Genomic DNA, 49,280 nt, shown 5'->3' with positions numbered 1-49,280 from the left:
CCCCACGAAGCTCTACCCGTGAAGCTCCACCCTTTCCCCTCACACCACCCTTTTCCGATCCCAAAGACAGCCGTGGCTCCCGTAGGCTGGTGGTGAGCGCAGCGAACCCCAGCTTCACGCCGCTCCCCGTCGCACCCGCTCCTTCAGCACCTTCTTGTCGATCTTGTTCACGCTCGTCTTCGGCAACGCCTCGACCGCCTCGATCCGCGCCGGCACCTTGTAGCGCGCCAGCCCTTCGGCGCAGAAGGCCTTGAGCGCCTCCTCGTCGAACGCCCGCCCCGCCCGCATCACCACGAAGGCCCGCAGCACCTCGCCGCGGTACGCATCCGGCTGCCCCACCACCGCCGCCTCCAGCACGTCCGGGTGCGTGTACAGCACCTCCTCCACCTCGCGCGGATAGACGTTGTAGCCGCCGGTGATCACCAGGTCCTTCTTGCGGTCGCGGATGTAGAGATAGCCGTCGGCGTCGAACTCGCCGATGTCGCCCGTGTAGAGCCAGCCATCGCGCAGCGCCTCCGCCGTCTCGCGCGGCAGGTTCAGGTAGCCGCGCATGACCTGCGGCCCGCGGGCGCGGATCTCGCCGCGCTCGCCGGCGGGCAGCACCTGCGTGCCGTCCACGAGGTCCACCACCTGCACCTCGGTGTCCGCGACCGGGATGCCGACCGACCCGATCTTCACCGGCCCCGCCTGCGGGTTGAAGGTGAGCACCGGGCCGGCCTCGGTCTGCCCGTAGCCCTCGAAGATCGGTGCGTGCGTGGCCGCCTGCCAGCGCTCCATGGTCTCGCGCGAGAGCGCGGCGGAGCCCGAGTAGCAGGTGTGCACGCGCGACCAGTCGGTGCGAGCGAAGGCTTCGTGCTGCATCAGGCCGGTGAAGATGGTCGGGCTGCCGGGGAAGATGGTGATGCGCTCGGCGGAGATCGCGTTGAGCACGCTTTCCGGGTGGTACCCGGGCAGCACCACCAGCGTCGCGCCCGCGTAGCCGCACAGGAACAGGCCCATGGCCATCGCGTAGGAATGGAACAGCGGCATCACGCACAGCACGCGCTCGCCGTCGCGGCTGACGGGCAGCAGGCCGTCACGCTGCGTGATGTTCGTGGCGATGGCGCGGTGCGTGAGGTTCACGCCCTTGGGCAAGCCGGAGGAGCCGCCGGTGTACTGGAGGATGGCGAGGTCCTCGGGCGCGGGATGCAGGTTGGAGAGCGATGCGCCTTCCTCCGCCCGCCAGGTCTCGAAGGACGTCGCGAGCTCGGATGCCAGCAACAAGCGGCACCCCGGCTGCGCTGCGAGCAGCGGCCGCACGCGCTCGGCCAGCGCATCGTCGGCGACGAGCAGCCGCGGCGCCGCGTCCTTGAGCATGTACTGCAGTTCGCGCGCCGTGTAGAGCGGGTTCAGCGGGACGTGCTGCGCGCCGGCCGCCGCGATCGCATAGGGGGCCGCGCAGGCGGCGAGCGAATTGGGCAGCAGCGTGGCCACGCGCGCGCCGGCCACATCCTCGTCGCGCAGGCGCTGCGCCAGGCCGGCGACGATGCGGCGCAGGTCGGCGTAGGTCCAGCGGGTGGGGCCGAAGACGACGGCTTCGCGGGCGGGGAAGGCGATGCTGGTGGCGTCCAGCATCGCGAGGATGGAGGGGTACGTCGTCATGGATCGGTCGTGCCCGGGAGTGCCCCCACCCCAGCCCTCCCCCAGAGGGGGAGGGAGTGGGAGAAGGTCAGAAGGCGGCGATGCCCGTCTGGGCGCGGCCCAGGATCAGGGCGTGGATGTCGTGCGTGCCTTCGTAGGTGTTCACGACTTCCAGGTTCACCAGGTGGCGGGCCACACCGAATTCGTCGCTGATGCCGTTGCCGCCCATCATGTCGCGGGCCAGGCGCGCGATGTCCAGCGCCTTGCCGCAGGAGTTGCGCTTCATGATGGAGGTGATCTCCACCGAGGCCGTGCCCTCGTCCTTCATGCGGCCCAGGCGCAGGCAGCCCTGCAGGCCCAGCGTGATCTCGGTCTGCATGTCGGCCAGCTTCTTCTGGACCAGCTGGTTGGCCGCGAGCGGCTTGCCGAACTGCTTGCGGTCGAGCACGTACTGGCGGGCGCGGTGCCAGCAGTCCTCGGCCGCGCCGAGTGCGCCCCAGGCGATGCCGTAGCGCGCCGAGTTCAGGCAGGTGAAGGGGCCCTTCAGGCCCCGCACCTCGGGGAAGGCGTTCTCCTCGGGGCAGAACACCTCGTCCATCACGACCTCGCCGGTGATGGAGGCGCGCAGGCCCACCTTGCCGTGCACGGCGGGCGCGCTCAGGCCCTTCCAGCCCTTTTCCAGCACGAAGCCGCGGATCGCGCCGCTGTCGTCCTTGGCCCAGACCACGAACACGTCGGCGATGGGCGAATTCGTGATCCACATCTTGCTGCCGGTCAGCTTGTAGCCGCCATCGACCTTGCGGGCGCGCGTGATCATGCTGGCGGGGTCGGAGCCGTGGTTCGGCTCGGTCAGGCCGAAGCAGCCGATCCACTCGCCCGTGGCGAGTTTCGGCAGGTACTTCTGCTTGGTCTGCTCGTTGCCGAACTCGTTGATCGGCACCATCACCAGCGAGGACTGCACGCTCATCATCGAGCGATAGCCCGAGTCCACGCGCTCGACCTCGCGCGCGACCAGGCCGTAGCAGACGTAGTTCAGGCCGGCGCCGCCGTACTGCTCGGGGATGGTCGGGCCGAGCAGGCCCAGGGAGCCCATCTCGCGGAAGATAGCCGGGTCGCTCTTCTCGTGGCGGAAGGCTTCCAGCACGCGCGGGGCCAGCTTCTCCTGGCAGTACGCGCGGGCCGCGTCGCGCACGGCGCGCTCGTCTTCGGTGATCTGCTGGTCCAGCAGGAGGGGGTCGTCCCAGTGGAACGAGGCTTTGGCAGCGGCCATGGCAACTCCGGGTTCAGTGTTTCAGTCGGGCAGGACTGCGGTGCATTCGATCTCGACCCTGGCGCGGTCCTCGATCAAGGCTTTCACTTCCACCGCTGTCATGGCGATGTCGTAGTTGCCGATGATCTCGCGGAAGGCCTGGCCGACCTCGCGGCCGGCAGCCAGGTATTCGCGCTTGTCGACCACATACCAGGTCATCCGGACGATATTCTCGCCGCTGCCGCCGGCCGCCTTCAGCACGTCGGCGACATTCTGCAGCGCCTGCCGCGCCTGGGCGCCGAACTCGTCGCTGTGGAAGACGCAGTCGCCGTCCCAGCCGATCATGCCGGCGATGAACAGCATGCGGCCCTGCGCCACCACGCCGTTCGCGTAACCCTTGGGGCGGGGCCAGCCCGCGGGAAGCACGGCTTCCGGTTTCATGCCTTCATCTCCTTGAGCAGTTCGCGCGCGATGATCAGTTGCTGCACTTCCGTCGCGCCTTCGTAGATCCTGAGGGACCGGATTTCCCGGTACAGCTGTTCGACCGGCTGGCCGCTGGTGACGCCCAGGCCGCCGAACATTTGCACGGCGGCGTCGATCACCTGCTGCGCGCCTTCGGTGGCGGTCATCTTGGCCATGGCCGCTTCCTTGGTGACGGGCCGGCCCTGGTCGCGCTGCCAGGCGGCGCGGTAGACCAGCAGCGCGGCGCTGTCGATGGTGGTCGCCATCTGCGCCAGCTTCGCCTGGGTGAGCTGGAAATCGGCCAGCGTGCCGTTGAACATCCTGCGCGTGGTGGAGCGGTGCAGCGCCTCGTCGAGGGCACGGCGGGCGAAGCCCAGCGCCGCCGCGGCGACGGAAGTGCGGAACACGTCCAGCGTACGCATCGCCACCTTGAAGCCTTCGCCGGCGGCGCCGATGCGGTTGGCCAGCGGCACGCGGCAGTTCGTGAACTTCAGGCGCGCCAGCGGATGCGGCGCGATCACCTCGATGCGCTCGGCGATCTTGAAGCCGGGCGTGCCGGCCTCGACGATGAAGGCCGAGATGCCGCGGGCGCCCGGCGCCTCGCCGGTGCGGCAGAACACGACGTAGAAGTCGGCGATGCCGCCGTTGGAGATCCAGGTCTTCTCGCCATCGAGCACGGCGTGCTCGCCCTCGACGCGGGCGGCGCACTGCATGCTGGCGACGTCGGAGCCGGCGTCGGGTTCCGACAGCGCGAAGGCCGAGATCGCCTCGCCCCGCGCCACGCGCGGCAGCCAGCGTTCCTTCTGCGCCGGCGTGCCCTGCAGGCTGATCGCGCCGGAGCCCAGGCCCTGCATGGCGAAGGCGAAGTCGGCCAGGCCGTTGTGGCGGGCCAGCGTCTCGCGCAGCAGGCAGATCGCGCGCGTGTCGATGCGGTCGCCCACGGCATGCTGCAGCCAGCCACCCTCGCCCAGCTTGCGCACGAGGGTGCGGCAGGCGGCATCGACGTCGTGGCCGTGCAGGCCGGCGACATTGGCGGCGGCCCAGGGGTCGAGTTCCGCCGCCAGCTTGCGGTGGCGGTCTTCGAAGAAGGGCCAGTCGAGGTACGTGCGGTCGGCCACCTCAGTTCCCCTCGAAGCGCGGCTTCTGCTTGGCGACGAAGGCCTCGTACGCGCGCGTGAAGTCCTGCGTCAGCATGCACAAGGCCTGCGCCTGGGCCTCGGACTCGACCGCCTGCTCGATCGTCATGGCCCATTCCTGGTGCAGCATGGTCTTGGTGATGCCGTTGGCGAAGGTCGGGCCCTCGGTCAGCTGCCGCGCCAGCGCCTGCGCTTCCGTGACCAGGCTCTCCGGCGCGACCAGGCGGTTGAAGAAGCCCCAGCGCTCGCCCTCCTCGCCTCCGAGCGCGCGGCCCGTGTAGAGCAGCTCGCTCGCGCGGCCCTGGCCGATGATGCGCGGGAGCATGGCGCAGGCCCCCATGTCGCAGCCGGCCAGCCCGACGCGGTTGAACAGGAAGGCGGTCTTGCTGCGCGCCGTGCCCAGGCGCAGGTCGGAAGCCATCGCGACGATCGCGCCGGCGCCGGCGCAGACGCCGTCCACCGCGGCCACGATGGGCTGCGGGCAGGCGCGCATGGTCTTCACCAGGTCGCCGGTCATGCGCGTGAACATCAGCAGCTCGGGGGCCTTCAGGCGCACCAGCGGGCCGATGATCTCGTGCACGTCGCCGCCGGAGCAGAAGTTGTCGCCGGCGCCCGCGATCACAACGGCGTGCACATCGGTCGCGTACTTCAGCTGGCCGAACAGGTCGCGCAGCTCCGCGTAGGACGCGAAGGTGAGCGGGTTCTTGCGCTCGGGCCGGTTCAGCGTGATCGTCGCCACGGCGCCGTCCACCTGCCAGCGGAAGTGCTCGGCCCGGTAGCCGGCGAGCTGCTTGCGGTTGCCCGCGGCCAGCGCCGGATCGACGCGCTCAGTTGAATCGCTCATTCCTGGTCTCCATGGCGGCTTGCGCCTTTTCGCGTTCGAGGTTGCGTTCCAGCTGGGTCTTGCCGGACAGGTACTGCCTGGGCCACGCCACGTCGTGGTAGCCGATCTTCGCCGCTTCCAGCAGGGCCCACGCCGGGTTGGCCAGGTGCGGGCGAGCGACGGCGCACAGGTCGGCACGGCCCGCGGCGATGATGCTGTTGACGTGGTCGGCTTCCGAGATCGCGCCCACCGCCATGGTGGCGATGCCGGCCTCGTTGCGGATGCGGTCGGCGAAGGGCGTCTGGTACATGCGCCCGTACACCGGCTGCTGCTTCTTGCTCACCTGGCCCGAGGAGACGTCGACCAGGTCGCAGCCTTCGGCCTGCAGGATGCGCGCGATCGCCACGGCGTCGTCGGGCGTGATGCCGCCTTCGACCCAGTCGTGCGCCGAGATCCGCACGGACATCGGCTTGTCCTGCGGCCACGCCGCGCGCATGGCCCGGAACACCTCCAGCGGATAGCGCATGCGGTTCTCCAGCGAGCCGCCGTATTCGTCGGTGCGCTGGTTGGTCAGGGGCGAGATGAAGCTGGAGAGCAGGTAGCCGTGGGCGCAGTGCAGCTCCAGCCAGTCGAAGCCGGCCTCGGCGGCGTAGCGCGTGCTGCGCACGAAGTCGTCGCGCACGCGGTCCATGTCGGCGCGCGTCATGGCGCGCGACCAGTCGCTCACGCCGTCCAGGTATTGCTGGGGCGACGCCGAGATCAGCGGCCAGTTGCCCGATTCCAGCGGCAGGTCCTCACCGCCTTCCCAGGGCACGCGGGTGGAGCCCTTGGGGCCGGCGTGGCCCAGCTGCATGGCGATCTTCGCGTCGCTGTTCGCGTGCACGAAATCGACGATGCGCTTCCAGCCGTCGCGCTGCGCCTCGTTCCACAGGCCGGGGCAGCCGGGGGTGATGCGGGCGTCGGGACTGGTGCAGGTCATCTCGGCGACCACCATGCCGGCGCCGCCCATGGCGCGGGCGCCCAGGTGGACCAGGTGGTAGTCGGCGGGCTGGCCGTCCACGCAGGAGTACTGCGCCATCGGCGACACCACCACGCGGTTCTTCAGCGTCACGCCGCGCAGCGTGAAGGGCGTGAACATCGGCGGGATGGGCTGCTGCTGCGGCTTGCGGTGGGCGCCGGCGCGCTCGGCGATCCAGTCCTCGTACAGCTCCACGTAGCCCTTGTCGCGCAGGCGCAGGTTCTCGTGGCTGATGCGCTGGCTGCGCGTGAGCAGCGAATAGGCGAACTGCTCCGGCGGCAGCTTGACGTAGCGCGCCACGTTCTCGAACCACTCGGTGGAGTTGCGCGCGGCGTTCTGGATCTTGAGCACTTCCACGCTGCGCACGGCCTCGTACTCGCGCAGCGCCTGCGTCAGGTCCTGCGGCGAGCGGGCAATGCAGCGGGCGAGCTCGATGGAATCCTCCAGCGCCAGCTTCGTGCCGGAGCCGACCGAGAAGTGCGCCGTGTGCGCGGCGTCGCCCATCAGCACCACCGGCGCGCGGCCGTTGTGGTGCACCCAGGTGTCGCAGACCACGCGCGGGAACTTGATCCACTGCGCCGAGCCGCGCAGGTGCGAGGCGTTGGACATCAGCTTGTGGCCGTCCAGGTACTTCGCGAACAGGCGCTCGCACCAGGCGATGGACTCCTCCTTCTCCATCTTGTCGATGCCGGCCTTCAGCCAGACGTCTTCCGGCGCCTCGACGATGAAGGTGGAAGTGTCGCCGTCGAACTGGTAGGCGTGCGCCTGGAACCAGCCGTGGGGCGTCTCCTCGAAGGCGAAGGTGAAGGCCTCGAACTTCTTGTGCGTGCCCAGCCAGACGAAGCGGCACTTCCGCACGTCGATGTCGGGCTGGTAGGTGGCGGCGTACTTGGTGCGGATGCGGCTGTTGAGGCCGTCGCTGGCGATGACGAGGTCGGCATCGGGATAGTCCTGGTCGCCCTGCACCTCGGTCTCGAACACCAGCTCCACGCCCAGTTCCTCGCAGCGGCGCTGCAGGATGTTGAGCAGGCGCTTGCGGCCGATGCCGCAGAAGCCGTGGCCGCCGGAGGTGATCTTGTGGCCGCGGATGTTGACCTCGATGTCGTCCCAGTGGTTGAAGGCGCCCAGGATCTCGCTGGCGGTCTGCGGGTCGGCCGCCTGCAGGTTGCCCAGCGTCTGGTCGGAGAACACCACGCCCCAGCCGAAGGTGTCGTAGGGCTTGTTGCGCTCCACCACCCGGATCCGGTGCGACGGGTCCTGCTTCTTCATGAGCAACGCGAAGTACAGACCCGCGGGACCGCCACCGATGCAGACGATGTTCATGATTGCTCCAAGCCTAGATATTTTAAGTTTAAAGCATTTCGGCGCCCTGACGCAACCCGGTATTCGTAGGGTGGCGGTGAGCCGCAGGCGAACCCCACCGCCGCGCCGTCAGCCCGCGTGCGCCAGCCGCATCACCTCCCGCGGCGGCTCCCCCTTCAGCCTGTGATCGCTCCACACCTGCCGCCACCTCCTCGCCCCCGGCAACCCGTTGTACAGCCCCATCATGTGCCGCGCGATCGAATGCCACGGCGTCCCGCGCTCCGCATGCTCGCGCTCCATGTACGCGACCATCGCCTCCTCCACCTGCTCCCGCTGCAGCCCGTTCGCCGGCTCACCGTAGAACAGCTCGTCCCAGCGCGCCAGCCACCAGGGGTGGTGGTAGGCCTCGCGGCCGATCATCACGCCATCCAGTTCGCGCAGCTGCTCGGCCACCACGTCGTCGCTGGTGATCCCGCCGTTGATGCCGATCACCAGCTGCGGGAACTCGCGCTTGAGCTGGTGCACCAGCTCGTAGCGCAGCGGCGGCACCTCCCGGTTTTCCTTGGGCGACAAGCCTTTCAGCCACGCATTCCGGGCGTGCACCACGAACACCCGGCAGCCCGCCTCCCCGACCGTGCCGACGAAGTCCCGCACGAACTCGTAGCTCTCAACCTTGTCGATGCCGATGCGGTGCTTCACCGTCACCGGCACGTCCACCGCATCGACCATCGCCTTCACGCAATCGGCCACCAGCCGCGGCTCGGCCATCAGGCAGGCGCCGAAGGCCCCGCGCTGCACCCGCTCGCTGGGGCAGCCGCAGTTGAGGTTGATCTCGTCGTACCCCCACCGCACCCCCAGCTTCGCGCAGGCCGCCAGGTCGGCCGGCTCGCTGCCGCCCAGTTGCAGGGCCAGCGGGTGCTCCGAGGCGTCGTAGTCCAGGTGGCGGGGCACGTCGCCGTGCAGCAGCGCGCCGGTGGTCACCATCTCCGTGTAGAGGCGCGCCCGCTTGCTCAGCAGGCGGTGGAAGAACCGGCAGTGCCGGTCGGTCCAGTCCATCATCGGTGCCACGCTGAGGCGCCAGTCTCGTTCTCTTTCCATCACTCCCGCGACTGTACGCGCAGCCCTACCCCCGCCTCCCGCACCCGACTACACCCTTGCCCGGCCGTGCACGCTCGAATGGCGGGAAGACCAGGAAAGGAGTGCCCATGAGGCCTTTTCATCTCGATTCCGACATGAAGACCATGCGCGGCGTGTTCTATCCCACCGGCTGGATGGTGCTGATGCTCCCCGGCGAGCAGCAGGCCCGGGAGGCGGCGCGGCTGCTGGCGAGCCAGGGCATCGCCGAGGACGCGATGATGCTGATGACGCCGCAGGACATCCGCCGCGAGCTGGGCGGCGCGGCCGGCGACGACGCCATCCTGCCGTCCCCCGGGAGCGAGGGCGACACGGCACGGCGGTTCGCCGATCTGGCGGCCCAGGGTCACCACGGGCTGATGGTGCACGCGCCGAAGACGGAGGACTCCGAGCGCGTGATGGCGCTGCTGAAGGATTGCCCGGTGTCGTACGGGCAGAAATACCGGGCGCTGGTCATCGAAGACATGGTGACCTGAGGGCAGTGCCCTCCGGCACGCCCTCACCCCAGCCCTCTCCCGCAGGCGGGAGAGGGAGCGCTCAGTGCATGTGCAGGCCGCCGTTGACGGAGAAATCGGCGCCGGTGGAGTAGCCGCCTTCCTCGCTCGCCAGCCAGGCGATGATCGACGCGATCTCGCCCGGTTCGCCCAGGCGGCGCACCGGGATGGTGCCCACGATCTTGTCGAGCACGTCCGGGCGGATCGCCTTGACCATGTCGGTGCCGATGTAGCCGGGGCTCACGGTGTTGACCGTCACGCCCTTGGCCGCGAGCTCCTGCGCCAGCGCCATGGTGAAGCCGTGCATGCCCGCCTTCGCCGCCGAATAGTTGGTCTGGCCGGCCTGGCCCTTCTCGCCGTTGACCGAGGAGATGTTGATGATGCGGCCCCAGCCCTTCTCCACCATGTCGCCCACCACCTGCTTGGTGACGTTGAACATGGAGTTCAGGTTGGTGCCGATCACCGCGTCCCAGTCCTCGCGCGTCATCTTCAGGAACATGCGGTCTCGCGTGATCCCGGCGTTGTTCACCAGCACGTCGATGGCGCCGTGCTCGGCCTTCGCCTGGCTGAAGGCCGCGACGGTCGAATCCCAGTCGCCGACATTGCCGACCGAGGCGTGGAAGGTGTAGCCCTGCGCCGCCTGCTCGGCCAGCCACTTGCCGTGGTCGCGCGTCGGGCCGCAGCCGGCGATCACCTTGAAGCCTTCCTTGTGCAGGCGCTGGCAGATCGCGGTGCCGATCCCGCCCATGCCGCCGGTCACGTATGCCACTTTCTGGGCCATGTTCCTCTCCTTGCCGTTACGCTCTCGCGGGGACGATCGATTCTGCGCGCTCAGGGGCGTTCCACCGCAAGGGAAACTCCCATTCCGCCGCCGATGCACAGGGCCGCCAGGCCCTTGCGCGCCTCGCGCCGCTGCATCTCGTGCAGCAGCGTCACCAGGATGCGGCAGCCGGAAGCGCCGATGGGGTGGCCGATGGCGATCGCGCCGCCGTTGACGTTCACCTTGGCCGGGTCGATGCCCAGCTCCTTGTTGACGGCGCAAGCCTGCGCGGCGAAGGCCTCGTTCAGCTCGAACAGGTTCACATCCTCGATCTTCCAGCCGGCGCGCTGCAGCGCCTTGCGCGAGGCCGGCACCGGGCCCATGCCCATCGTGGCGGGGTCCAGGCCCGAGGTGCCGAAGGCCGCGATGCGCGCCAGCGGCTTCAGGCCCAGGGCCGCCGCCTTCTTCGCGCTCATCACCACCACGGCCGCGGCGCCGTCGTTGATGCCCGAGGCATTGCCCGCCGTGACCGTGCCCGACTTGTCGAAAGCCGGCCGCAGCCCGGCCAGCGCCTCGGCGCTGGTCTTGCGGTTGATGAATTCGTCGGTGTCGAACAGCACCGGGTCGCCCTTCTTCTGCGGGATGGGCACCGGCACGATCTCGTCGCGGAAGCGGCCGGCGTCCTGCGCGGCGGCGGCCTTCTGCTGGCTCGCGAGCGCCAGCGCGTCCTGCGCGGCGCGGTCGATCTCGAACTGCTTCGCCACGTTCTCCGCCGTCACGCCCATGTGGTACTGGTTGTAGACGTCCCAGAGGCCGTCGACGATCATCGAGTCGACCATCTTCCAGTCGCCCATGCGCTGGCCCTCGCGCGAATTCATCAGCACGTGCGGCGCCGCGCTCATGTTCTCCTGGCCGCCGGCCACCACGATCTCGCTGTCGCCCCAGGCGATCGCCTGTGCCGCCAGCATCACGGCCTTGAGGCCCGAGCCGCACACGGCGTTGATCGTGAGCGCCGGCACCTCCTTCGGCACGCCGGCCTTCAGCGCCGCCTGCCGCGCCGGGTTCTGCCCCGAGCCGGCCGCGAGCACCTGGCCCATGATCACTTCGCCGACCTGCGAAGGATCGACCTTCGCGCGCGCGAGCGCCTCCTTGATCACGATGGCGCCCAGCTCCTGCGCCGGCACCTTGGCGAGCGAGCCGCCGAACTTGCCGACCGGCGTGCGGACGGCGGAAACGATGACGATGTCTTCCATGGTTCTCTCCTTCAGGCCTTCGCCTTCACATACCTTCCCGGCGCCGGCTCGATCGCCTTGTACTTCGCGCCCTTGCCGCAGGCCTTGGGCGCGGCGATGCGCTTGCCGCCGTGCGGCGCCAGCCAGGCCGACCAGTCGGGCCACCAGCTGCCGGGATGTTCCTTCGCGCCGGCCAGCCACTGCGCGTGCGTGGCCGGCAGCTTCTCGTTGGTCCAGAAGGACCGCTTGTTCTTCGCCGGCGGGTTGATCACGCCGGCGATGTGGCCCGATGCGCCCATCACGAAGCGCTTCTTCCCGGGCAGGTGCTTGACCGAGGCATAGGCGCCGGTGACCGGCACGATGTGGTCCTCGCGCGAGCCGTAGATGTAGACGGGCAGGTCCACCTTGCCGAAGTCGATGCGCTCGCCGCACACCTTCACCTTGCCCGGCTTCACCAGGTTGTTCTCCAGGTAGGTGTTGCGCAGGTACCAGGTGTACATCGGGCCCGGCAGGTTGGTGGAGTCGCTGTTCCAGTACAGCAGGTCGAAGGGCGGCGGCGTCTCGCCCTTGAGGTAGTTGCCCACCACGTAGTTCCACACCAGGTCGTTCGGCCGCAGGAAGCTGAAGGTGGACGCGAGGTCCTGGCCCTTCATCAGGCCCTTCCGGCCCATCTGCAGCTCGCGGAAGCGCACGGCGTCCTCGTCGACGAAGAGGTCCAGCACGCCGGTGTCGGCGAAGTCCAGGAAGGTGGTCAGCAGCGTCGCCGACGCGACCGGCTTCTCGCCGCGCGCCGCCAGCACCGCGAGCGCCGTCCCGAGCAGCGTGCCGCCCACGCAGAAGCCCAGCGCGTTGACCTGCTTCGCGCCCGCGATCTCGCGCACGACCGAGATCGCTTCCAGCGGGCCGTCGGCGATGTAGTCGTCCCAGGTCTTGTCGTCCAGCGAGGCGTCGGGATTGCGCCAGCTCATGACGAAGGTGCGGTGGCCCTGCTCCACGAGGTAGCGGATCAGCGAGTTCTCCGGCTGCAGGTCGAGGATGTAGAACTTGTTGATGCAGGGCGGCACCACGAGGAAGGGCCGCTCGTAGACCTGCTTCGTGAGCGGCTTGTATTCGATCAGCTGGAACAGCTCGTTCTCGAACACCACCGCGCCCTCGGTGGTCGCCACGTTGCGCCCGACCTCGAAGGCCTTCTCGTCGGTCATCGAGAGGTGGCCTTGCCGCAGGTCGGCCAGCAGGTTCTGCACGCCGCGCGCGATGCTCCCGCCCTGCGTCTCCAGCGCCTTCTGCTGCGCCTCGGGGTTCAGCGCCAGGAAGTTGCTCGGCGCCGAGGCGGCCATCCACTGCTCCACGGCGAAGCGCAGGCGTGCCTTGGTCTTGGCGTCGGTCTCGGCCGCTTCGGCCAGGCCCAGCAGCGTGCGGGCATTCAGCAGGTACACGGCGGCGGAGAAGGCGGCGACCGGGTTCCGCGACCACGCGTCGGCGGCGAAGCGCTTGTCGGCCGGCGCCGCCCGCGGCGCGAGTCCCTGGTTCCACAGCGCGCCGGCCTCGCGCAGGTAGGCCTGCTGCAGTGCCTGCAGCTTCTCGGGGGCGAAGGAGATCGCCGGCCGGTCCGCGTCAGAATGCATGCGATGTCTCCTGCTGCCTTGTTCGAGGGGGATTGCAGTATCCCATCATCCATGTTGCGGTGCAACATACAACCGGGGGTGGACGCGTGCTGATCGCCGCCACCGCCTGGCTCTACGTCGCGGTGATGATGGCCGTGGCCGAAGCCACCCATCCGGGCGGCACCGTCCTCGGCGCCATATTCACGTTTCTACTCTATGGCGTCGCGCCCGTGGCGCTGCTGGTCTACCTCATGGGCGGACGCGCGCGGCGGGCCCGCCGCGCCCGGCGCGAGGCGGGCGCCTCAGGCGAGCCAGGCGCCGGCGGCGAAGCGGCCGCTGACGCGATCCCGCCGGTGCGAAAAGAACCTTGAGGGGTTGGAGACGGTGCACCAGGCCGGGCTGCCGTCGTTGCCGTGCAGGTCCGTGATGCCGAGCGCCTGCAATCGGCGGCGCGCGAGGCCTGGCAGGTCCGCCAGGAACTTGCCCCCGCCGTGCGGACGGAACAGCGCGGCCGCACCGGCATCGCGGGCCAGGAACGCCTCGCGGACCTCGGGGCCCACCTCGAAGGCGTCCGGGCCGATGCAGGGGCCCAGCCAGGCGAGCATGCCGCTCGGCGCGCCGGCCCGCGGCGCCATCTGCGACCACAGCGCCTCCAGCACGCCCGAGCCGTCCGGCCCGGCCAGTCCGCGCCAGCCGCAGTGCGCCGCGGCGACGACGCGGCCCGCGCGGTCGGCCAGCAGCACGGGCAGGCAGTCGGCCACCATCATGGTGCAGGCGATGCCGCGCGCCGTGGTCCAGCAGGCATCCGCTTCGGTGCCGTGGGGCGTGGCCTCGCGAAGGCGCACGACGCCGCGGCCGTGCACCTGCTTCAGGAACACGGGTTTCGCCTGCAGCTCCGCGGCGAGGCGGCGGCGATTCTCGGCCACCGCCCGCGGGTCGTCGCCGACGTGCTCGCCCAGGTTCAGCGAGTCCCAGGGCGGCGCCGAGACGCCGCCGGCGCGCTCGCTGCAGAAGGCGCGCACGCCGGCCGGGGCGGGCCACTGCGGCGTCATGCGCTCAGGCCTCGTTGTCGGGGCAGGCGGAGGGCTGCGCCTGCTGGAAGGCGGGCAGCTTCATGCAGGCGTCGAAGGCGGCCATGGTGCGCGTGAGCCCGCCGAAATCGACGTCGAAGCGCTTGCCGTTGAAGATCTGCGGCACCAGGCAGCAGTCGGCCAGCGTGGGCGTGTCGCCGAAGCAGTAGGTGCCGGCGGGCAGGCGCCGGAGCTCGGCCTCGAAGGCTTCCAGGCCGCTGCGCACCCAGTGGCGGTACCAGGTGTTCTTGGCCTCCTCGTCGACCTTCAGCTCGCGCACCAGGTACTTCAGCACCCGCAGGTTGTTGAGCGGGTGGATCTCGCAGGCGACCAGCTGGGCCAGCGCGCGGACCTGCGCCCGGCCCAGCGCGTCGCGCGGCAGCAGTGGCGGCGCGGGGTGGGTCTCGTCCAGGTACTCGATGATGGCCATCGACTGTCCCAGCAGCTGGCCGTCGTCCGTCTCCAGCGTGGGCACCAGGCCGGAAGGCGAGACGGCGGCGTAGCTGTCCTGCCTGTGCTCGCCCTTGACCAGGTGCACGGGCAGGTACTCGTAGGGCAGGCCCTTGAGCGCGAGCGCGATGCGCACGCGGAAGGACGCGGAAGAGCGGAAGTAGTTGTACAGCTTCATCGGGGCAAGCATAAACCGGCGCGGGCCGCCCTGCTCCTACAGCGCCCGCCTGGCGCCCGGCGGATCATGTCCGCAGCAACCGGAGACCGCCATGCAGCTTGCTTCCAGGATCGCCCTCGTGACCGGAGCTTCCTCCGGCCTGGGCCGCGCCATCGCGCTGGCCTACGCCCGGGCCGGCGCCAAGGTCGTGCTGTCGGACCTCGACGCCGCCAAGGGCGCGGAGACCCAGGCCATGATCGCCGCGGCGGGCGGCGAGGCGCACTTCATCCGCACCGACGTCGCCGATGCCGAGGCCTGCCGCCGGCTGGTCGAGCAGGCCGTCGCGCACTACGGCCGGCTGGACATCGCCTGCAACAACGCGGGCATCGGCGGCGACAGCGCGCCCACCGGCGAATACCCGGTCGCGGGCTGGGACAAGGTGATCGCCGTGAACCTCTCCAGTGTCTTCTACTGCATGCGCCACGAGATCCCCGCCATGCTGGCGGCAGGCGGCGGCGTGATCGTCAACATGGCCTCCATCCTCGGGGCCGTGGCCATGGCCGGCGCCCCCGCCTACTGCGCCGCCAAGCACGGCGTGGTGGGCCTCACCCAGTCAGCGGCGCTCGAATACGCGCAGCAGGGACTGCGGATCAACGCCGTCGGGCCCGCGTTCATCCACACGCCGCTGATCACGAAGCTGGAAGAAGACGAGGCGACGCACCGCCAGCTGGTCGCGCAGCACCCCATGGGGCGCCTGGGCCAGCCGGAGGAAGTCGCGGAGCTGGTGCTCTGGCTCAGCTCGCCGGCCGCTTCCTTCGTGACCGGCAGCTACTACCCCGTCGACGGCGGCTACCTCGCGCGCTGAAGCGCGCCGCCGCGCGCCGCGGCAGCCTGCGCCGCTCTCCCCTACACTGCGGCCCAACGCAGGAGACGAGCATGCTGCATCCCCAGGCCGAGGCGCTGCTGCGCCTGATGGAAGAGCGGGGCGTGCCCCCGACGCACACGCTGGCGCCCGCCGAGGCGCGCGAAATGTACCGGCAGCGCCGCGCCTACACGCAGCCGGACGCGCCCGACGTCGGATCCGTGCGCGACCTCGAGGCGCGCGGCCCGGCCGGCCCGATTCCCCTGCGTTCCTACCGTCCCGCGGGCGCCCGCGGGGACGCCGTGCTCCCCGTGCTCGTGTACTACCACGGCGGCGGCTGGGTGATCGGCGACCTCGACACGCACGACGTGCTGTGCCGCCAGCTGTGCAACCAGTCGGGCTGCGCGGTGGTCGCGGTGGACTACCGCCTCGCGCCCGAGCACCGCTTCCCGGCCGCGGTGGACGACGCGCTCGCCGCCGCGCGCTGGGTCCATGCCCAGGCCGCGACCCTGCGGGTCGACCCGAAGCGCATCGCCGTCGGCGGCGACAGCGCCGGCGGCAACCTCGCCGCCGTCGTGGCGCTGGCCGCGCGCGATGCGGGCGACCTGCCGATCGCCTTCCAGCTGCTCATCTACCCGGCCACCGACCAGCGCCGCGGCTGGCCCTCGCATACGGCCAACGGCCAAGGCTACCTGCTCACGAAGGACAGCATGGACTACTACCATGACCACTACCTCGTGGATGGCTCGCACGACCTGGACTGGCGCGCCTCGCCGCTGCTGCACGCGAACCATGCGAAGCTGCCGCCGGCCTTCGTGCTGACGGCGGGCTACGATCCGCTGCGCGACGAGGGCCTGCAGTACGCGCAGGCGCTGTCGGCGGCGGGCAACCGTGCCGCGCTGGTGAACTTCGAACGGCAGATCCACGGTTTCATCCCCATGGGCCGCGTCATCGACGAGGCCGGCGTCGCCGTGCAACTGTGCGCGGCGCAACTGAGAAACGAGCTCTCCGCATGAAAGCAGAACAGAACGAACTCCTCACCCGCATCGGCCCCGGCACGCCCTGCGGCGACCTGATGCGCAGCTACTGGCAGCCGGTGGCCCTGGTCGACGAATTCGAACCGCGGCTCGATCCGCGCATGGCGCAGCGGCCGCTGAAGGCGCTGCGCATCCTGGGGCAGGACCTCGTGCTGTTCCGCGACGCGTCGGGGCGCTGGGGCCTGCTCGATCGCGACTGCCCGCACCGCGGCGCCGACCTCTCGTTCGGGCGGCACGAGGGCGACGGCCTGCGCTGCCCTTTCCACGGCTGGAAGTTCGACGCGACCGGCCGCTGCCTGGAAACGCCGGCCGAACCCGCGGGCAGCAAGCTGTGCGAACGCGTGCAGCAGCGCAGCTACCCGGTCGTGGAAAGGAGCGGCGTGCTGTTCGCCTGGTTCGGCGAGGAAGGCCGCGAGCCGCCGCCCTTCCCCGCCTTCGACTGCTTCGCCGCGCCGGCCACGCACACCTTCGCCTTCAAGGGCCTGTGGCACTGCAACTGGCTGCAGGCCTTCGAGGTCGGCATCGACCCGGCGCACCCGTCCTTCCAGCACCGCTTCCTCAACGACGCGGCGCTGGACAGCGTGGGCGAGAACGCGGCCGGCCGGCAGTTCCGCAGTGCCAGCGCCGGCGCCTTCGGCGGCGAGAAGTGGCCGATGACGCGGATCATGCGCGAGTTCCACCAGCCGGAGATCTCGTACGAGAACAAGCCCTGGGGCCTGCAGCTGACGGCGCTGCGCCCGATGACGGAGGAGCTGACGCACGTGCGCGTGACCAACGCGATCTTCCCGCACACCTTCGTGATCCCGCTGTCGGAGACGCTCACCATCACGCAGATGCACGTGCCGGTGGACGACACGCGCACCTACTGGTACTCGATCTTCACCAGCTTCGCCGGCCCGGTGGACAAGGAGGCGATGCGCCAGCAGCGGCTCCAGTTCATCGAACTGCCCGACTACATCCCGAAGTCCGGGCGCCACGACAACTGGGGCTTCGACGCCGAGGAGCAGCGCTCGCGCACCTTCCTGGGCATGGGCGAGGAAGACATCAACGTGCACGACCAGTGGGCCGTGGAAAGCATGGGCGCGATCCAGGACCGCACGCGCGAGCACCTGGGCACCAGCGACAAGGTGATCATGGCCAACCGGCGCATGCTGCTGAAGGCGATCGAGACGGTGCAGGCCGGCGGCACGCCGCCCGGCGTGGCCGATCCGGCGCTGGCCGCGCAGATGCGCGGGCCCGACACGGTGGACGGCATCGCGCCGGCAGGCACCTGGGGCACCTGGTGGCAGGAACGCGTGCAGGCCAAGCGCGCGGGCGCGCCCTGGCTGCAGGGTGCCAAGGCCCGCGAAGAGGCCGCGGCCTCGTGAGCGGGTTCGCGCAGGACTGCGGCATCCACGACGCCGCGCGAGAGCAGGCGGTGGCGCGCCTGGGCCGCCGCATCGCCGATGGCGGCCTGGAGCTGGTGCGCTTCGGCTGGTGCGACCTGCACGGCGTCCTGCGCGGCAAGACGCTGGTCGCATCGGCCGTCGAACGCGCGCTGCGCGAGGGCGTGGGCATGGTCAGCACGCTGATGCTGAAGGACACGTCGGACCGTACCGCCTTCAAGGTGTTCGAACCCGGCGGCACGGACTCGCTGCCCGGCTTCGGCCCGGCCAACAACCTGCTGCTGCTGGCCGACCCGGAGAGCTTCCGCGAGCTGCCGTGGACGCCGGGCACGGGCTGGGTGCGGGCGCAGCCCTGGTTCCAGGACGGGCAGCCGGTGGAGCTGGACACGCGCCGCGTGCTGCAGCGGGCGCTGGCGCGCCTCGCCGACGCGGGCTTCACGCTCAAGTGCGGGCTGGAAGTCGAGTTCCACATCTACAAGCTGCAGGACACGCAGGCGCAGCTCGACCCGATGCAGGCCGCGTGGCCGGGCCCGCCGCCGGCGGTGAGCCTGGTCCATCCCGGCTACAACCTGCTCGCCGAAGCCTGGTTCGACCAGACCGAGGAGCCGCTGCGCATCGTGCAGCACACGGCGCAGGCGCTGGGCCTGCCGCTGCTGTCGCTGGAGATCGAGCTGGGCCCCAGCCAGGTGGAGGCCGTGTTAGACGCGACCGACGCGCTCACGGCCGCCGACAACATGGTGCTGTTCCGCAATGCCGTGAAGATGGCGCTGCGCCGCGCCGGCTACCACGCCACCTTCATGTGCCGGCCGCCTTTCCCCAACATCATGTCCAGCGGCTGGCACCTGCACCAGTCGCTGTGCGATGCGCGCACGGGCCGCAACGTGTTCCGGCGCGAGGCGCCGGAGCCGGGCAGCGATGCCTCGCAGGCGGCGCACACGCTGTCCGCGACCGGCGAGCACTACCTCGCCGGGCTGCTGGCGCATGCGCGCGGCATGGCGGTGTTCTGCACGCCCACGGCCAACGGCTTCGGCCGCTTCCGCCCGAACGCCCTCGCCCCGCAGGCCGTGCTGTGGGGACGCGACAACCGCGGCGCCATGCTGCGCGTGGTCGGCGGCTGCGGCGACGAGGCGACGCGCATCGAGAACCGCATCGGCGAACCGGCGGCCAACCCGTATCTCTACTTCGCCTCGCAGGTGCACGCGGGCCTGGACGGCATCGCGCGCGAACTGAAGGCGCCGCCGGCCACCGACGCGCCCTATGCCGGCGGCGGCGAGATGCTGCCGTCCAGCCTGGGCGAGGCGCTCGACGCGCTGCAGGCCGACGCGCTGCTGTGCGAATCCTTCGGGCCCGCCTTCGTCGACTACTTCCACCGCATCAAGCGGTCCGAGCAGCAGCGCTTCGACGCCGCCGAGGACCGCGACGAATTCCAGCGCCGCGAATACTTCGGCCGCATCTGATGATCCGCATCCACCTCGTGGCCGCCGACGGCGGCCAGACCACGCTCGAAGTGAAACCCAAGGGCAGCCTCATGGAGGCCGCCGTGAAGAACGACGTGGAAGGCATCGAAGCCGACTGCGGCGGGCTGATGACCTGCGCGACCTGCCACGTGTACGTGCGCGAGCCGTTCGCGGCGCGGCTGCCCGCGCCGAGCGCGGATGAAGTCGGGATGCTCGCTTTCACGGCGGCGGAGCGCCGGGAGAACAGCCGATTGAGTTGCCAGATCGTGTTGACGGAGGAGCTGGACGGGTTGACCGTCGATTTGCCGGAGGCGCAGCACTAGCAAGCTGGGGTTCGCCTGCGGCTCACCGCCAGCCTACGAGGCGCCAACGTCCCGTAGGCTGGCGGTGAGGGCAAGGCCCGAACCCCAGCTCTCTCCACTCCCTACCGCCCCGCGACGTTCGCGCGTTCCCCCAGGAAAATCTCCACCCGCCGGTTCTTCGCCCGCCCCGCCTCGGTGCTGTTGTCCGCCACCGGTTCGTGCTCGCCGCGCCCCGCGACCTGGATCGCGTCGCCGCGCACGCCGCGCGCCACCAGGTAGTCGCGCACCGACTCGGCGCGCTCGAGCGACAGGCGCTGGTTCAGCGCGTCGGTGCCGGTGCTGTCGGTGTGGCCGATGATCCGCACCTCGGTGGTGGGCTGGTTGGCCAAGCCGCTGGCGAACTGGTCGAGGATGGGACGCAGGCGCGGGTTGATGTCGGCCCGGCCGGTCGCGAACGAGACGTCGCTCGGCACTTCCAGCTTCAGCTGGTTGTCGGGCGTCTGCACCACGGCCACGCCGCTGCCCATGGTGGCGCGCTGCATCGCCTGCTTCTTCTGCTCCATGTGCTGCGACCAGATGTAGCCGCCCGCGGCGCCGACGCCCGCGCCGATGAGCGCGCCCTTGGTGTTGCCGCCGATGGCCGCGCCCGCCAGCGCGCCGATGCCGGCGCCGATGGCGGTGCGCTTGCCCGTGTCGCTCATGCCGGTGCCGTCGTTGGCGCAGCCCGCCAGCAGCAGGGCGCTGGCGCTGAAGGCCAGGGCGAGATGGCGCAGGTGTTGTTGCTTCTGCATCGATTCCTCCTTGCGATTGAATGCAGCAGCCACCATAGAGGAGCCAGCCCGGCAGGTGGGCCGTGGGTACAAGCGGAAGTGGAACTTACAAATCGAGCGCCGCTTCGCCTTCGTGCCCGGCCACGAGGCGGCCCAGCAAGGCGATCAGCTGCGCGCGCTCGGCGTCGCTCAGGGGCTCGAGGATCCGCGACTGCACCTTGCCCACCGAGCGCTTCATGCGGCGCGCCGCTTCCGCGCCGTTGTCGGTGACCCACAGCCGCTTGCGGCGGCGGTCGGACGGGTCGGCTTCGCGCCGCACCCAGCCGCGCGCCTCCAGCCGCGTGATCACCGAGCCGAACGTGGCGGCGTCGAAGGCGACGCGGCGCGCCAGCGTCACCTGGTCCTCGCCCGGCGTCTCGATCAGCGCGTTGAGGATCGCGAACTGCACCGGCGTGACCTCGAAGCCGGCCGTCTCCTCCATGAAGATCGCGACCGAGACCTGGTGGGCCCGCCGGATCAGGTGGCCCGGCGCATGCCGGAAATCGAAGCTCCTCGCCATGCGCGGCAGTGTAGCGGCGCGCCCGCCTTGCCGGGGCCCGGGTTGCTATGTATGCTTAGCATCCCCATGCCCCTTTCCCTCACCGAACCCGCGCGCCAGACCCCGGTCTGGGGCGAATACGAAGTCGTCGTCCTCGGCGGCGGCCCCGCCGGCATCGCCGCGGCCGTGGCCGCCGGCCGCGCCGGCCGCAAGACCCTGCTGATCGAACGCTACGGCTTCCTCGGCGGCATGGGCACCGCCGCCGGCGTGACCAATTTCTGCGGCCTGCACGCCAACGTGCACGGCGACATCCGCCAGGTCGTGCACGGCGTCGCCGACGACCTGCTGCAACGCATCGACCGCCTCGGCGGCCTGAACCAGCCGCACGCCCTGTTCGGCAAGACGGTCGCCCAGGCCTACGACACGGCCGCCTACAAGATCGCCGCCGACGACCTGCTGCTGTCGGCCGGCGTCGAGGTGCTGTTCCATGCCCTGGGCGCCGGCGTCGTCATGGACGGCGCGCGGCGCGTGCGCGCCCTGCTGGTGGAGACCAGGTCGGGCCGCTTCGCCGTCGTGGGCCGCGCCTTCGTCGACGCCTCGGGTGACGGCGACCTCGCCGCCTGGGCCGGCGCGCCCTACGAGCTGGGCGACGGCCACGGCAACATGCTGTACCCCTCGACCATGTTCCGCGTGAACGGCATCAACCCGGAGCGCGCCGGCAAGGCGTGGGAGGTGATCCCCAAGCTGATGCTGCAGGCCGAGGCCGAGGGCCGCTACACCTTCCCGCGCAAGGCGCCGATCGTGCGGCCGCAGAAGAGCGGCATCGAATGGCGCGTCAACCTCACCCAGCTGGCCAACAGCGAAGGCAATGCCATGAACGGCACCGACGCGCGCGAGCTGAGCGAAGCGGAAATCCTGGGCCGCCGCCAGATCGCCGAGGTGGCCGGCTTCCTGCGCGAGGTGCCCGGTTTCGAGAGCTGCTACATCGTGGACATCGCGCCGCAGGTGGGCATCCGCGAGACGCGGCGCGTGCGCGGCGCCTACCAGCTGACCGAGCCCGACGTGCTGGAATGCGCCAGCTTCGACGACACGATCGGCGTCAACGGCTGGCCGCTGGAGATGCACCTGAAGGGCACCGTCGAATTCCGCTGGCCGAAGATCCCGGAAAGCCGCGGCTTCAACCACCTGCCCTACCGCATGACGCTGCCCGAGGGCCTGGACAACGTCTGGATCGCGGGCCGCTGCGCCTCCATGAGCCACGAGGCGCAATCGGCCGCGCGCGTCACCGGCGCCTGCTTCGTCATGGGCCAGGCGGTCGGCACGGCCGCCGACCTCGCGCTGAAGGACGGGGCCGCGGCCGACGCCGTGGACGTCGCCGTGCTGCAGCAGCGGCTGGAAGACAATGGGGCCTACCTGGGCCGCAGCTGGTAAGGACACGTCATGAACGCACCCCACCCGACCGCGCAGCTGCGCCAGCAGCTGTACCGCGACATGGACCCGCACAACCTCACGCCGCTGTGGGAGGTGCTGCATGCGCTGGTGCCGCCGCAGCCGAAGACGCCCTGCGTGCCGGCGCTGTGGAAGTACGAGGACGTGCGGCCGTTCCTGATGCGCGCCGGCGAGGCGATCACGGCGGAGGAAGCCGTGCGCCGCGTCCTGATCCTGGAAAACCCGAACCTGCGCGGGCAGTCGGCGATCACGCAGTCGCTGTACGCCGGCCTGCAGCTGATCCTGCCCGGCGAGGTCGCGCCCAGCCATCGCCACGTCCAGAGCGCGCTGCGCTTCATCGTCGAAGGTTCCGGCGCCTACACGGCGGTGGACGGCGAGCGCGCGACCATGCACCCGGGCGACTTCATCATCACCCCGAGCTGGGCCTGGCACGACCACGGCCACGAGGCCGACGCGCCGGTGGTGTGGCTCGATGGCCTGGACATCCCCATGATCCGCTTCTTCGACGCCGGCTTCGCGCAGAACGACGCCAGCAAGTCGCAGAAGGTCACGCGCCCCGAGGGCGCGAGCTTCGCCCGCTACGGCCACAACATGGCGCCGGTGCGGCACGACGCGCCCTACGGCAAGACCTCGCCGATCTTCAGCTATCCCTACGCCCGCAGCCGCGAGGCGCTGGAGACACTGGAGCGCAGCGCGCCGGTGGACGCCTGGGACGGCACGAAGCTGCGCTACGTCAACCCGCAGACCGGGGGCTGGACCATGCCCACCATCGGCACCTTCCTGCAGAAGCTGCCCGCGGGCTTCGCCGGCAAGCCCTGGCGGCAGACCGACGGCGCTGTCTACAGCGTCGTGGAAGGCGAAGGCGAAGTCGCGATCGCCGCGGGCGAGCAGGAGTGGCGCTTCCGCTTCGGGCCGCGCGATCACTTCGTGGTGCCGTCGTGGCACACTGCGCGGCTGTCGTCGGCCGCAGGCTGCGTCCTGTTCAGTTTTTCCGACCGCCCCGTCCACGAGGCGCTGGGCATCCACAACGAAGAAAGGTTGTCATGAGCTACGTCTTCCAACCCGCGCCCGCCACGAGCGTGCCCGTCGTGGGCCGCGCCGAGCGCTTCCCGGTGCGCCGCATCTACTGCGTGGGCCGCAACTACGTGGAGCATGCCAAGGAGATGGGCTTCACCGGCCGCGAGCCGCCGTTCTTCTTCATGAAGCCGGGCGACGCCGCCGTGGTGGTGAACGCCGGCGAGACGGCCACCCTGCCCTACCCGAGCCTCACCAAGGACTTCCACCACGAGATCGAGCTGGTGGCGTGCATCGGCACGGGCGGCAGGAACATCAAGGCCGCCGACGCGAAGAAGCACATCTGGGGCTACGCCGTCGGCCTGGACATGACGCGCCGCGACCTGCAGGGCGAGATGAAGAAGCAGGGCCGCCCCTGGTGCATCGGCAAGGGCTTCGACGCCTCGGCGCCCATCGGCCCCATCACGCCCGCGGCCGAGGCCGGCGACATCGAGAACGCCGAGATCTGGCTGCAGGTGAACGGCAAGGACCGCCAGCGCAGCAACGTGTCCAAGCTGATCTGGTCGATCGGCGAGATCATCGAGCACGTGTCCGCCGCGTGGGAGCTGCAGCCCGGTGACCTGGTGTACACGGGCACGCCCGAAGGCGTGGCGGCCGTGTCGCCCGGCGACACGCTGGTGGGCGGCGTCGGCGGGCTGACCGGCATCAGCCTCAAGGTCCAGGCGGCCTGAGTCCGGCCTTGCGCGTCCTGGACCTGCTGGCGAAGGCCTGCGCCATCCTCGCCGGCCTGATCCTGACCGGCGTCACCCTCATGACCTGCGCCAGCCTGGTGGGGCGCAACACGAACGGGTGGACGCTGGTCGGGGACTTCGAACTCACCGGCGTCGCGGCCGGTGCGGCGATCGCGCTGTTCCTGCCCTGGTGCCAGGCGAGGCGCGGCAACATCATCGTGGACTTCTTCACCGCGAAGTGCAGCGCGCGCACCAACGCGCGCCTGGACCGCCTGGGCGCCCTGCTCCTGGGCCTCGCCGTCGCCTTCCTCGCCTGGCGCACGATCCTGGGCGGCCTGAGCTCCTGGAACGCGCACTCCACCACCATGATGCTCGGCTTCCCCGAGTGGGTGGTGTACGCCTTCATGGTGCCGCCGCTGGTCCTCACGGCCGTGATCGGGCTGTGGCAGGGGATCCTGGGCTTCGGGCCGGAGGTCGAGGAGTGAGCCCGATCGCACTGTGCGCGCTGATCTTCGCGATCATGCTGGGACTGATGGCGATCCGCACGCCGATCGCCATCTCGATGTTCATCGCCGGCTGCGTCGGCTACGTGCTGCAGTCCGGCCTGGCGCCGCTGGAGAGCTTCCTGAACGCGCAGGCCTTCGCGCGCTTCGCCAGCTACGACCTGTCGGTGATCCCGCTGTTCATCCTGATGGGGCACTTCGCCACCCAGGGCGGCATCTCGCGCTCGCTGTTCGAGTTCGCCAGCGCCGTGATGGCGCGCTTCCGCGGCGGCCTGGCGATGGCGGCCGTGATGGCCTGCGCCGCCTTCGGCGCGATCTGCGGCTCCTCGGTCGCGACGGCCGCCACCATCACGTCGGTCGCGCTGCCGGAGATGAAGCGCCACGGCTACTCCGGACGGCTCGCCACCGGCACGCTCGCCGCCGGCGGCACGCTGGGCATCCTGATCCCGCCCTCGGTGCCGCTGGTGATCTACGCGATCCTGGCGGAGCAGAACATCGCCAAGGTGTTCGCCGCCGCGATGATCCCGGGCGCGATCGCGATGCTGGGCTACATGATCGCCATCGCCGTGTACGTGCGGCTGGTGCCGGGGCACGCGCCCGAGCAGGACGAGGCCTCGCGCATGACGTGGCGGGCGCTCGGCGGCGTCGTTCCCATCGCGCTGATCTTCACGCTGGTGTTCGGCGGCATCTACGGCGGCTTCTTCACGCCGACCGAGGGCGCGGCCGTCGGCGCGGCGGCGACCTTCCTCGCGGCGCTGTTCAAGGGCGAGATGACGTGGCAGAAGTTCAAGCACTGCTTCTACGCCACGGCCGAAGGCAGCGCGATGATCTTCATGATCTTCATCGGCGCCGACCTGATGAACGCCGCGCTGGCGCTGACGCAGGTGCCGGCGCAGCTGGCGACGCTGGTGGGCAGCTGGGGCCTGTCGCCGGTGGCGGTGGTCGCGGCGATCCTGCTGTTCTACGTCGTGCTGGGCGCGGTGATGGACGAACTCTCCATGATCCTGCTGACGATCCCGATCTTTTTCCCGATGGTGATGTCGCTGGACTTCGGCATGGGCAAGGAAGCGACGGCGATCTGGTTCGGCATCATGGTGCTGATGACGGTGGGCTTCGGCCTGCTGGCGCCGCCCGTGGGGCTGAACGTCTACGTCGTCAACGGCATGGCCAAGGACATCCCCATCGGCGAGAGCTACCGCGGCGTGATGCCCTTCCTGGTGAGCGACACGCTGCGCACGCTGCTGCTGCTGTTCTTCCCGTCGATCTCGCTCTGGTTCGTGAAGTTCGTGAGTTGATGCGTTGCGGTGGGGTTCGCTTCGCTCACCACCACCCTACGAACATCGCGCCGCCGTAGGGTGGCGCCGGCCGCAGGCCGGCGGACGGTGAGCGCAGCGAACCCCACCGCAGGGAAACCCCGCTAACCTTCGCCGCGCCGATCCGGTAGCTTCGACGCATCCCGCTTTTCGGAGAACCACAATGATCGCCCGTCGCACCCTCCTGAAATCCGGCGCCGCCGCGGCGCTGGGCGGCTCCTCGCTCGCCGGCTTCGCGCAGCAGTCCGTCACGCTGAAGTTCCACACCTTCATGGCCCCGACGTCCAACGTCTGGCTGAACATGCACAAGGCCTGGATGGACAAGGTGGAGAAGGACTCCGGCGGCCGCATCAAGTTCGAGGCCTATCCCGCCATGCAGCTGGGCGGCACGCCCGTGCAGCTGTACGACCAGGCCCGCGACGGCGTCGTCGACGTGATCTGGACGCTGCCCGGCAACACCACCGGCCGCTTCCCGCGCGTGGAGGTGTTCGAGCTGCCCTTCATCATGTCCAACGCCGAGGCCACCTCCAAGGCCTACTGGGAATACGTGCAGACCATGGCGCCGGACGAATTCAAGGACACGCAGGTCATCGCCCTGCAGGTGCACGGCCCCGGCTGCATCCACACCGAGAACAAGCCGGTGCACAACGTCGGCGACATGCGCGGCCTGAAGGTGCGCGCCCCCACGCGCCAGGTCACCAAGCTGGTGGGCTCGCTCGGCGCCATCCCGGTGGGCATGCCCCTGCCGCAGATCCCGGACGCGCTCTCCAAGGGCACGATCAACGGCTGCGTGATCCCCTGGGAGGTGGTGCCCTCGGTCAAGGTGCACGAACTGACCAAGTACCACGCCGAGTTCGACCCGGCCGGCGGCGCGCTCTACACCACGACCTTCGTGATGGCCATGAACAAGGCCAAGTACAACTCGCTGCCGCCCGACCTGAAGAAGGTGATCGACGCCAACTCCGGCATGGCCACCTCGGGCTGGCTGGGCAAGGTGCAGCAGCACGGCGACATCGCCGGCCGCAAGGCGGCGCAGGAGCGCGGCAACACCATCTTCACCGTGAGCCCGACGGAGGCGCAGGAATTCCGCCGCCGCTCGCGCCAGATCGAGGTGGAGTGGGTGGAGGACATGAACAAGCGCGGCTACGACGGCCGCAAGCTGCTCGACACGGCGAAGAAGCTGATCGAGAAGCACACCCGGACCACCAAGGCCTAAACTCGGGTGACCGCCAAGGCAAGGGCTCCCCGGGGAGCCCTTCTTCTTGTTCCGTGAGCCTTTTCCGCACGCCCATCAAGCACTGCCGCAACTGCGGCGCCGCCGTCGTCTACCGCCTGCCGGACGACGGGGACACGCACGAGCGCGCCGTCTGCCCGGCCTGCGACACCATCCACTACGAGAACCCGCTGAACGTGGTGGGCACCGTGCCCGTGCTCGGCGACAAGGTGCTGCTGTGCAAGCGCAACATCGAGCCGCGCTGGGGCAAGTGGACGCTGCCGGCCGGCTTCATGGAACTGGGCGAGACGACGGCGGAAGGCGCGGCGCGCGAGACGACCGAGGAAGCCGGCGCGCAGTTCGAACTGGAAGGCCTGTTCACGGTGCTGAGCGTGCCGCGCGTGGGCCAGGTGCACCTGTTCTACCGGGCGCGCCTGCTCAGCGACGTGTTCGCGCCCGGCTTCGAGACGATCGAGGCGCGCCTGTTCGCCGAGGACGAGATCCCCTGGGAGGAGATCGCCTTCCGCACGGTGCGCGAGACGCTGGAGTGCTTTTTCGCCGATCGCGCGCGCGGGCAGTTCGGCGTGCACACGCTCGACATCACCTGAGCGAGGCTGCCCTCGCCCCGGCCCTCTCCCGCCAGCGGGAGAAGGAGAGGATCAGGGCTGCTGCTGCGGGCCCTGGCGGATCTTGGATTCCTCGCGCAGGCGGGCCTCGGCGCGCCGCTGCACGCACAGCGGGTGGTTGCGCGCGCCCGCCTTGTCGCAGTGCTCGGCCAGGCACAGTTCCTTGGAGAGGAAGAACTTGCCGCGGCACTGCTCCACCGCCTGGTAGTTCGCGGCCGTGGCGACCGGGGGCGGCAGCGGGCGCGCGGGCGGCGGCTCCGGGGCCACGCGGGTGGGCACGGTGGCGACGGCGGCCGGACGGGGCTCGGGCGCCGCGGCCGGCGCCGGGCTCGCGTGGACGGGGGGCTTGGGAGCGGCCCTGCGATGTTCGGCCTTGGCCGTGGGGTGTTCGGCCTTGGCGGTGGGGCGTTCGGGCGCGGCGGCGGGCGCCCGTGCCGTGGCGGGCGCAGGCGCGGCGCTCGGTGCCGCGCTGGCGGCGCCGGCCACCGCGGGCGACGGGCCGTCGGCCGGCGCGGCCGCCGAAGCGGCGGGCGCGGCGGCGAGCGCCGGCGCGCTGGCGCTCGCAGCGGCGGAAGCGGCGCCGGCCGCGGCGTCCGTGCTGCCGCCACCGCGCAGCGCCATGGCCAGCACGCCGGCCACGGCCAGCGCACCGATGCCGGCCAGCGCCGCCGCGGGGATCTTCCTGCGCGCGGACGCCGGCGGCAGGCTGTCGTCGTCCTCGTCCCGCCCACGCGGCGCCGCCGCCACCACCGGCGCGGCGGGCTGCGGCGCGGGCGGGATGGGCGCGGGGCTGCGCGCCGGCGTGACCGCGGCGGCTGGCGCGAGCTTCGCGGCGGCGGCCCCGATCGGCTGCGTTTCGGTGTAGTCGGCCTCCGGGCGCTGCTGCGGCGGCACCGGCGTCGCGGCCGGCTGCGAGGCCGTCCCGGCGACGGCCGGGCGCGACGGCGCGGTGGGCAGGCGCGTGAGTTCGCTGTCGGGGAACTGGGTTGCGGCGAACACGCTCGCCGTGCCCGGCTGGCTGCCGCCGACGACGGTGGCTTCGCCGCCCGAGAGCTTGCGCAGGCGGCGGCGCGCCAGGTCGGCGTAGATGCCGGCCGGGAATTTCTCAAGGAAGCCCTGCAGCTCCTCGGGATCGCTGGAGTCCTTCACGTCCTTCCAGTACACCAGCTCCAGTTCCTGCGTGACCGAGCTGGCCCCGCCGATCGACGGCGTGGTGGCGCTGCCGGGCGGCACGGTGCCGGGCGTGGTGAGCGGGCGCGAGGCGGCCGCATCGGGCGCCGCCTTCTTGTCGGGGTTGGCCGGCGGCACCACCGTCTGGTCCTCGGCGCGCCGGATCGCCGCCTGGAGGGCGACCGCGAAGTCGCGGGCCGTCGCGAAGCGCTCGTCGCGGTTCTTGGCCAGCGCCCGTGCCACCACGGCGTCCAGCGCCGAGGGCAGGCGCGGGTTGAAGGAACTGGGCGGCGGCGGCTGGTGGCCGATGATCTGGTGGATGATGGAGAAGTCGTTGTCGCCGTCGAACGGGCGCTTGTCCGTCAGCAGCTGGTACAGCACGACGCCCACCGAGAACAGGTCGGCGCGCGAATCGATCTTCTGGCCCTGCACCTGCTCCGGCGCCATGTACTTCAGCGTGCCCACCATGCTGCCCTGGGTGCGCGTGGCCTCGCCGGAATCCTGGATGCGGGCGACGCCGAAATCCGTCAGCTTGACCCGGCCGCCCGGCTCGATCAGCAGGTTGGCGGGCTTGATGTCGCGGTGGATGATGCCCTGCTTGTGGGCGTAGTCCAGGGCGCTGAGCAGGTCGCGGATGATCTTGAGCGACTGCTCCAGCGTGTAGCGCACCCCGCGGTCGAGGTGGTGCTTGAGGTCGTCCCCCTGGATGTACTCCATGACCAGGAAGGCGCAGTCGGCGTCGCGGTCGGAGTCGTAGACGCTGACGATGTTGGGGTGCTGCAGGCGCGCGGCGGAGCGCGCCTCGGTGCGGAAGCGGTGCTCGTACTCGGACGCCGCTTCCTCGGACAGGTTCTCGACCTTGACCGTCTTGATGGCGACGCGCCGATCCAGGTTGGGATCGCGGCCTTCGTACACCACGCCCATGGCACCCTTGCCGAGGACCCGGAGCACTTCGTACCGTCCCAGCTTTTTGAGAGTCACTTCAGCCCATGGGAAACACGTGGAAACTCATTCTAGCCGCCACCCCCCTGGCAAGGCCGAGTTCCTCAGGTGCCGGGGCGTCCGGTTGTGTTGCGTTTCGCACGCACCAGTGCACGGGCGTAGGCGCGGGCAAAGTGCCGGTCCAGGAGGTCCTGCAGCCACGCCGGGTCCGCCGCCATGCGGGCCGCATAGTCACGGCTGAAGGCCTCCCAGGCCCGGGCCGACTCGAAGATCCGGGCGCCGCTTCCCAGCAGCCGCTGCTTCAGGGCCTCGGGCTCGAACTCCTCCACGATGCGGCGGGCGAGCTCGCGCACGGCCTCGCCCATCGCCTGCTCGTGCCCCGTGAGTTGCGTGACCAGCTGCGCCACGGCGCGGTCGGGCGGCATCAGGCCCTCGCTCGCGGCCAGGCCGCCGAACAGGTAGTGCAGCTTGCGCTCCACCGGGCCGTCCAGCCGCAGCGGATTGAGCTCCCGCCCCTCGGCGAAGGTGCGCTCCTCCGAGTGCAGTTCCTGGCGCGCCTCGCCGGCCGCCTGCGCGGCCTGCAGCAGGCCCTGGAGGGCGATGCGCGTGAGCCGCCCCATCGTCTCCAGCTCGCCCTGCGTGAAGGCGCCCTGCCCTTCCAGTCCCAGGCCGCGGAAGAAGGGCTGCAGGTCGCCGGCCGGCTGCAGGGCGTCGGCGCGCAGGCCGCCCCCCGGCGCACCCGGGCCGAAGGTGCTGTGGAAGCCCCAGTCGCCGAAGGGATCGTCCTCGGGGATGCCGGGCACCGTCGGGGAGGCGCTCCCGGGCATCAGCTGCGCCGCCTGGCGCTCGAATTCGTCCCACGGGTCGGCTTCGGCCGCCGGCGCCGGCGCGGGTACGGTTTCCGCGGCGGCCGCGAGGATGCGATAGGCGGCGAGCCCCAGCGCCTCGCCCGGCTGGAGCACGCCGCGGGCGCCGGGCGGCAGTTCGCCGGCGGGGCTCTCCACGCCGTTGACCACCGACAGCACGTGGAAGTGCAGCTGCCCGCCCTCGTTCCACAGGCTCAGGTGGCGGCGCGAGACCTTGCGTTCGGGATCGGGCAGGCAGACGGCGCAGTCGGTGTCGCGCCCCAGGATCAGGGCCGGCTCGCCGGGGGCGATCCTGCGGTGCACGTCCAGCCCGGGGCCGGAGATCTGCAGGGCGACGTCCATCCAGCCTAGACGACCACCGCGAAGGTGGCGAGCGGCGCCGCCTCCGCGTTGCGGTCGCAGCCCAGGGCGATCTGTCCCTGCCCCACGAGGTAGCACTCGGTGCGGCGCAGCACCACCGGTTCGCGCTGGTTGCCGAAGTAGACCCAGGTGCCGAAGCTGGAGGCGTCGCCCAGCACGAAGTGGCCGCCGCGCCATTCGATGGTGGCGTGCAGGCGCGAGACGCGCGAGTCGTTCACCGGCAGGTCCGCGGTGGCCGAGCGGCCCAGCGTGATCGGCTCGCCGCGCGGCTGCAGCCGGCGCACTTCGCCGGCGATGCCGATCTCCAGGCTGGCCTCCGAAGGCGGCTGGCCGAACATCGACACGCCCATGACCGTCGCCTCGGCGTCGCGCTCCTCCTTCCAGTGGACGCGGAACACCTCGGTCACTTCGGCCTTGCCGCGCAGGTACATGGGGCCCAGGCTGCGCAGCTTCTCCTGCTGCTCGCGCGGCAGCGCGTCGCGCACGCGCTGGCTGGTGAGGATCTGGTCGGCGCCGGCCAGGTCGGCCAGGCGGGCGGCGCTGTTGACGGCGTCGCCGTAGCAGTCGCCCTGGATCTCGACGACCTCGCCCGACTCGATGCCCATCTGCATCTGCACCGGGCGGCCCATGCCGCCGGGGCGCACGGGCTTCTGCTGCAGGCGCTCCTGGATCGCGATGCAGGCGGTGAGCGCCTGGGTTTCCTCGGGGAAGACGACGAACAGGCCGTCGCCGAGCAGCTTCACCACCCGGCCGTTGTGCTGTTCGAAGATCTTGGCGAGCGCGGTCGTCAGCTGCGTGAGGAAGCGCCCGGCGGTCTCGTCCCCGAGCCGCTCGAAGATGCCTGTGCTTCCCACGAGGTCAGCGAATACGACGGAGGCCATGTGCCCGGCCATTATGCCCGCGCCCTTGCGGAAACGACGCAGCCGGTTGGCCCGAAGGGACCAACCGGCTGTCCTGTGTGTGGTCGGCGTGGCGGGATTCGAACTCGCGACCCCTTGCACCCCATGCAAGTGCGCTACCAGGCTGCGCTACACGCCGAAGCCCGCGATTATAGCCTGCCGCGGAGGGGCCTCAATGCAACAGCAGGTCGCGGATCTCGAAGAGCTCGCGCCTGAGCAGCTGCAGCTTGTGCGAGATGAGGTCGCGGTCCTCGGGCGGGGCGTCCTCGAACTGGCTTTCGCCGAAGGAGGATTCCTCCACCTCGATGACCTCGACGCCCTCGAGCATCACCTCGCCGGCGCGGCGGCGGTCGCGCTCGCCCTGCACGATTTCCTGCAGCTTGTTGCGCGCGCCGCTGATCGTGAAGCCCTGGTCGTACAGGAGGTCGCGGATGCGCCGGATCATCAGCACCTCGTGGTGCTGGTAGTAGCGCCGGTTGCCGCGCCGCTTCATCGGCCGCAGCTGGGTGAACTCCTGCTCCCAATACCGTAGCACGTGGGGCTTGACGCCACACAGCTCGCTGACCTCACCGATGGTGAAGTAGCGCTTGGCAGGGATTGCCGGGAGGCCTTTCTCCATTGAAATCAATCTACTAGGAGAGAAAGCTTCGAGGTTACTCTAAGAGGTCGCCCCTGCAAAGCCCATGTGCCGGAACGGGCGCCGCCGAATGCGGACAGCCGGACGCAAAGGTCGCAAAGGTTGCGCAAAAGACGCAAAAAAATTCAGCTGAGGTTCTTTTGCGACCTCTGCGCAACCTTTGCGACTTTTGCGTCCTTGCCCCCGCTTTTCAGGCGGATTCGCCGGAGCCGCTGCCCTGGATCTGTTCCTTGAGCTTGTGGCTGGCGTGGAAGGTGACGACGCGGCGGGCTTCGATGGGGATGGCTTCGCCGGTGCGCGGGTTGCGGCCGGGCCGGGGGGCCTTGGTGCGGATCTGGAAGTTGCCGAAGCCGGAGATCTTGACGTCCTTGCCTTCCACGAGGCTGGCCGAGACCAGGTCGAAGAAGGCATCGATCATGTCCTTGGACTCGCGCTTGTTCAGCCCGATCTGCTCGAACAGCAGCTCCGCCAGCTGCGCCTTGGTGAGCGCCGGGGTTTCCAGGCTCTCGACGGCAAACTCCATGATGTCCTCTGTCCTGAGTGCTGTAGTTGTCGCGAGGTCGGCCATCGTCATCCCCTCAGGCGGCCACCCAGCTGCGCGGAGATCCGCTCCACCACCGCGCGCACGGCCGCCTCGATCTGCTCGTCGGTCAGTGTGGCGTCGCTGCGCGCGAGCGTCAAGCGCACGGCCAGGCTCTTCTCGCCCAGCGCCAGGCCGGCCGTCGCCTGCTGCGCCTTGTAGACGTCGAACAGCAGGGCGTCGCGCAGCAGCCCGCCCGTGTCGGCCGAGCGGATCGCGGCCAGCAGCTGGTCGTGGGTGACCTTCTCGTCCACGATCACGGCGATGTCGCGCTCGGCCGGCTGGAAGCGCGGCACCGGCTCGAAGGCCGGCACCTTGCGGGCCGTCACGGCGTCGAGGTCCAGCTCGAACAGGAGGGGCGTGTGGGGCAGGTCCCAATTCTGGCGCCAGCGCGGGTGCAGCTCTCCGACGAAGCCGACGTCGCGGCCGTCCACGCGCACCACCGCGCAGCGGCCCGGGTGCATGGCCGGGTGCTCGCCGGGCGCGTACTGCGCCTGGAACGGCGACAGCAGCGCCTGCACGTCGCCCTTCATGTCGTAGAAATCGCCGTGGGCGGGCTTGCGGCCCCATTGCAGGCCGTCGGGCGCGCCGTAGGCCAGGCCGGCCACCTTCATGGGCTGCCGCACGCCGCGCACGGTGGTGTCGGTGGTCTGCACCGCCGGGTCGCGCAGGAACACGCGGCCCAGCTCGAACACGCGCACGCGTTCGGCCTTGCGGTCCAGGTTGAACTTGAGCACCTGCAGCAGCGAGCCGAGCAGCGAGGAGCGCATCACGCCCATCTGGCTGGCGATGGGGTTCAGCAGCTTGATCGGGTCGGCGTTGCCGGCGAGCTCCTGCTCCCAGTGCGCCTCGACGAAGCTGAAGTTGATCGTCTCCTGGTAGCCCAGCGAGGCGAGCAGGCGGCGCACGGCGAAGCGGCTGCGGCGGTTCTCCGGCGGCAGCTTGGCCGTGATGGGCGCGAGCGGCGGCGTCGTGGGCAGCTGCTGGTAGCCGATCACGCGCACGACTTCCTCGATCAGGTCTTCCTCGATCGCGAGGTCGAAGCGGTAGGGCGGCGGCGTCACGGTGATCACCCCGCCGTCGGCCTTCGCCGGCAGGCCCAGGCGGGCGAAGGCGTCCAGGCACTGCGCCTCGGTGACGGGCATGCCGATCACCTTGGAAGCGCGCGCCACGCGCAGCTGCACGGGCTTGCGCTCGGGCAGCTTCACCTGCTGGTCGTCCATCGGGCCGGGCTCGCCGCCGCAGATCTCCAGGATCAGCCGGGTGATGTGCTCGATGTGGTCCACCGTGTGGGCCGGGTCCACGCCGCGCTCGAAGCGGTGGCCGGCGTCGGTGGAGAAGTTGTAGCGGCGCGAGCGCCCCTGCACCGCTTCGGGCCACCAGAAGGCGGCTTCCACGTACACGTTCTTCGTGTCGTCGGAGACGGCCGTGGCGTCGCCGCCCATGATGCCGGCCAGCGATTCGACCTCGCGGTCGTCGGCGATCACGCCCACCTTCTCGTCCACCGTGATCGTGTTGCCGTTCAGGAGCTTCAGCTGCTCGCCCGGGCGGCCCCAGCGGACGTCCAGCCCGCCGTGGATCTTGTCGAAATCGAAGATGTGCGAGGGACGGCCGAACTCGAACATCACGTAGTTGGAGATGTCCACCAGCGCCGTCACGCTGCGCTGGCCGCAGCCGGCCAGGCGCTCGACCATCCACTGCGGCGTCTTCGCCTTGGTATCCACGTTGCGGATCACGCGGCCGGAGAAGCGGCCGCACAGGTCGGGCGCGCTGACCTTCACCTTCAGCTTCGCTTCGTTCACCGGGGCCACCGGCGCGAACTTCGGCTGCACCAGCGGCGCGCCGGTCAGCGCCGACAGCTCGCGGGCGACGCCGTAGACCGACAGCGCGTGCGCCAGGTTGGGCGTGAGCTTGAGCGTGAAGACGTGGTCGTCGAGGTTCAGCACCTCGCGCACGTCCTTGCCGACGGGCGCGGCCGCGTCGAGCTCCAGCAGGCCGCCGTGGTCGTCGCTCAGCTGCAGCTCGCGCGCCGAGCACAGCATGCCCTGGCTCTCCACGCCGCGCAGCTTGCCCAGCCTGATCGCGAAGGGCTTGCCGTCGTCGCCGGGCGGCAGCTGGGCACCGACCAGGGCGGTCGGCACGCGGATGCCAGGGCGCGCGTTCGGCGCGCCGCAGACGATGTTCAGCAGCGCGCCCTGCCCCACGTCGACCTGGCACACGCGCAGGCGGTCGGCGTTGGGGTGCTGCACGGCTTCCTTGATCTCGCCGACCACCACCTTGTTGAACGGCGGAGCGATCGGGCGCAGGTCTTCCACCTCCAGCCCACCCATCGTGAGCACGTCGGCGATCTGCTGGGTGGACAGCGGCGGGTTGCAGAACGCGCGCAGCCAGGACTCGGGGAATTGCATGTCGTTATCGGAATTGCTTCAGGAAGCGGATGTCGCCGTCGAAGAACAGGCGCAGGTCGTTCACGCCGTAGCGCAGCATGGTCAGCCGGTCCGGGCCCATGCCGAAGGCGAAGCCGATGTGCCGCTCGGGGTCCAGCCCCATGTTGCGCACCACGGTCGGGTGCACCTGGCCGGAGCCGGCGACCTCCAGCCAGCGGCCGGCGAGCGGCCCGCTCTGGAACTGGATGTCGATCTCGGCGCTGGGCTCCGTGAAGGGGAAGAAGCTCGGGCGGAAGCGCAGCGCGAGGTCCTCGCTCTCGAAGAAGGTGCGGCAGAAGTCGGTGAAGACGACCTTCAGGTCCTTGAAGCTCACGTTCTCGCCCAGCCACAGGCCTTCGCACTGGTGGAACATCGGCGAGTGGGTGGCGTCGCTGTCCACGCGGTAGGTGCGGCCGGGGGCGATCACGCGGATCTCCGGCAGCGGCTCGCCGCGCGCCACCGCATCCTTGTAGCGCTTGATGTGCTGGTGGGCGTAGCGCACCTGCATCGGGCTGGTGTGCGGCCGCAGGTTGTAGGGGATGCCGTCGTCGCCGTCGATGTCCACGTAGAACGTGTCCTGCATCGAGCGCGCCGGGTGGTTCGGCGGGTTGTTCAGCGAGGTGAAGCTGTGCCAGTCGCTCTCGATCTCCGGGCCGTCGGCGACGTCGAAGCCCATGCTGGCGAAGATCCGCTCGATGCGCTCCAGGGTCAGGCTGACCGGGTGCAGGCCGCCGGGCTCGCGGATGCGTCCGGGCAGCGAGACGTCCAGCGCCTCGGCCTTCAGCTGCGCCTGCAGTTCGGCGTCGGCCAGCGCCTGGCGGCGCTCCGACAGCGCAGCCTCGATCGCCTGCTTGGCCTGGTTGATCGCCGCGCCGCAAGCCTTCTTCTCCTCCACGGAGAGCGCCGCCAGGCCCTTCATCAGCTCGGTGATGCGGCCGGACTTGCCGACGTACTGCGCCTTGGCGTTTTCCAGCTCGGCGGGCGTGCGGGCGCCGGCGAAGGCGTCCCGCGCCGAAGCGACGATCGAATCGAATTCTTGTGTCATGCGAAAAAAACAGGGCCAGGTCCTTGCGGCCCTGGCCCTGTCCATTTGGTTTGCACCGGACGCCGCGTCACCGCGGCGCCCACCGCGAAACTCAGGCAGCCAGCTTGGCCTTCACCTGGTTCACGATGCCGGTGAACGCCTCGGGGTCGTGATAGGCGATATCGGCGAGGACCTTGCGGTCGATGTCGATGCCGGCCTTGCGGATCCCGTTGGCGAACTGGCTGTAGGTCAGGCCGTTGGCGCGGGCCGCGGCGTTGATACGTGCGATCCACAGCTGGCGGAAGACGCGCTTCTTGGCACGGCGGTCGCGGTAGGCGTACTGCCCCGCCTTCATCACCGCCTCCTTGGCGATGCGGAAGACGTTGCCGCGGCGGCCGCGGAAGCCCTTGGCGAGGGCGAGGACCTTCTTGTGGCGGGCGCGGGCCGTTACACCACGTTTGACGCGAGGCATGTGTGTTCTCCTTCTTCGTCGTTCGTCAGATGCCCGCGAACGGGAGCATCTGGGCCATGTGGCCCATGTTGGTCTCGTGCACCGCCACGGCGCCGCGCAGGTGCCGCTTGTTCTTGGTGGACTTCTTCGTCAGGATGTGGCGCTTGAACGCCTGTCCGCGCTTGACCGTCCCGCCGGGACGCACGCGGAAGCGCTTCTTGGCTCCGCTCTTGGTCTTCATCTTGGGCATGTACATGCTCCTTCTTCGTTCGTGCTCGTGAGGCGTCGCGGGAAAACTCCCGCGCCTTGATGGCCCCGAGCCACTTGTGGCGGGCAAGGCCCGCCTTCTCCGCCGCCACGGCGGGACCAACCGTCGTGGCTTCGAATTCCGTCTACGCCGTCGTCGCCGGCGCCTCGGCCGCGGCCTTGGGGGCCGCCGCCTTCTTCTTGCCCGGCGCGATCATCATGATCATCTGCCGGCCTTCCAGCTTCGGGAACTGCTCGACGACGATCAGGTCGCCGAGGTCGTCCCGGATGCGCTGCAGCAGCGCCATCCCGATTTCCTGGTGCGTGATCTCGCGGCCCCGGAAGCGCAGCGTGATCTTGCACTTGTCGCCCTCTTCCAGGAAGCGGCGGATGTTGCGCAGCTTGATGTTGTAGTCGCCGTCGTCGGTGCCGGGCCGGAACTTGATTTCCTTGACCTCGATGACCTTCTGCTTGGACTTCGCTTCCGCTGCCTTCTTCTGCTCCTGGTACTTGAACTTGCCGTAGTCCATGAGCCGGCAGACCGGCGGGTTGGCGGTGGCGGCAATCTCGACCAGGTCCACGTCCAGCTCACCCGCCATGCGCAGGGCTTCCTGCAGGCTCACGATGCCCAGGGGCTCGTTGTTCGGTCCGCTCAGGCGGACTTCCGGGGCCATGATCTCCCGGTTCAGGCGGTGCTTGCGTTCCTCGCGCTGGCGGCGGTCACGAAAATCAGTAGCGATGGTCCAGATCCTTCAAACAATGACAACTACAGAAACTGTAGCAACACCGTCACCATGGGCGCGGGCTCGAGCTTCCTCCCTCGGGATTCAGCGCTTGCTGGCGATGTCCTCGGCGATCCTTTCGGTCAACGCCTGGAGGGGCATCACGCCGAGGTCCTTGTTGCCCCGGGCGCGCACGGCGACGGCACCAGCCGCCTTCTCCTTGTCGCCGACGACGAGGAGGTAAGGCGGCTTTTGCAGCGAATGCTCCCGTATTTTATACGTGATCTTCTCGTTGCGCAGGTCGGTCGCCACCCTAAGCCCTTGATTCCTCAGCCTTTTGGCGACCTCTTCGGCGTAGTCCGCCTGCTGGTCCGTGATGTTCAGCACCACCGCCTGCACCGGCGCGAGCCACGCCGGCAGGGCGCCCGCGTGCTGCTCGATCAGGATGCCGATGAAGCGCTCCATGCTGCCCACGATGGCCCGGTGCAGCATCACCGGCCTGTGGCGCGCGCCGTCCTCGCCGACGTACTCCGCGTCCAGCCGCTCGGCCATGGAAAAATCCACCTGCATCGTGCCGCACTGCCACTGCCGGCCGATGGCGTCCTTCAGCGTGTACTCGATCTTGGGTCCGTAGAAGGCGCCGTCGCCGGGGGCGACCTCGAACTCGCAGCTGGAGGCGCGCAGGCTCTCCATCAAGGCCTGTTCGGCCTTGTCCCAGATTTCATCGGAACCGATGCGCTTCTCCGGCCGCGTCGCCACCTTGTAGATGATGTCCGTGAAGCCGAAGTCGCGGTAGACCTTCTGCAGCAGGGCCGTGTAGGCCGTGCATTCCGGCAGGATGTGGTCTTCCGTGCAGAAGATGTGGCCGTCGTCCTGGGTGAACCCGCGCACCCGCATGATGCCGTGCAGGCCGCCCGTGGGCTCGTTGCGCACGCAGGAGCCGAACTCGCCGTAGCGCAGCGGCAGGTCGCGGTAGCTCTTCACGCCCTGCTTGAAGATCAGGATGTGGCCGGGACAGTTCATCGGCTTGATCGCGTACTCGCGCTTCTCCGACTCCGTCGTGAACATGTTCTCGCGGTACTTGTCCCAGTGGCCCGTCTTCTCCCACAGGCCCTTGTCCAGGAGCTGCGGCCCCTTGACCTCCTGGTAGCCGTTGTCGCGGTACACGCGGCGCATGTACTGCTCGACTTCCTGCCAGACGGCCCAGCCCTTGGGATGCCAGAACACGAAGCCCGGCGCGTGGTCGTCGATGTGGAACAGGTCCAGCTCGCGGCCGAGGCGCCGGTGGTCGCGCTTCTCGGCCTCCTCCAGCATGGTCAGGTACTGCTGCAGTTCCTCCTTGCTGGCCCACGCCGTGCCGTAGATCCGCTGCAACATCTCGTTGCGGTGGTCGCCGCGCCAGTAGGCGCCGGCCACCTTCATCAGCTTGAAATGCTTCAGCTTGCCCGTGCTGGGCACGTGCGGGCCGCGGCAGAGGTCCTCGAAGCCGCCCTCGGCGTAGAGCGACACGTCCTCGCCGGCCGGGATGCTGCCGATGATCTCCGCCTTGTAGGCCTCGCCCATCTGCTTGAAGTGCTGCACGGCCTCGTCGCGCGGCAGGACGCGGCGCGTGACCGGCTCGTCCTTCGCCGCGAGTTCGGACATGCGCTTCTCGATCGCCGCCAGGTCCTCGGGCGTGAAGGGCCGCTTGTAGGCGAAGTCGTAGTAGAAGCCGTTCTCGATCACCGGGCCGATGGTGACCTGCGCGTCCGGGTACAGCTCCTTGACCGCGTAGGCCAGCAGGTGCGCCGTGGAGTGGCGGATCACGTCCAGGCCTTCCGGGTCCTTGGGCGTGAGGATGGCGAGCTGCGCGTCGCGCTCGATGCGGTAGGCCGTGTCGACGACCTTGCCGTCGACCTTGCCGGCGATGGCCGCCTTGGCCAGGCCGGGGCCGATGCTGGCGGCCACCTCGGCCACCGTCACCGGGCCGGGGAATTCGCGGCGCGAGCCGTCGGGAAGCGTGATGTGGATCATGGTCAGTGATGCGGGCTGGAATGAAAAAAGCGCGGCGGCAGCCGCGCTTCGTCCGAATCCAGGCAATGTGGCGCGCGACTACCCGGCCGCTAGCGGGCCGTGGATCCTTCCGGGGTAGTTCGCGGTGTCATAACCATGATGCCTTTCTCGCCCTTGTTGGTTCTTCGCAGCGATTCTAACCCGCCGGCACCACGCCTGCGCCGGCGCAGCGGGGGCATTCCGTGATCACGGTCTGCTTTTCCACCTCGAATTTCTCGTTGATGTTCTCGCTGTCGATGCGCAGCTGCCCGCTGCCGTCGCAATCGGGGCAGGGCCGGCCGCCGCTCAGGTCGCGCACGTTGAAGACCCCGGTCCTCTCCTCGGTCGAAGCGCCCATGCATGCCTCCTGGAATAGGGATGCCCCACTGTAGCGAGGATGGGCCGCCAACCCAACAGGCCCGACCCCTCACGGAGCTCCGGCCACGGCGTGCTCGCCCTCGGGCCGCGGGGCCTCGCCCGCCGCCGGCGGCTGCGGCCCGCGTGGCAGCACCACCACGAATTCAGCGCCCTGCCCCGGCCCGTCGCTGTGCGCCTCGATGTGGCCGCCATGCAGCTCGGCCAGCCGCGCCGCCAGGCTCAGCCCGATCCCCAACCCGCCGCCGGCGAGCGAGCGCTCGGCCTGCACGAACATCTCGAAGACCTGGCGCAGCTTCTCGGGGGCGATGCCGATCCCGTTGTCGCGGATCGCGACGCGCACTTCCTGCGCCTCGGCCTGCACCTGGATCGCGATCTCGCCGCCGGGCGGCGTGTAGTTGGCCGCGTTGTTCAGGAGGTTGGTGAAGACCTGCGCCACCCGCGCCGGGTCGATGTCCAGCACCAGCGCCGGATCGACTTCGGGGACGCTCAGGCGGTGGCCGCGCGCCTCGATCAGCGGGCGGCTGGTCTCCACGGCCGCAGCGATCACCTCGGCCAGCGGCGTGGGCTGGCGCTGCAGCGCGATCTTGCCGCGCGAGATGCGCGAGACGTCCAGCAGGTCGTCGATCAGCCGCACCATCACGCTCACCTGGCGCTGCGCGACCTCGCGCGCTCGCTCGGCCTTCGCCCCGTCCGGCACGCGGCGCAGCACTTCGAGCGAGTTGCGCAGCGGCGCCAGCGGATTGCGCAGTTCGTGCGCCAGCACCGCCAGGAATTCGTCCTTGCGCCGGGCCCCCTCGCGCAACTCGCCGTAGAGCTGCTGCAGGCGCTCGGCGCGCTCCCGCGCGCGTTCCTCGCTCACCTGCAGCGCTTCCTCGTTGCGCCGGCGCTCGGCCGCCGCGGTCTCGGCGGCCCGCCGGGCGCGCGCCTGCACCAGCGTGATCCAGGCGAGCAGCAGGCTCGCCGCGAGCGACATCACGGCCAGCCAGGGCAGCAGGCGCCGCTGCGACAGCGCCTCGAAGGCCGGGCGGCTGCTGAATTGCAGCAGCCAGGTGCGGCCGCCGACCTCCAGCTTGCGTTCGAGCCGGAAGGCGGGCTCCGGCCCCGCCGCATCGCGCGTGGACCTCAGCAGCGCGCTCGGCTCCGCGCGCTCCCCGTCGTACAGCGCGTAGTCCACCTGCTGGAAGCCGCTGCCGCGCACCCCCACCAGCAGGTCGCCCACGCGCAGCGGCGCATAGACGAAGCCGCGCAGCGCCTCGCGCCGGCCCTCCACGGTGGCCGGGACGGTGGATCCCCGGTAGACCGGCAGGTAGATCAGGAAGCCGGCCTGCTTGCGCTCGTCGATCTCCTGCACCAGGATCACCTTGCCCGAGGCGGCCGGCGCGCCGCTGTCGCGCGCGCGGGCCATCGCCTCGCGCCGCACCGGGTCCGTGAACATGTCGTAGCCGATCGCCGCCTGGTTGCGCTGGTCCAGCGGCTCCAGGTACACGATCGCGTGGTACTCGTCGCGCGGGTTCGGCGGCCAGACGTGGAAGCCGGGCAGGCCCTGGGCCCGCAGCGCGCTTTCGGTGCGCTCCAGGCTGTCGGGCGCGATGCGCTCGCTGTAGCCCATGCCCAGGATGCCCGGATAGCGCTCGCGCAGGCGCAGCTGCTCGATGTAGGCGTGGAACTCGTCGCGGGTGACCTCCTGGCTGCCGGCGAAGAGGCCCGCGACGCCGCGCAGCAGCGTGATGGTCGTGTCGGCACGCTCGCGCACCGAGTCCGTGGTGCGCGCGGCCTCGCCCTCGAATGCGGCGCGGTCGCGCTCCTGCACCGAGCGCGTGACCGACACGAGCAGCATGGCCGTGACCAGCAGGGCCAGGCCGAACACCAGCAGGGGTGCCAGCCAGGGGGAGCGGGTCGGGGGCGGCGCGGCGGGAGGATCGGTCGCGGAGGGCATGCGGCGGGGCGGGCAGGGCCGTCGATCCTAACGCGGCCGGCCGAAAAAAAGGCCCGGCGCGGACGAGCCGCACCGGGCGCGCAACGCGGCCGTGACGCTCAGGCCGCGACGCGCTGTTCCTCGAAGAACTGCTCGTCCTCGGTCGATCCCTTCAGCGCGGCGGTGGAGGCGTTCGCCTCGATGGTGGTGGTCACCGCGTCGAAGTAGCCGGTGCCGACCTCGCGCTGGTGCTTCACGGCCGTGAAGCCCTTGTCGGCGGCGGCGAACTCCTTCTGCTGCAGCTCCACGAAGGCGCTCATGTTGCGGCGCGCGTAGCCGTGGGCCAGCTCGAACATCGAGTAGTTCAGGCTGTGGAAGCCGGCCAGCGTGATGAACTGGAACTTGTAGCCCATGGCGCCCAGCTCGTCCTGGAAGCGCGCGATGGTCGCGTCGTCCAGGTTCTTCTTCCAGTTGAACGAGGGCGAGCAGTTGTAGGCCAGCAGCTTGCCCGGGAACTTCGCGTGGATCGCGTCGGCGAAGTCGCGCGCGAACTGGAGGTCGGGCGTGCCGGTCTCGCACCAGATCAGGTCGGCGTATTCGGCATAGGCCAGGCCGCGGCTCACCGCCTGGTCGAAGCCCTTCTTCGTGCGGTAGAAGCCCTCCACCGTGCGCTCGCCGGTCAGGAAGGGCTGGTCGTTGGCGTCCACGTCGCTGGTGACCAGGTCGGCCGCCTCGGCGTCGGTGCGGGCGAGCAGGATGGTGGGCACGCCCATGACGTCGGCGGCCAGCCGCGCCGCGACCAGCTTGGCGACGGCCTCGCGCGTGGGCACCAGCACCTTGCCGCCCATGTGGCCGCACTTCTTGACCGAGGCGAGCTGGTCCTCGAAGTGCACGCCCGCGGCGCCCGCCTCGATCATCGCCTTCATCAGCTCGAAGGCGTTCAGCACGCCGCCGAAGCCGGCTTCCGCGTCGGCCACGATCGGGGCGAAGTAGTCGATCCAGCCCTCCTCGCCCGCCTCCCGGCCCTCGCTCCACTGGATCTGGTCGGCACGGGCGAAGGTGTTGTTGATCTTCTTCACCACCTTGGGCACCGAATCCACGGCATAGAGCGACTGGTCCGGGTACATCTCGCCGCCGCTGTTGGCGTCGCCCGCGACCTGCCAGCCGGAGAGGTAGATGGCCTTCAGGCCGGCCTTCACCTGCTGCATGGCCTGGTTGCCGGTGAGCGCGCCGAGCGTGTTGACGAAGGGCTCGGTGTGGATCAGGTTCCACAGCTTCTCGGCGCCGCGGCGCGCCAGGGTGTGCTCGATCGCGAGCGAGCCGCGCAGGCGCACGACGTCCGCGGCGGAGTAGCCGCGCTTGATGCCGCGCCAGCGCGGGTTCTCCGCCCAGTCGCGTTCGAGCTGGGCGATCTGCTGCTGCCGCGTGAGGTGGGTCCAGTTGCTCATGTTCACTCCATGGTTGATGTCGAACCGGGGGCGCCAGGGTCGCGACGCCATGGGTGAAACTCTAAGTCTTGTACAAGACCGCGTGGGGCTCTTGTGTCTTATACAAGACTATTTATTTTTTTCAATCTTATCAACGACTTGCCGTCTTCTTTCCGCAATACGGGATCCGTTTTCTTGTATTGAGAAATTTTGCGGCGCCGCACCATCGCCGATTCCCGCGATGCGAAACGCATTTCACGTGGTGTGAAAGAGGATCCAGTCGCCGTGCGCGATCGGTTCGCGGCCGCGCACGCGCGCCGGGTTGATCTCGTAGACGAGGCAGGGCACGGGCCGGCCCTCCACGGCCACCTGCACCTCGCGCTTCAGGTACTCGCTGTCCTCGCCCGGCACGATCTGCTCGATGGCATCGAGCAGCGCCTCCAGCGGCGGCGTGATGCGGTAGACCTCCCCGACCACCGTGACGGCGCGCTCGCCGCCCAGCGTGAGGCCGGGATACCAGTCGAAGTGGTACAGGACGCCCTGCACCTCCCCCATGCCCACGTACTCCGGCGGCGGCGCGAGCCGGTTGATGTCGTTGCGGCCGCCGCGGCGCAGGGTGCCGTAGACGAAGACGTGGCGCGAGGGGGCTTCAGGCATGATGCGGCGGTTTGTGCGCCCGCCATTGTCGATGAGCTTCGTCCCCAGCCGACCGCTTGCCTACGCCTGCCTGGCGCTCAGCATGTCGCTGGTGGGCAGCTACGTCGCCCTGTCCAAGCCGCTGGTGGCCGCCATCCCCGTCTTCCTGCTCGCCTGGCTGCGCTTCGGCATCGGCGGCCTGGCGATGCTGCACTGGCTGCGCAAGCCGCCGGGCGAGCCGCCGCTGGAACCGCGCACGCACCGGCTGCTGTTCCTCGAATCCTTCCTCGGCAACTTCCTGTTCTCCGTCTGCATGCTGTTCGGCGTGAGCCTCACGAGCGCCGTCTCCGCGGGCGTGATCATGGCGGCGATCCCGGCCACCGTGGCGCTCCTGAGCTGGGCCTTCCTGCGCGAACGCATCACGGGCCGCACATGGACGGCCATCGCGTGCGCCGCCGGCGGCATCGCCCTGCTCGCACTGGCCCAGCCGGCGCAGGGCTCGGCCGGCGCGGGCCGCCACGCCTGGCTCGGCAACCTGCTCGTGCTGGCGGCCGTCGCCTGCGAGGCGTCCTATGCGGTGATCGGCAAGGCGCTCACCGGCGTGCTGGGGCCCAAGCGCATCACGGCGCTGATCAACCTGTGGGGCTTCGCCCTGGTGACCCCCTTCGGCGTCTGGCAGGCCCTGCACTTCGACTTCGGCGCGGTGGGCGCCGGCGCCTGGCTGCTGCTGGTGTTCTACGCGCTGGCGGCGAGCGTCTGGACGGTATGGCTGTGGATGACCGGGCTCAAGGTGGTGCCCGCTGCCCAGGCCGGCGTGTTCACGGCGATGCTGCCGGTTTCGGCGGCGCTGGTGGGCGTGCTCGCGCTGGGCGAGCAGATGGGGCTGCTGCAGGCGCTCGCGTTCGCCTCGGCGCTGGCGGGGATCCTGCTGGCGACGCTGCCTGGATCCCGGCCTGCGCCGGGATGAGCGGCCGGGGAGGATCGCTTCGCGCTCCTCAGCGGCCGGTCACCTTCTTGATCGCGGGCTTGATGTTCTCGCGCTTCGCCGGCAGAACGGCCGCGTTTTCCCGCGGCATGTTCAGCACGATGGAGGTGGACGTCTCCGCCAGCAGGCAGAACTTCGTCACGACGGCGTCCAGGTGCTCCACGTCGATCACGGCGATCTCCAGGATCCAGCTGTCCTCGCCCGTCACGTTGAAGGCGTTCACCACCTCCGGCGTCTGCTCGATCAGCTTGATCATGCGGGCGTACTCCGCCCGTCCCACCCGCACCAGCGCGCGGATGCCGTAGCCGAGCCGCTGGTAGTCCACCACGGCACGATAGCCCTTCACGAAGCCGGCCATCTCCAGCTTGCGCACCCGCTCGGTCACGGCGGGCTGCGACAGGTGCACCTGCCGGCCGAGCTCCGCCATGCTGATGCGGGCATCCCGCTGCAGTTCGGCGAGGATGCGGGTGTCGTAGGCGTCGAGTTCAGGAACTTCGGTGGACACGGTAGTCAACTTTCAAAATCAAGGTGGAAGCGGCCGATGTCCTTGGATCATGCATGGATGCCCGGCGGAGCACAACCTAGCATCCCGGGATGACCACCGCCGCCCTGCCCGCCCGCGCCGCCGCGCCGGCCCTGCTCCTGCCCGCCCTGCTCGCCTGCTACCTGGTCTGGGGCTCCACCTACCTGGCGATCCGGCTGGCGCTGGCCAGCTTCCCGCCCTTCTTCCAGATGGGCACGCGCTTCCTCACCGCGGGCGGGCTGCTCATGGCCTGGGTGCTCTGGCGTGCCCGCCGCGGCGGCGGCCGGCTGCCCACCGCGCGGGAATGGCGCAACGCGCTCGTGATCGGCACGCTGATGCTCGGGGCGGGCATGGGCCTCATGGCCAGCGCGGAGCAGACGATCGGCTCCGGACTCGTGGCGACCTTCATCGCCGTGGTGCCCATGCTCGTTTGCGGCTGGGGCCTGCTGTTCGGGCAGCGGCCGCACCGGCTGGAACTGGCCGGCATGGCCGTGGGCGTCGCCGGCGTCCTGATGCTGGTGCGCGGCGCGAGCTTCGGCGCCTCGCCCACCGGCCTGGCCTGCATCGCCGGCGCGACGCTGGCCTGGTCGCTCGGCTCCGTGCTCTCGACGACGCGCCTGCCGCTGGCCCCCGGCGCGGCCGGTTTCGCGAGCGAAATGTTGTGCGGCGGCGCGGTGTTGATGGCGCTTTCTCTCGTGCTGGGTGAGCAGTTCGCGTGGCCGCCGCAGCCGCTCGCGCTCGCGGCCTGGGCCTACCTCGTGGTGTTCGGCTCGCTCGTGGCCTTCAGCGCGTACCTGTACCTGCTGGCGCACGCGAGCCCGGCGATCGCCACGAGCTACGCCTTCGTGAACCCGGTGATCGCGCTCGCGCTGGGCGTGCTCGTCGCGGGAGAGGCGCTCTCGGGAGGCGAGTGGGCCGCCTGCGGCGTGATCCTCGCGGGCGTCCTGCTGATCTTCAGAGGGAAATCGGCTTCCGCGCGCGGATGAAAAAGCAACATCTCCCAGCGAGAAACCGCGTTTTTCGCTTTCACGCGTGCTTTTTCTCCTTTAGCATCCGCAGTGCCAGTGAGAGGGCAGTTTTCCACTGGTGGTTCATCAACTTCTAGAAGGAAATCCGACATGGCAACTGCGAAGAAAGCGGCGAAGAAGGCGCCGGCGAAGAAGGCTCCCGCCAAGAAGGCGGCGGCCAAGAAGGCCCCCGCGAAGAAGGCGGCGGCGAAGAAGGCCCCGGCCAAGAAGGCGGCCCCGGCCAAGAAGGCAACTGCGAAGAAGGCCCCCGCGAAGAAGGCCGCTGCGAAAAAGGCTCCCGCCAAGAAGCGCACCCCGAACGCGGCGTTCATGAAGCCGCTGACCCCGGACCAGTCGCTGGCCGCCGTCGTGGGCTCGGCTCCCCTGCCGCGCACCGAGATCGTCAGCAAGCTGTGGGCCTACATCAAGAAGAACAAGCTCCAGGACCAGCAGAACAAGCGCATGGTCAACGCCGACGACAAGCTCCGCGCGCTGTTCGGCAAGGGCCAGGTGTCGATGTTCGAGATGGCCGGCCTGATCGGCAAGCACGTCAAGTAAGGCGCTCGCCCTCCATGGAAACGCCGGCTGCAGCCGGCGTTTATCTTTGGGGGCGGGCGGTGGGGTTCGCTGCGCTCACCTTCCGCGGCTTCGCCGCGCCACCCTACGAGGCGCGGGATCGTAGGGTGGCGGCGGCCGCAGGCCGCCGGGAGGTGAGCGCAGCGAACCCCACCGCGTCCTGATCACCCCTGCTTCTTCAGCGCCGCCGCGCGGATCGCGCTGAGCGTCCCGCGCGTGGTGATCACTTCCGGATCGAGCATCACCTCGATCACCGTCCCCACCTTGCGCTCCAGCGCCGCCCGCAGGGCCGGCTCGAACTCCGCGGTGGCCGTGACGCGCGTGCCCTCGTAGCCGTAGGCCTTGGCCAGCGCGACGAAATCGGGATTGGCGAGCGCCGTGCCCGCGCCTTCCACCCGCGCCGGGTATTCGCGCTCCTGGTGCATGCGGATCGTCCCGTACATGCCGTTGTTCAGCAGCACGATGATCGAACGGGCGCCGAACTGGCTGGCCGTCGCCAGTTCCTGCCCCGTCATCAGGAAGTCGCCGTCGCCGGCCATGGTGAGCACGACGCGGCCGGACACGATGTTCGCGGCGATGCCGGCCGGCACGCCGTAGCCCATCGCGCCGGAGGTCGGCGCCAGCTGCGTCTTGTGGCCCTTCACGAGGCCGTGGTGGCGGAAGAAGCGGTGCGTCCAGGAAGCGAAGTTGCCGGCGCCATTGGTGACCAGCGCGTCGGCCGGCAGGTGCTTCTGCAGCGTCGCCACGATCGCCGGCATGTCGATCGGCCCGGGCAGCGGTTGCGGCACGAGGTTGGCTTCGTAGTCGGCGTGCGCCGCCTCGGCCCAGGCCGCCCAGGGCACCTCGGTCGGCGCCTCGAGCGCCTCCAGCGAGCGGGCCGCGGCGTTCATCGTCGCGTTGATCGCCAGGTCGGCGTGGTACACGCGGTTCAGCTCCTCGGCGCTCGCGTGGATGTGCACCAGCTTCTGCTTCGCCTTGGGCGGCTTCAGCACCGTGTAGCCGCTGGTGGTCATCTCGCCCAGGCGGGGGCCGATGGCGATCACCAGGTCGCTCTCCTGGATGCGCGCCGCCAGCTTGGGGTTGATGCCGATGCCGACGTCGCCCGCGTACAGCGGGTGGTGATTGTCGAAGGTGTCCTGGAAGCGGAAGGCGTTGCCCACGGGCAGCTTCCACTGCTCCGCGAAGCGCTGCAGCGCCTGGGCGGACTGCGGCGTCCAGCCGCCGCCGCCGGCGATCACGAAGGGCTTGCGCGCGGCCAGCAGCAGCTCGCGCAGGCTGCGCAGCGCGCCCGGGTCGGCCCAGGTCTCCACCGCCTCCACGCGCGGCAGCGGCCGCGCCGCCGTGCTCTTCACCAGCATGTCCTCGGGCAGCACCAGCACCACGGGGCCCGGGCGGCCGTTCATGGCCGTCGCGAAGGCACGCGCGACGTATTCGGGAATGCGGTCGGGATCGTCGATGCGCTCCACGCGCTTGGCCATGCCCTTGGTGCTGGGACCGAAGAAGCTGCCGTACTCCAGCTCCTGGAAGGCCTCGCGGTCGCGCTGGTCGCTGGCGACGTCGCCGACGAACAGCACCAGCGGCGTGGAATCCTGGAAGGCCGTGTGCACGCCGATCGAGGCATTGGTGGCGCCCGGGCCGCGCGTCACGAAGCACACCCCTGGGCGGCCCCCGCCCATCTTGCCCGCGGCCTCGGCCATGAAGGCGGCGCCGCCCTCCTGCCGGTTCACGACGAAGCGGATCTGCTCGCGGTACTTGTGGAAGCCATCGA

At 70.0% G+C, this 49,280-nt stretch carries 48 protein-coding genes and 1 tRNA gene (1 of these 49 only partly in view); 17 read left to right on the top strand and 32 right to left on the bottom strand.

Going from position 1 to position 49,280, the window contains the following annotated elements:
* Positions 1–114: 114 nt before the first annotated feature.
* The 7 genes from ACY0MJ_RS15145 to dusA all read right to left on the bottom strand — a co-directional run bounded on the left by ACY0MJ_RS15145 (position 115) and on the right by dusA (position 8,708).
* Positions 115–1,641, bottom strand: coding sequence for an AMP-binding protein (locus tag ACY0MJ_RS15145; RefSeq protein WP_462639310.1), 1,527 nt, complete (start codon positions 1,639–1,641; stop codon positions 115–117).
* Positions 1,642–1,708: 67 nt separating this feature from the next.
* Entirely contained in the window at positions 1,709–2,890 is a 1,182-nt protein-coding gene (locus tag ACY0MJ_RS15140) for an acyl-CoA dehydrogenase (RefSeq protein ID WP_462639309.1), read from the bottom strand.
* 21 nt (positions 2,891–2,911) lie between these two features.
* The gene (locus ACY0MJ_RS15135) at positions 2,912–3,310 is read right to left on the bottom strand and encodes a RidA family protein (RefSeq protein WP_462639308.1); all 399 of its coding nucleotides are present in this window, start codon (positions 3,308–3,310) and stop codon (positions 2,912–2,914) included.
* A complete protein-coding gene (locus ACY0MJ_RS15130; RefSeq protein ID WP_462639307.1) occupies positions 3,307–4,449 on the bottom strand; it encodes an acyl-CoA dehydrogenase family protein in 1,143 nt (380 codons plus the stop codon). Before ACY0MJ_RS15130 ends, ACY0MJ_RS15135 begins: the two co-directional genes overlap by 4 nt.
* A gap of 1 nt (position 4,450) precedes the next feature.
* Complete coding sequence (locus tag ACY0MJ_RS15125) at positions 4,451–5,311, bottom strand: enoyl-CoA hydratase family protein (RefSeq protein ID WP_462639306.1); 861 nt, start codon at positions 5,309–5,311, stop codon at positions 4,451–4,453.
* Positions 5,295–7,631 (bottom strand): bifunctional salicylyl-CoA 5-hydroxylase/oxidoreductase, encoded by a 2,337-nt coding sequence (locus ACY0MJ_RS15120; protein ID WP_462639305.1) that lies wholly within the window; start codon positions 7,629–7,631, stop codon positions 5,295–5,297. The genes ACY0MJ_RS15125 and ACY0MJ_RS15120 overlap by 17 nt, the downstream gene beginning before the upstream one ends.
* Before the next feature lie 108 nt (positions 7,632–7,739).
* On the bottom strand, positions 7,740–8,708 hold the full coding sequence (dusA, locus tag ACY0MJ_RS15115) for a tRNA dihydrouridine(20/20a) synthase DusA (RefSeq protein ID WP_462639304.1): 969 nt from the start codon (positions 8,706–8,708) through the stop codon (positions 7,740–7,742).
* Between the two features lie 107 nt (positions 8,709–8,815).
* On the opposite strand from dusA, the gene ACY0MJ_RS15110 reads away from it, so the two are divergent.
* Positions 8,816–9,220, top strand: coding sequence for an RNA-binding protein (locus tag ACY0MJ_RS15110; protein WP_462639303.1), 405 nt, complete (start codon positions 8,816–8,818; stop codon positions 9,218–9,220).
* Between the two features lie 61 nt (positions 9,221–9,281).
* Here ACY0MJ_RS15110 and phbB read toward each other — a convergent pair whose 3' ends face one another.
* The 3 genes from phbB to phaC are packed head-to-tail and all read right to left on the bottom strand — an operon-like array spanning position 9,282 to position 12,855.
* Positions 9,282–10,019, bottom strand: coding sequence for an acetoacetyl-CoA reductase (phbB, locus tag ACY0MJ_RS15105; RefSeq protein ID WP_462639302.1), 738 nt, complete (start codon positions 10,017–10,019; stop codon positions 9,282–9,284).
* Between the two features lie 50 nt (positions 10,020–10,069).
* Positions 10,070–11,251, bottom strand: coding sequence for an acetyl-CoA C-acetyltransferase (locus ACY0MJ_RS15100; protein WP_462639301.1), 1,182 nt, complete (start codon positions 11,249–11,251; stop codon positions 10,070–10,072).
* An 11-nt stretch (positions 11,252–11,262) separates the two neighbouring features.
* Positions 11,263–12,855, bottom strand: a complete 1,593-nt coding sequence (gene phaC / locus ACY0MJ_RS15095; RefSeq protein WP_462639300.1) for a class I poly(R)-hydroxyalkanoic acid synthase — start codon at positions 12,853–12,855, stop codon at positions 11,263–11,265.
* A gap of 125 nt (positions 12,856–12,980) precedes the next feature.
* Here phaC and ACY0MJ_RS15090 point away from each other — a divergent pair, with 125 nt between their 5' ends.
* Positions 12,981–13,205 (top strand): hypothetical protein, encoded by a 225-nt coding sequence (locus tag ACY0MJ_RS15090; RefSeq protein ID WP_462639323.1) that lies wholly within the window; start codon positions 12,981–12,983, stop codon positions 13,203–13,205.
* Here ACY0MJ_RS15090 and pgeF read toward each other — a convergent pair.
* Together pgeF and maiA are read right to left on the bottom strand one after the other, a co-directional pair.
* A complete protein-coding gene (gene pgeF / locus ACY0MJ_RS15085) occupies positions 13,137–13,886 on the bottom strand; it encodes a peptidoglycan editing factor PgeF (protein WP_462639299.1) in 750 nt (249 codons plus the stop codon). The two genes, ACY0MJ_RS15090 and pgeF, sit on opposite strands and share 69 nt — an antisense overlap.
* 4 nt (positions 13,887–13,890) lie before the next feature.
* Positions 13,891–14,532: a maleylacetoacetate isomerase gene (gene maiA, locus ACY0MJ_RS15080; RefSeq protein ID WP_462639298.1), complete on the bottom strand. Its 642-nt coding sequence runs from the start codon at positions 14,530–14,532 to the stop codon at positions 13,891–13,893.
* A 91-nt stretch (positions 14,533–14,623) separates the two neighbouring features.
* Between maiA and ACY0MJ_RS15075 the strand changes: the two genes are divergently transcribed.
* The 5 genes from ACY0MJ_RS15075 (at position 14,624) to ACY0MJ_RS15055 (ending at position 19,575) form a co-directional block, all read left to right on the top strand.
* Positions 14,624–15,376, top strand: a complete 753-nt coding sequence (locus ACY0MJ_RS15075; RefSeq protein WP_462639297.1) for an SDR family NAD(P)-dependent oxidoreductase — start codon at positions 14,624–14,626, stop codon at positions 15,374–15,376.
* Positions 15,377–15,447: 71 nt separating this feature from the next.
* Positions 15,448–16,389: an alpha/beta hydrolase gene (locus tag ACY0MJ_RS15070; RefSeq protein WP_462639295.1), complete on the top strand. Its 942-nt coding sequence runs from the start codon at positions 15,448–15,450 to the stop codon at positions 16,387–16,389.
* Positions 16,386–17,777: a Rieske 2Fe-2S domain-containing protein gene (locus ACY0MJ_RS15065; protein ID WP_462639294.1), complete on the top strand. Its 1,392-nt coding sequence runs from the start codon at positions 16,386–16,388 to the stop codon at positions 17,775–17,777. Before ACY0MJ_RS15070 ends, ACY0MJ_RS15065 begins: the two co-directional genes overlap by 4 nt.
* Complete coding sequence (locus tag ACY0MJ_RS15060; protein WP_462639293.1) at positions 17,774–19,252, top strand: glutamine synthetase family protein; 1,479 nt, start codon at positions 17,774–17,776, stop codon at positions 19,250–19,252. Before ACY0MJ_RS15065 ends, ACY0MJ_RS15060 begins: the two co-directional genes overlap by 4 nt.
* Positions 19,252–19,575 carry a 2Fe-2S iron-sulfur cluster-binding protein gene (locus ACY0MJ_RS15055; RefSeq protein WP_462639292.1) on the top strand — a complete coding sequence of 108 codons (324 nt, stop codon included), beginning with the start codon at positions 19,252–19,254 and terminating at the stop codon, positions 19,573–19,575. The genes ACY0MJ_RS15060 and ACY0MJ_RS15055 overlap by 1 nt, the downstream gene beginning before the upstream one ends.
* 101 nt (positions 19,576–19,676) lie before the next feature.
* Here the strand turns inward: ACY0MJ_RS15055 and ACY0MJ_RS15050 are convergent, their stop codons facing one another.
* Positions 19,677–20,345: an OmpA family protein gene (locus ACY0MJ_RS15050; RefSeq protein ID WP_462639291.1), complete on the bottom strand. Its 669-nt coding sequence runs from the start codon at positions 20,343–20,345 to the stop codon at positions 19,677–19,679.
* Positions 20,346–20,430: 85 nt separating this feature from the next.
* Entirely contained in the window at positions 20,431–20,883 is a 453-nt protein-coding gene (locus ACY0MJ_RS15045) for a MarR family winged helix-turn-helix transcriptional regulator (RefSeq protein WP_462639290.1), read from the bottom strand.
* Positions 20,884–20,949: 66 nt separating this feature from the next.
* Between ACY0MJ_RS15045 and ACY0MJ_RS15040 the strand changes: the two genes are divergently transcribed.
* From ACY0MJ_RS15040 to ACY0MJ_RS15010, 7 genes are all read left to right on the top strand, one after another.
* Positions 20,950–22,293: an FAD-dependent oxidoreductase gene (locus tag ACY0MJ_RS15040; protein WP_462639288.1), complete on the top strand. Its 1,344-nt coding sequence runs from the start codon at positions 20,950–20,952 to the stop codon at positions 22,291–22,293.
* A 9-nt stretch (positions 22,294–22,302) separates the two neighbouring features.
* Positions 22,303–23,358 carry a gentisate 1,2-dioxygenase gene (gtdA, locus tag ACY0MJ_RS15035; RefSeq protein WP_462639287.1) on the top strand — a complete coding sequence of 352 codons (1,056 nt, stop codon included), beginning with the start codon at positions 22,303–22,305 and terminating at the stop codon, positions 23,356–23,358.
* Positions 23,355–24,056 carry a fumarylacetoacetate hydrolase family protein gene (locus ACY0MJ_RS15030; RefSeq protein WP_462639286.1) on the top strand — a complete coding sequence of 234 codons (702 nt, stop codon included), beginning with the start codon at positions 23,355–23,357 and terminating at the stop codon, positions 24,054–24,056. Before gtdA ends, ACY0MJ_RS15030 begins: the two co-directional genes overlap by 4 nt.
* Positions 24,057–24,064: 8 nt before the next feature.
* Positions 24,065–24,541 carry a TRAP transporter small permease gene (locus tag ACY0MJ_RS15025; protein ID WP_462639285.1) on the top strand — a complete coding sequence of 159 codons (477 nt, stop codon included), beginning with the start codon at positions 24,065–24,067 and terminating at the stop codon, positions 24,539–24,541.
* Positions 24,538–25,854 (top strand): TRAP transporter large permease, encoded by a 1,317-nt coding sequence (locus ACY0MJ_RS15020; protein ID WP_462639284.1) that lies wholly within the window; start codon positions 24,538–24,540, stop codon positions 25,852–25,854. The genes ACY0MJ_RS15025 and ACY0MJ_RS15020 overlap by 4 nt, the downstream gene beginning before the upstream one ends.
* A gap of 181 nt (positions 25,855–26,035) precedes the next feature.
* Entirely contained in the window at positions 26,036–27,088 is a 1,053-nt protein-coding gene (locus ACY0MJ_RS15015; protein WP_462639283.1) for a TRAP transporter substrate-binding protein, read from the top strand.
* A gap of 53 nt (positions 27,089–27,141) precedes the next feature.
* Positions 27,142–27,693: an NUDIX hydrolase gene (locus ACY0MJ_RS15010; RefSeq protein WP_462639282.1), complete on the top strand. Its 552-nt coding sequence runs from the start codon at positions 27,142–27,144 to the stop codon at positions 27,691–27,693.
* Positions 27,694–27,744: 51 nt separating this feature from the next.
* On the opposite strand, the gene ACY0MJ_RS15005 is transcribed toward ACY0MJ_RS15010, so the two are convergent.
* From ACY0MJ_RS15005 to ACY0MJ_RS14930, 16 genes are all read right to left on the bottom strand, one after another.
* A complete protein-coding gene (locus tag ACY0MJ_RS15005) occupies positions 27,745–29,862 on the bottom strand; it encodes a serine/threonine-protein kinase (RefSeq protein WP_462639281.1) in 2,118 nt (705 codons plus the stop codon).
* A gap of 65 nt (positions 29,863–29,927) precedes the next feature.
* The gene (locus tag ACY0MJ_RS15000; protein ID WP_462639280.1) at positions 29,928–31,031 is read right to left on the bottom strand and encodes a type VI secretion system-associated FHA domain protein; all 1,104 of its coding nucleotides are present in this window, start codon (positions 31,029–31,031) and stop codon (positions 29,928–29,930) included.
* A 5-nt stretch (positions 31,032–31,036) separates the two neighbouring features.
* Positions 31,037–31,930: an adenylate/guanylate cyclase domain-containing protein gene (locus ACY0MJ_RS14995; protein WP_462639279.1), complete on the bottom strand. Its 894-nt coding sequence runs from the start codon at positions 31,928–31,930 to the stop codon at positions 31,037–31,039.
* 80 nt (positions 31,931–32,010) lie between these two features.
* A tRNA-Pro gene (locus ACY0MJ_RS14990) sits at positions 32,011–32,087 on the bottom strand.
* A 33-nt stretch (positions 32,088–32,120) separates the two neighbouring features.
* A complete protein-coding gene (locus ACY0MJ_RS14985; protein WP_462639278.1) occupies positions 32,121–32,567 on the bottom strand; it encodes a MerR family transcriptional regulator in 447 nt (148 codons plus the stop codon).
* 208 nt (positions 32,568–32,775) lie between these two features.
* Entirely contained in the window at positions 32,776–33,108 is a 333-nt protein-coding gene (locus ACY0MJ_RS14980; protein ID WP_462639277.1) for an integration host factor subunit alpha, read from the bottom strand.
* 47 nt (positions 33,109–33,155) lie between these two features.
* Entirely contained in the window at positions 33,156–35,573 is a 2,418-nt protein-coding gene (gene pheT / locus ACY0MJ_RS14975; protein WP_462639276.1) for a phenylalanine--tRNA ligase subunit beta, read from the bottom strand.
* 4 nt (positions 35,574–35,577) lie between these two features.
* On the bottom strand, positions 35,578–36,636 hold the full coding sequence (gene pheS / locus ACY0MJ_RS14970) for a phenylalanine--tRNA ligase subunit alpha (RefSeq protein WP_462639274.1): 1,059 nt from the start codon (positions 36,634–36,636) through the stop codon (positions 35,578–35,580).
* Between the two features lie 91 nt (positions 36,637–36,727).
* Complete coding sequence (gene rplT / locus ACY0MJ_RS14965) at positions 36,728–37,087, bottom strand: 50S ribosomal protein L20 (protein WP_201672506.1); 360 nt, start codon at positions 37,085–37,087, stop codon at positions 36,728–36,730.
* Between the two features lie 25 nt (positions 37,088–37,112).
* On the bottom strand, positions 37,113–37,316 hold the full coding sequence (rpmI, locus tag ACY0MJ_RS14960) for a 50S ribosomal protein L35 (protein ID WP_157396404.1): 204 nt from the start codon (positions 37,314–37,316) through the stop codon (positions 37,113–37,115).
* A 142-nt stretch (positions 37,317–37,458) separates the two neighbouring features.
* Entirely contained in the window at positions 37,459–38,061 is a 603-nt protein-coding gene (gene infC / locus ACY0MJ_RS14955) for a translation initiation factor IF-3 (protein ID WP_462639322.1), read from the bottom strand.
* A gap of 78 nt (positions 38,062–38,139) precedes the next feature.
* A complete protein-coding gene (gene thrS / locus ACY0MJ_RS14950) occupies positions 38,140–40,047 on the bottom strand; it encodes a threonine--tRNA ligase (protein WP_462639273.1) in 1,908 nt (635 codons plus the stop codon).
* A gap of 175 nt (positions 40,048–40,222) precedes the next feature.
* Positions 40,223–40,423: a hypothetical protein gene (locus ACY0MJ_RS14945; RefSeq protein WP_462639272.1), complete on the bottom strand. Its 201-nt coding sequence runs from the start codon at positions 40,421–40,423 to the stop codon at positions 40,223–40,225.
* Positions 40,424–40,492: 69 nt separating this feature from the next.
* On the bottom strand, positions 40,493–42,379 hold the full coding sequence (locus ACY0MJ_RS14940; protein WP_462639271.1) for a CHASE domain-containing protein: 1,887 nt from the start codon (positions 42,377–42,379) through the stop codon (positions 40,493–40,495).
* Between the two features lie 98 nt (positions 42,380–42,477).
* A complete protein-coding gene (gene aceA / locus ACY0MJ_RS14935) occupies positions 42,478–43,806 on the bottom strand; it encodes an isocitrate lyase (protein ID WP_462639270.1) in 1,329 nt (442 codons plus the stop codon).
* A 234-nt stretch (positions 43,807–44,040) separates the two neighbouring features.
* Complete coding sequence (locus ACY0MJ_RS14930; RefSeq protein ID WP_462639269.1) at positions 44,041–44,442, bottom strand: gamma-glutamylcyclotransferase family protein; 402 nt, start codon at positions 44,440–44,442, stop codon at positions 44,041–44,043.
* Between the two features lie 31 nt (positions 44,443–44,473).
* On the opposite strand from ACY0MJ_RS14930, the gene ACY0MJ_RS14925 reads away from it, so the two are divergent.
* Positions 44,474–45,388, top strand: coding sequence for a DMT family transporter (locus tag ACY0MJ_RS14925; protein WP_462639268.1), 915 nt, complete (start codon positions 44,474–44,476; stop codon positions 45,386–45,388).
* A 28-nt stretch (positions 45,389–45,416) separates the two neighbouring features.
* Here ACY0MJ_RS14925 and ACY0MJ_RS14920 read toward each other — a convergent pair whose 3' ends face one another.
* A complete protein-coding gene (locus ACY0MJ_RS14920; RefSeq protein WP_462639267.1) occupies positions 45,417–45,911 on the bottom strand; it encodes an Lrp/AsnC family transcriptional regulator in 495 nt (164 codons plus the stop codon).
* An 89-nt stretch (positions 45,912–46,000) separates the two neighbouring features.
* On the opposite strand from ACY0MJ_RS14920, the gene yedA reads away from it, so the two are divergent.
* Together yedA and ACY0MJ_RS14910 are read left to right on the top strand one after the other, a co-directional pair.
* Positions 46,001–46,915: a drug/metabolite exporter YedA gene (gene yedA, locus ACY0MJ_RS14915; RefSeq protein ID WP_462639266.1), complete on the top strand. Its 915-nt coding sequence runs from the start codon at positions 46,001–46,003 to the stop codon at positions 46,913–46,915.
* A gap of 132 nt (positions 46,916–47,047) precedes the next feature.
* Positions 47,048–47,494 (top strand): SWIB/MDM2 domain-containing protein, encoded by a 447-nt coding sequence (locus ACY0MJ_RS14910; RefSeq protein WP_462639265.1) that lies wholly within the window; start codon positions 47,048–47,050, stop codon positions 47,492–47,494.
* A gap of 182 nt (positions 47,495–47,676) precedes the next feature.
* Here the strand turns inward: ACY0MJ_RS14910 and ACY0MJ_RS14905 are convergent, their stop codons facing one another.
* Positions 47,677–49,280, bottom strand: partial view of a thiamine pyrophosphate-binding protein gene (locus ACY0MJ_RS14905; RefSeq protein WP_462639264.1) — the 3' portion only. Its footprint extends 106 nt past the window's final position; the window shows 1,604 of its 1,710 coding nt (coding positions 107–1,710); its start codon lies beyond the right edge, outside the window — the gene reads right to left on this strand; its stop codon occupies positions 47,677–47,679.

This window comes from Ramlibacter sp. bp-362, from assembly GCF_054956735.1.
Note: the sequence above shows the minus strand (reverse complement) of the source record. Positions and strands in the feature narration are given on the sequence as shown.

Bases quoted from the DNA above. Each gene is read 5' to 3' on its own strand.
- phbB (WP_462639302.1), bottom strand. From the start codon at position 10,019: ATGGCCCAGAAAGTGGCATACGTGACCGGCGGCATGGGCGGGATCGGC.
- pgeF (WP_462639299.1), bottom strand. From the start codon at position 13,886: ATGACGCCGCAGTGGCCCGCCCCGGCCGGCGTGCGCGCCTTCTGCAGC.
- ACY0MJ_RS14995 (WP_462639279.1), bottom strand. From the start codon at position 31,930: ATGGCCTCCGTCGTATTCGCTGACCTCGTGGGAAGCACAGGCATCTTC.
- ACY0MJ_RS15000 (WP_462639280.1), bottom strand. From the start codon at position 31,031: ATGGACGTCGCCCTGCAGATCTCCGGCCCCGGGCTGGACGTGCACCGC.
- ACY0MJ_RS14985 (WP_462639278.1), bottom strand. From the start codon at position 32,567: ATGGAGAAAGGCCTCCCGGCAATCCCTGCCAAGCGCTACTTCACCATC.
- rpmI (WP_157396404.1), bottom strand. From the start codon at position 37,316: ATGCCCAAGATGAAGACCAAGAGCGGAGCCAAGAAGCGCTTCCGCGTG.
- ACY0MJ_RS15100 (WP_462639301.1), bottom strand. From the start codon at position 11,251: ATGGAAGACATCGTCATCGTTTCCGCCGTCCGCACGCCGGTCGGCAAG.
- ACY0MJ_RS15145 (WP_462639310.1), bottom strand. From the start codon at position 1,641: ATGACGACGTACCCCTCCATCCTCGCGATGCTGGACGCCACCAGCATC.
- ACY0MJ_RS15040 (WP_462639288.1), top strand. From the start codon at position 20,950: ATGCCCCTTTCCCTCACCGAACCCGCGCGCCAGACCCCGGTCTGGGGC.
- ACY0MJ_RS15015 (WP_462639283.1), top strand. From the start codon at position 26,036: ATGATCGCCCGTCGCACCCTCCTGAAATCCGGCGCCGCCGCGGCGCTG.
- ACY0MJ_RS14980 (WP_462639277.1), bottom strand. From the start codon at position 33,108: ATGGAGTTTGCCGTCGAGAGCCTGGAAACCCCGGCGCTCACCAAGGCG.
- ACY0MJ_RS15055 (WP_462639292.1), top strand. From the start codon at position 19,252: ATGATCCGCATCCACCTCGTGGCCGCCGACGGCGGCCAGACCACGCTC.
- ACY0MJ_RS15140 (WP_462639309.1), bottom strand. From the start codon at position 2,890: ATGGCCGCTGCCAAAGCCTCGTTCCACTGGGACGACCCCCTCCTGCTG.
- rplT (WP_201672506.1), bottom strand. From the start codon at position 37,087: ATGCCTCGCGTCAAACGTGGTGTAACGGCCCGCGCCCGCCACAAGAAG.
- dusA (WP_462639304.1), bottom strand. From the start codon at position 8,708: ATGGAAAGAGAACGAGACTGGCGCCTCAGCGTGGCACCGATGATGGAC.
- ACY0MJ_RS15090 (WP_462639323.1), top strand. From the start codon at position 12,981: ATGATGGCCGTGGCCGAAGCCACCCATCCGGGCGGCACCGTCCTCGGC.
- gtdA (WP_462639287.1), top strand. From the start codon at position 22,303: ATGAACGCACCCCACCCGACCGCGCAGCTGCGCCAGCAGCTGTACCGC.
- ACY0MJ_RS15110 (WP_462639303.1), top strand. From the start codon at position 8,816: ATGAGGCCTTTTCATCTCGATTCCGACATGAAGACCATGCGCGGCGTG.
- ACY0MJ_RS15030 (WP_462639286.1), top strand. From the start codon at position 23,355: ATGAGCTACGTCTTCCAACCCGCGCCCGCCACGAGCGTGCCCGTCGTG.
- ACY0MJ_RS15075 (WP_462639297.1), top strand. From the start codon at position 14,624: ATGCAGCTTGCTTCCAGGATCGCCCTCGTGACCGGAGCTTCCTCCGGC.
- maiA (WP_462639298.1), bottom strand. From the start codon at position 14,532: ATGAAGCTGTACAACTACTTCCGCTCTTCCGCGTCCTTCCGCGTGCGC.
- phaC (WP_462639300.1), bottom strand. From the start codon at position 12,855: ATGCATTCTGACGCGGACCGGCCGGCGATCTCCTTCGCCCCCGAGAAG.
- aceA (WP_462639270.1), bottom strand. From the start codon at position 43,806: ATGAGCAACTGGACCCACCTCACGCGGCAGCAGCAGATCGCCCAGCTC.
- ACY0MJ_RS15125 (WP_462639306.1), bottom strand. From the start codon at position 5,311: ATGAGCGATTCAACTGAGCGCGTCGATCCGGCGCTGGCCGCGGGCAAC.
- ACY0MJ_RS15050 (WP_462639291.1), bottom strand. From the start codon at position 20,345: ATGCAGAAGCAACAACACCTGCGCCATCTCGCCCTGGCCTTCAGCGCC.
- yedA (WP_462639266.1), top strand. From the start codon at position 46,001: ATGACCACCGCCGCCCTGCCCGCCCGCGCCGCCGCGCCGGCCCTGCTC.
- ACY0MJ_RS15070 (WP_462639295.1), top strand. From the start codon at position 15,448: ATGCTGCATCCCCAGGCCGAGGCGCTGCTGCGCCTGATGGAAGAGCGG.
- ACY0MJ_RS14930 (WP_462639269.1), bottom strand. From the start codon at position 44,442: ATGCCTGAAGCCCCCTCGCGCCACGTCTTCGTCTACGGCACCCTGCGC.
- ACY0MJ_RS14925 (WP_462639268.1), top strand. From the start codon at position 44,474: ATGAGCTTCGTCCCCAGCCGACCGCTTGCCTACGCCTGCCTGGCGCTC.
- ACY0MJ_RS14945 (WP_462639272.1), bottom strand. From the start codon at position 40,423: ATGGGCGCTTCGACCGAGGAGAGGACCGGGGTCTTCAACGTGCGCGAC.
- ACY0MJ_RS15120 (WP_462639305.1), bottom strand. From the start codon at position 7,631: ATGAACATCGTCTGCATCGGTGGCGGTCCCGCGGGTCTGTACTTCGCG.
- pheT (WP_462639276.1), bottom strand. From the start codon at position 35,573: ATGCAATTCCCCGAGTCCTGGCTGCGCGCGTTCTGCAACCCGCCGCTG.
- ACY0MJ_RS15045 (WP_462639290.1), bottom strand. From the start codon at position 20,883: ATGGCGAGGAGCTTCGATTTCCGGCATGCGCCGGGCCACCTGATCCGG.
- pheS (WP_462639274.1), bottom strand. From the start codon at position 36,636: ATGACACAAGAATTCGATTCGATCGTCGCTTCGGCGCGGGACGCCTTC.
- ACY0MJ_RS15135 (WP_462639308.1), bottom strand. From the start codon at position 3,310: ATGAAACCGGAAGCCGTGCTTCCCGCGGGCTGGCCCCGCCCCAAGGGT.
- ACY0MJ_RS14940 (WP_462639271.1), bottom strand. From the start codon at position 42,379: ATGCCCTCCGCGACCGATCCTCCCGCCGCGCCGCCCCCGACCCGCTCC.
- ACY0MJ_RS15065 (WP_462639294.1), top strand. From the start codon at position 16,386: ATGAAAGCAGAACAGAACGAACTCCTCACCCGCATCGGCCCCGGCACG.
- ACY0MJ_RS14910 (WP_462639265.1), top strand. From the start codon at position 47,048: ATGGCAACTGCGAAGAAAGCGGCGAAGAAGGCGCCGGCGAAGAAGGCT.
- thrS (WP_462639273.1), bottom strand. From the start codon at position 40,047: ATGATCCACATCACGCTTCCCGACGGCTCGCGCCGCGAATTCCCCGGC.